The organism is Adhaeribacter pallidiroseus (assembly GCF_003340495.1).
In the GTDB taxonomy this organism is placed as follows: Bacteria; Bacteroidota; Bacteroidia; order Cytophagales; family Hymenobacteraceae; genus Adhaeribacter; species Adhaeribacter pallidiroseus.
Genome location: NZ_QASA01000001.1, coordinates 634385 through 692055 on the forward strand (window position 1 = coordinate 634385; position 57671 = coordinate 692055).

Consider the following 57671-nt stretch of genomic DNA (forward strand, 5'->3'; position numbering starts at 1 on the left):
TCAGTTTGGCGCTTTCCAGTGCTCAGGAACCTGGTTACGCTGCTGCCTGGCTCGAAGGTTTTTTAAAAAACAGCGGCATGATCTTGCTCCTGGATGAAGGATTATGGACTATTCTGAACAATTGGGTAAGCACGCTGGATGAAGAAACATTTGTACAAGTATTGCCTCTCTTGCGGCGCAATTTTGCATCTTTTACTCCTGCCGAAAGAAGAAAAATCGGGGAAAAGGCTAAAAACGGCGGAGCTAACCGAAGAACCACTAGCCGCGCCACAACTTTAGACTTTAATTACGAACGCGCCGAACAAGCTTTACCGGTGGTAGCACAATTATTCGGCTTAAGGAATTGATTTTAAAATTTAAACAATCCTGTATTTAACAATTAAAGAAAAAAGCATTTTAAGCGGGCTAGTTAAAAGTTTTTGAGAGTCAAAAAGCTCGTGGCAGATAATAGGTTACTTAACCAGTGAAATTTTAAAAATAATGAACAAAAATTACTTAAAACGGTGGCGTTTAATATTAGGTGGCGAAGCGGCCGACGGTACGGGCGTAAGCTTAACTGGTCAGGATATAAATCTGGATAAAACCTTAACCGCCCTCTATGACTCGGAACGGACCGCCGGTTTAGGTTCTTCTTCCCCCAACGTATCGCGTTGGCTCGGCGATATCCGGACTTATTTTCCCTCGTCGGTGGTTAAAGTAATGCAGCAGGATGCCCTAAAACGGCTGAACCTGACTTCCATGCTGTTGGAACCCGAAATACTCGCTACGGTAGAACCAGATGTAAATTTAGTAGCTACCCTCATGACTTTAAGCCGGGTAATACCCGACAAAACTAAAGATACTGCCCGGGAAGTAGTGCGGAAGGTAGTGGAGGAGCTTATGAAAAAATTAGCGCAACCCATGCAACAGGCCATTACCGGCAGTCTGAATAAATCAGTAAAAATAAACCGGCCCCGGCACAACGAGATTGACTGGCCTACTACCATTCGTAAAAATCTTAAACATTACCAGCCCGAATATAAAACCATTATTCCGGAAACTCGCGTTGGTTTTGGTCGCAAAAGAGCTGCTTTAAAAGATATTGTCCTGTGCCTCGACCAAAGTGGTTCGATGGGTTCGTCGGTGGTTTATTCTGGTATTTTCGGAGCAGTAATGGCTTCGTTGCCTTCCGTAAAAACCAAGATGGTGGTGTTTGATACCGCCGTAGCTGACCTGACCGAAGAATTACACGACCCGGTAGATTTACTTTTTGGCGTGCAACTAGGTGGCGGTACCGACATCCAATTGGCATTAGGTTACTGCGAGCAAATCATTACCCGGCCAACAGATACCGTTATGGTGGTAATAACTGATTTATACGAGGGTGGCAATGTAAATGAAATGAGAAAACGCTTTGCTGCCCTGGTAGCGAGCGGCGTACAAGTAATTGTATTATTAGCACTTAACGACGATGGTTCTCCGGCCTACGACCATAGTAATGCGTCTTACCTGGCCTCTATTGGGGTGCCGGTATTTGCCTGCACCCCAGATTTATTTCCCGATCTTATGGCAAGTGCTATCCAGAAACAAGATATTGGTCAATGGGCGGCTATTCATAATATTCCCATCGCCCGCGGAAGCCGAGAGTTGGTACCGTAACATGAGTAATACAGCGTAAAAAATTACTAATTTAAAGTTCTGTCTTTTGACACTTTCCAGATAAAGCCATCCAGTACATAATGGGTTATTTGGGGCAAAGTTAATAAGGGCACAAATATGGCTAATAGCAAACTATCCTGAATTTGCGGCAGATTCGCAAAAAAGGTAAAAACTTCGCCGTGTTCGCGCCAAACCAGACTGTCCCAAAAACCTTCTTCCAGGTAAGCCAAAAAAGCTACTATCGCGATAAATAAAACAATGCCCGTATTCCGGTAAAGTAAGTTTTCTAGTCTTGGTATTACCGTACCTTTACTAGCGGCCCTAACCTGCTTTTTGCGACCATAAATCCAAACCAAGGCCAAGTACGGAATACCGTGGGATACCACGTTAAATGTGGTATAAATTAAATCGCCGTTGTAATGCACAATGCCTAAGTACCAGGAAAGCAAAGTACCCACAATAACCAGATTTCGGGGAATATTGACTGTTTTTTGCTGATACACCATCCTGATCTCCTTAAGAACATAAATCAGGATGATTATGTAATAACCAGCGGTTAGTACGGGTAAAAAGCTGGGATAAGGTATTTTTATAAAGTCGCCCGGAACAAACCAGTTAAAAAGACGCTTGCCTTCCAGATGCCAATACAGAATAGGGAAAACGGTAGCTGTATAAATAGTAATTATATTAATCTGCCGCTCTGATTGGCTTACCTTTTCTTTTCGGGAGTAAAGTTGCATAAAACCATACTGCTGGCGGATAAAATGATAAACCGCCAGATAAGCTAAAATTCGCCAGAAAAGAACCGAACTCACCGAGTACAGGAGCATACCCAGTATCCAGGAAAGTAAGGGTACCAGCAACATGAGTTGCTTTTGCCGCCGGAAAGTTTCTTTGTCGAAGTAAGTTCTAAATAGCGTGCTGTATACATGGCTTACATCAATTAATAAAACTAAAATTACCCAGGCGGCAACCGGCATTTCCTGGTTGTTCCGGAAAAATTCCGGGAAAGCTATAATGGCCAGCAAACACCCAAAAGGAGGTGACAGCACAAAGAGCAAGTCTACTGCGGCCGAATACAGCCACGGTTGTTTTTTAATGTTTGGTTCTTTCTGCCCCCGCATCCCACATAATCGGAGAATGAAATTATCTTACAAAGTCCCTCTCTCTGGAGGGGGCTTTGGGTAAGATATTTAAGGAAAGTAACTTCCTATCCCTGGATAAGAACTTTCCTACTCTCTTAAGCTATCGGAACAGCTGGAAAACAACTTAAATTTTAAAAATTTTCTCTATTCCGCGCCTACTTTATCCAGGAAAGACCCGGAATAGAGCTTTACAGCACAAGAGTTATGAATATTTCACAAAAATACGGCAGTACCTACCATTATCCGTTTTCGCCGGGCACTACCAGCGACGACCGGATAAAAATGCCCAACGCGAGAACCCCGTACCCGAAAAAGTTCTGGACCGATCACTGCAAAAGCTGGAAGTACCGCAAGTATATGAAGCCCATGAGGTGATTTATGCGGTGGAGTAGTAGTTTAATTAAAAATCAATCTTCAAGATCAGCAATTTTAAAACAGGCGTTTTACATCAAGAAAAATTTATAAATATTTTAAAAAAAATTCGCTACGCAGAAAGACTGCGCACTGGGCTTTCAATTTTGAATCGTCAACTAAAATAAGAGGTTATGCGATTCAACTTTTTCCGGGCGAAAGAAACGGCTACTACCAACCACGAAGAGGCTTTGGCTTTTCCGCTGGATGTCCGAACTGAACTGTACACTGCCGTGGTAACGACTTCGTTACAGGACAACTTCTACGAAAAAACAAATGAGCGACTTAACCGGATCGTAGAACTAATCGCGCAGAACGATGCTGTTTTTGTGGCTAAACTGGCGGTATATGCCCGTACCCGACTGCACCTGCGCAGTATACCCCTGGTGTTGGTAATCGAACTGGCCCGTTTGCACACCGGCGATAGTCTGGTAAGCCGTACCATTTACCGGGTAATCAGTCGCGCCGACGAAATAACCGAATTGCTGGCCTATTACCAGTTAAGCAACCAGCGCCAAAATTTAAAAAAACTGAACCGCCTCTCGAAACAAGTCCAGAAAGGCATTGCCCTGGCATTTAATAAGTTCGATGCTTACCAGTTTGCCAAGTACAACCGGGCCGCCGAAGTAAGACTACGCGATGCGCTGTTTCTGGTACACCCGAAAGCCAAAGATGCAGCGCAGCAGGAGCTGTTCGATAATATTATCAATAACACCTTGGCTACGCCCTTTACCTGGGAAACCGAATTATCGGCTTTGGGCCAGGTTGCTTTTGAAACCGCCGAACAAAAAAGCCGGGCTTTTACCGCCAAGTGGGAAGAATTGCTGGATAGCGGCAAGCTGGGCTACATGGCTTTGCTCCGCAACCTGCGCAATATTCTGGAAGCGAATGTTTCCGGCGAACACGTGGCCCGCTTAGGTGCGTACCTGGCTAACGAAAAAGCGGTAAAAAATGCCAAACAATTGCCGTTTCGCTACCTGGCTGCTTACCGCGAAGTATTGACTGTAAAATCCGGCTTTACGGCGTACGTACTAACCGCTTTAGAAGAAGCCGTAAAAGTAAGCATCCGGAACGTGAAAGGCTTTGCCCAGCCGGTAAAAGTGGTAATCGCCTGCGATGTGTCGGGCTCCATGCAGCAACCAGTTTCGGCGCGCAGTAAAATTTTGTTGTACGACATTGGCTTACTTTTAGGCATGTTGTTGCAACACCAATGCCGCCACGTTATGACCGGTATGTTCGGCGACCGTTGGAAATTGATAAACTTGCCTCAAACTAACGTATTGCAGAACGTGCAGGAATTTTACCGGCGCGCCGGCGAAGTAGGCTATTCTACCAACGGCTACCTGGTAATCCGGGACTTAATACAACGAAAAGTAAAAGCTGATAAAGTTCTGCTATTTACCGATTGCCAGCTCTGGAACAGTACCGGCGACGGCGGGCACCTGGCTCAGGAGTGGCAGCAGTACAAAGTTCTATTTCCCGGTGCCAGGCTTTACCTCTTCGACCTGGCGGGTTATGGCCAGGCGCCCGTTCATCTCGTCCAGAACAGTGTGTTCCTGATTGCCGGCTGGTCGGATAAAGTATTTGAGGTATTGGAAGCCATCGAAAACGGGCAGGAAGCTTTAGCGGTAATAGATGCAATAGAAATTTAAAAATATAAATCAGCGGGTGTCGTGGAGAAGTGTTACTTCGGTAAAACCTCATTAAGGTGAGCGGGTTCAAATCCTGCGTGCTTGCAAAAGCAAAACACTTCTCGTTTATCACTCCGCTGGTTTTAAAACTTCATCCCCGGCCTTTCTTAACCGGAAGAAGAGGAGAGAATAGTTTGTAAGGAGGAAAATAGCCACCTAACTTATTATCCAAATAGCGCCTCTCCTGAAGGTGAAGGATTTAGAGTAAAGTTTATAAGCAGTGCCGTAGATAAGAGTTACTTCGTCGGTCGCCGGTTCGAATCCGGTCAGCTCCACAAATGAATAAAATGGGGCTGTAGCTCAGCTGGTAGAGCAACGCACCTCCGGGTGTTTCGGTCTTTTGTCGCTAATTGCCTGCTTGTATTTTTCAAATGCATGGCCGGGCTAATCGGTTGGCTAGTTGTTAGCTTGCCTGGTTCGATCCGGTATGGTTTACTTATGTATGCCTTAATTAAAAGCGGTGCCGTAGCCGGGAGTTACTTCGCCTGTCACGCGGTTGGTCGTGGGTTCGAGCCCCACTATTCTAAAAAGAATATAGCTCCGTTGGTTAGAGTAACCTATAGTCTCCTGGTGCTAGTTGCCCGCTTTTGAATGGTATCTTCCTAAAACTAAACGGTGCCGTAAGGTAGAGTTACTTCGATTCAGGTTCGGGAGTTGCCGGTTCGATTCCGGCTTTTCACCTCGGGGTGAAAATGGTGAAATGGTAACACGCTTTATAGTCTCTAGCTGCTTTTTGCGCGTTTTTTTAATTTTTAACTGGTTGTGATCTAATAAAATAATTCAAATACCCGAAACTTTATTTTTTACCGATGGTTTTCAGGCCTTGGCGAGCAACCCGAAGCATTTAACTCTAAGTCTTTATGACCTTAAACGCTCTTAAACATGTAAAACAGGCAAGGGGAGACCGTTCGTAAAAGGGTGCGGTTAGATCGACTTACCAACTTGTAATAATATTTAATACTAAGAATGGTTTATAAAAGAAGAAAACATTCCTCCTTTATAAACCATTTTTACTGGATAGTGTTGGGAAAATGCCAAATTTTAATAATTGTTGCCTTCGCCAAAGATTATACAAACTCCCTAACCGGTAAAAAGTTAACCATACCAAAAACTGGTTCTCTGATTTTTAAGTTTTAATACCCGCGGGAAGTACCCTACCAACCCTTTATAGCACCACCATCGAATGCTTTTAAAGCTGCCTGTTCTACCTCGGGCGATTGATACGCTTTAACAAACAATTTCACTTTTTCTTCATTTTTATTGTCGTCGCGGGCAACAATGTTGTTGACGTAGGGGGAGCTTTTGTCTTCCACAAAAATGCCGTCGCGCAAGGCATTCAGGCCGATGGGGGTTGCAAAAGTGGCGTTGATAACAGCCACCGTAACTTCCTGGTCGTCGAGGGCGCGGGGTAGTTGGGGAGCTTCCATTTCCAGGATGCGGATGTTTTTGGGATTAGCCGAAACATCGGCCAGCGTTGGAAACAAGCCCACGTTGTTTTTTAACTGTATAATGCCCGCTTGTTGCAGCAATAATAAAGCGCGGGCACTGTTGGTCGGGTCGTTCGGGATAACAATGGTGTTGCCTTCCATTAACTCATCCACTTTTTTAATTTTTTGGAATAACCCGCCAAGGGATAAACAAAAGTATTGCCCACAATGGCCATCTGGTAGCCCCGTTGTTTGGCCTGGATATCGAGATAAGGTTTGTTTTGAAAAGCGTTTACGTCCAGATCACCTTGCTGCAGGGCCTCGTTGGGCATTACGTAATCGTTGAAGCTCACCAGTTCCACCTCCAATTTATATTTTTCTTTGGCTACTTTCTTGGCCGCTTCGGCTATCTGGTATTCCGGGCCCGCCATAATGCCGACTACAATATGGTTGGGGTCATTCTTTTTTTCGGCACCGCCGCAACCGGTTATAAAAATGCCGGATAATAATATTATAAAAAGTTTGATTTGTTTTTGCATTTCACAAAATTAAAGTGATTTCCGGTGATCGACCTTCCGGGATAGGTAATTTCCGGTAAATTGAATAATAAAAACCAGCCCGACCAGGAGTATGAGTACCGAGTTCATTACCAGCGTATCGTAACCTACGTAGCCATATTGATACCCAATTTGTCCTAAACCGCCGGCCCCTACGGCGCCCCCCATGGCCGAGTAGCCAACCAGGGTAATTAAGGTAATAGTGGCCGCGTTTACGATGGAAGGCAATGCCTCGGGCAGTAATATTTTGCGGATTACCTGCCAGGGCGTAGCGCCCATAGCCCGGGCTGCTTCTATTAAACCGGGCGGTATTTCGAGCAGGCTGTTTTCTATTAAACGGGCAATGAAGGGGGCCGCGCCGATGCTCAACGGTACAATCGCGGCTTTCACCCCGATGGAAGTACCCACTAAGCCGCGGGTGAAAGGGATCATCCAGACAATAAGAATGATAAAAGGGATAGAACGGAAAATGTTAACAATAACCGAAATAACCCGGTTCAGCGAACGGTTTTGCAGTATTTCGCCGGGCCGCGTCATGAACAATAATACCCCGGCCGGCAGGCCGATCACAAAGCCGAAAAAACCCGAAGCAAGCGTCATTAATATGGTTTCCAGCAAGCCCTGAATTAAAAGCGATACCATGGAATCAGACATAGCCGATAATTTGGGTTTTAATAAATTTATCTTCAAAAAAGGCCAGAACCTTTTTTGTTTGTTCGCCGGTGCTGTAAGCTTCAATCAGTATGATGCCAAATTTAACCCCACCGGCATATTCCATGCGGGCGCTGACAATATTATAGTCGACCCCAAAAACCCGGGCTATTTCGGAAAGTACGGGAACATCCACCGACCGCCCCGAAATTTCCAGCTTTATTAACGGATGTTTGCCGTTATCGGGAGTTTCGCTTAAACGTTGTTTAAAATCATCGGGCAGTTCTATCTCTAAGGATGAGGCAATAAATTTCTGGGTCAGCTCGGTTTTAGGGTACGAAAAAATGTCGGCTACGGTACCTTGCTCAATTAGTTGGCCGTTACTGATAACGCCTACTTCGTCGCAAATGGATTTTACCACGTTCATTTCGTGGGTAATCAGCAAGATGGTAATGTTTAGCCGCTGGTTAATGTCTTTCAACAATTTCAGTATCGAACCGGTGGTTTCCGGGTCCAGGGCACTGGTCGCTTCGTCGCAAAGTAAAACCTTGGGGTTACTGGCCAGGGTACGGGCAATGGCTACGCGCTGCTTTTGCCCGCCCGAAAGGCTGCTGGGGTAATCGTGCTGTTTTTCCGGTAAACCCACCAGGGTTAGCAGATCGAGTACCCGGGTATTAATTTCTTGTTTGGGCGTGTTGCTTAACTCTAAGGGCAAGGCAATATTATCAAACACGGTGCGGGACGATAACAGGTTGAAGTGCTGAAATATCATCCCGATCTGCCGGCGGGCCTGCGCCAGTTGAGCAGCGGATAATTGCCGTAAATCCTGCCCATCCACCATGACGCTGCCCGAAGTAGGTTTTTCCAACAAATTTACACAACGGATCAGGGTGCTTTTGCCCGCTCCCGATGCACCAATCACCCCAAATATCTTACCTTTACCCACTTGCAGCGAGACCCCATTAAGGGCGGTAACTAGCCGGTCTTTCTGGCGGTACGTTTTAGTTATATCTTTTAATTCAATCATTTATCTTATTAAAGTACTTGGACAAAATTAAATAAAAGAGGGATAATCAGGTAATTGATTCTCCTAACGCTAGGAGCCGAACAACGAACAACGAACAACTAATAACGATCAACTACTTAGTAAATCGGTTAATACGGAACATCGAGATATCCAGTTCCGGTTTTTCATCCAAGGCTAACTGACTTAACAGCTTGCCCGTGATGCTCGCAAATTTAAAACCGTGCCCCGAACAAGGGCTGGCGATAATCATGTTTTTATGCTGTGGATGATAGTCGATAATAAAGCACTCGTCGGGCGTGTTGGTGTACATACAAACCGTACCGTAATTAAAATCAACGTTTAGGTGAAAATAATCGCTTACTACTTCTTTCATCGATTGTATTTCTTCTGAACTTATGTGGCGGTTTAAGGTTTCCGGGCTGGTTATTTCGCCGGCATGGTGGTGCGCTACTTTCAGGCCATCGCCCAAATCCGGAAAACCATAAAACATTTTACCCGGCGCATATTCCCAAATGTAAACCGGCAAATTATCCACCCGAATCTTATGATTAGTGGTTTTAAACCAGTACAAAACTTGTCTCTCTACGGTTAATGGTAGGTTTAAGTCCGGTATAAACGCGCTTATCCAGGCACCGGTTGCTACAATTACTTCATTTACCAGGTATTTGCCTTGATTAGTCACCACTTCTACAAAACCAGAATTTGCATTAATGGTTAAAACCTTTTCATTTTTTAAAATTTTGGCCCCGTTTGCCGCGGCTACTGTCAGGTGCGCTTCTACGCAATCTTCCGGAAATAAAATGCCGGCGTTTTTTTCCAGCACGCCCACAATATCGTTACCCGGCTTAAAGGCTGGGAAGCGGGTTTTTATTTCCTGGTTGCTCAAATACTCGTAGGGAATATCATGCATTTGGGCGCTTTGTTCAGCACCCTGGATAACACGAGAATTGGGACTGCCCAACATTAATCCGCCGGTTTTCCGGAATAACGGCTTGCCCGAATTTTTTTCAATTTCCTCCCAGAGCGTGTACGCGCGCTTAATAAAAGGAACATACAATGGATCTTCGTGGTAAGCCTGCCGGATAATCCGGCTTTGTCCGTGCGACGAACCTTGCGCGTGCGGCGGCCTAAACTGGTCTATACCACCCACTTTTTTACCTGTTTTGGATAAGTGATATAAGGCAGCGCTACCCGTTGCGCCCAGGCCTATTACCATTATATCAAAAGTACTACTCATCAATCGCCTTGTTAACTAAACGAAGGTAGGAGAAATATCATTAGGAAAGTGGAAATCACATTAGGTTTAAGAAATTGTGATTATGAAAAGATGAGTAAGGCTATTTGATTAGGATATTCAGAGTCAATATTTTTAAGTAAAATTTTATTTTAAAAATCTAATTCAAAAATTATAATAAACCAGTAAACTTGGCGTGGGATAAATGTTGATTAAAGTTTTATTTGATTGGCCAGTTACCTTAACTTGCTGATGCTATAAGTACTGATTCAAAATTAAGCATAAGAAAATAGTAAATAGTAACTTTGCGCTATGCGCTATATCAAAGGACTTACTCCAGAACAAAAACACGCTTTAGAGCAAGGTCATAAAATGGGGAAAAGCTACCGGTTCCGCAACCGCTGTCAGGCCATTCTGTTGTCTGCTGCCGGCTACTCGGTTCAAGAGTTAGCGGCCATGTTCCAAGTAGCTGATCTCAGTATTTATCAGTGGTTCAATCGCTTTGAAGCGAGGGGAGTAACCGGCTTGCAAAACCAATCCGGCCAAGGCAGAAAGCCCTTGTTGAAGCTACAGAACCAGGCCCATGTGCAAGTAGTCGAAGAGCAGCTTGAAAAGGAAAACAAGCGCTTGAAACTAGCAAAAGCCCAAATCGAGCAGCAACTGGGTCAGTCCCTGAGTGAAAGTACGCTCAAGCGGTTTTTAAAAAAATTGGTTACCGCTGGAAACGCTTCCGCCAGTGGGTAAAGCCCTTGCAGGACGAAAAAGAATATGAACAAAAACGCACTACCTTATTTACTTTACTGTTCTTGGCCCAAGCTGGATACATCGACCTGTGCTTTGGGGATGAGAGTGGTTTTTCGCTGATGCCGACTGTTCCTTATGGTTGGATTAAAAAAGGCAAGCAAGCTTGCCTCTTAGCGCAACGCAGTGCCCGGGTGAATGTGTTTGGCTTATTGTCGACTACTAATCAGCTCACGGCTTACCAGAAACAAGAAAGCCTTACTGCTGATTTTATTATAGAATGCCTGGAAGATTTTTGCCCAACTATATCCCAAATGACGGTGATTGTTTTAGATAATGCCCCTTTACATACCAGTACTACCTTTCGCGCTAAACAAGCCGAGTGGGAAAGCAAAGGCCTTTACCTCTTTTTTTTACCTAAGTATAGCCCCCACTTAAACCGGATCGAACAACTTTGGAAGCAAATCAAACATCATTGGCTCAAAGCGGCGGACTATCTTTCTTTAACCCATTTGAAACAAGCTCTAGAGCGCATCATTACTGGTTTTGGTACCTCTTTTACCCTGGATTTCAAACAACTTGACTTATCCCTTTTTCCTATACTTAATTTTGATTGAGTACTTACCTAATATAATTACCATGCTTTACCGGTACATCTTTCTTATAGTATTAGGGCTATTTACAGGCAATACCGTATTAGCGCAAAAACAAAATGGGGAGGACACCGCCAATGCAAGCACTTTACGTAAACAAATCGCGCAATTTGTAAAGCAGCAAGGCAAGGTAAAATATATTTCACAAGGGGTTATTAGCCACGATGGTAAATTGGTTGCCTGGGCGGCCGATGGTCCGGAGGGAAACAGCACTCATGGTATTTATTTCGCGCCGGTAAAAGAAAATTTAAAAATTACCCGGGTTTCCGCTTCAGCCGGAGAAGAATACTACTACGACACCGAACCGGAGTTTTCGCCGGATGGCAAACAGCTGGCTTTTTTATCGGATAAAGAGGATGGTCAGAACCAGATTTATTTAGCAAACACCACCGGCTCGCCAGCACCGGCAAAAAAGCTGAGTAATTTCAAAGGCTATGTGTCGCATTTAAAATGGTCGCCGGATGGTAAATACATCAGCGTTTTGTACGTGGAAGAGGCTAGCCGGGAACCCTCGCCCATGGCGGCCATTGGCCGGAAAGTAGGTTTGATTGATTCGATATTAAACAAGGACGTGCAGCGGATAGCCATGGTGGAGGTAGCCACCGGTGCATCCAGGCAAGTAAGTCCGGCGGGTTTGTACGTGTTTGAGTACGATTGGTCGGCCAGTAGCCAAAATCTGGCCTATACGGCGGCAGCGCCGCCAGGGGATGATAATTGGTACATCGCGCAACTTTACCAGCAAAACCTAGCTTCGCCGGAAGCCAAATGGGTTTATAAGCCCGAATGGCAGATTGCCTTACCGAAATGGTCGCCGGATGGCAAACACATCGCTTTTATCGAAGGTTTAATGAGCGACCAAGGCGGTACCGGCGGGGAAATCTTTACGGTAAATTCAGAAGGCAAAGGCACCCCTAAAAATCTTACCCCCGGACGTAAATGTACTCCCGGCTGGTTTAAATGGATGCCTGACGGGAATATGCTGATCAGCGAATTTGTCAGCGGCTCGGTGGCCATTTCTTCTTTAAACACCGTTACCAAAGCCACCAAGCAGCTTTGGCAGGCCGATGCCTCGATAGGAGCTACTTCCACTTCGTTAAGCCTTTCGGTAAGTGATACCAAAGGCGGCCCGGTAGTGGCGTTCGTTGCTCATGGCTGGTCGGCCTTGCCGGAAGTCTGGGTAGGTACTTTTAAAAAATTAAAACCTTTTACCAAACTTAATACCGAAGCCAAGTTACCCCTGCCACCGGCAAAAAATATAGTTTGGCATAACGAAGGATACAATGTACAAGGCTGGCTGTTGTTTCCGGTTAATTATGATCCTGTTAAAAAATATCCTTTGCTGGTTACCGTGCACGGTGGACCCGCCTGGATTGCCACGCCCACCTGGATGGCACCTGATTTTAATACCACCGTTTACCCGCAGATGGGTTATTTTGTGTTTTTTCCCAACGCGCGGGGTGGCTATGGCCAAGGCGAAACTTTTACCCGGGCCAACCGGCGGGACTGGGGTTTTGGCGATTTGCGCGATATTATAGCCGGAATGGATGCAGTGGCAGCTAAATACCCAATTGATACCAGCCGGGTAGGTTTGCTGGGCTGGAGTTACGGTGGTTCGCAAGCCATGTTTGCCGGTACCCAAACCAACAAGTTTAAGGCCGTGGTGGCCGGCGCCGGTTCCGCGGATTGGCTCAGTTATTACGGGCAAAACTCAATTGATAAATGGATGCGGTCTTATTTCGGAGCATCGCCCTACGATGACCCGGCGGCTTACGCGAAGGTCTCGGCGATGACGTATATTAAAAAAACAAAAACTCCCGCCTTGCTATTGGTGGGCGAACACGACGGCGAATCGCCGCCTCCGCAATCCCTGCAATACTGGCACGCCCTTAAAGAATTGGGGGTACCTACCCAATTAATGATCTATGCCGACGAAGGCCACAGCTTTTACAAACCAGAAGACATGATCGATGTAACGGAGCGTACCCTGGAGTGGTTTAATACTCATATGCCGGCCAGATAATTAATCTGATCTTATATCGAATCGTAAATAATAGTTACATGGATAGGAAAGGAAGATTTACTTAGAAACGCAACGGTTTATCCTTGGCGCCTTTCCAAGTCTCTATTCTCTGATGCTGTCGAGTTTGATTTTTTTAGTTTTGCCTTGTGGCCGGCGGGTTTTAACCCCTCCGCCCTAAAGGGCACCTCCCCTAAAAACAGGGGAGGAGATGCGGCTATTACTATTTTCCCCTTTCCTCAACTCCTTCTGCGGAATGCCTCGTGCCTTGGCACCGGAACCTTAAAAGGCCTCTTCACAGCCAAGCTGATGCTGTTTGTTTTTAGATACGGCTTTCCTAAAGTACCGTTTAAACGTGAATCAATCTATAGCGTGGAAGGTACTTCCGTGACTTGCCTCCATAACCCGTCAGTCGGGAGACTGACTAATGTCCAAAAGGCACAAGTGACGCTACGCTCAACACTTGCGCCAGGTTCGTCCTCCTTTCTACAGATTGCACCAGCAAAGCTGAAGTTAAATGTATTAGACACCAGTATAGCTGCGGAACACCTGTTGGAATTCCGAGTGGCACCGCCCCATTCCGTAGCGGAGCAAGTAAGGGAATTAAAAAGTAATAGCCGCATCTCCTCCCCTGTTTTTAGGGGAGGTGCCCTTTAGGGCGGAGGGGTTAAAACTCGCTGGCCACAAAGCAAAACTTAAAATATTTAACTACACAACACCAGAAAATGGGAACTTGGAAAGGCTCCAAAGAAAAGCCGAGTGTTCAGTAAGGAACGAGAACCAGCTCCACAGAATTACTCTGACCAATATGCTGCTATGGTAAATCCTATCTACTATTTGGTATTACGGACATTTTAGAGACACAATTTGGCGAAAATTTAAAAAATCGCCTATATACAGCAATAGACTTTTAATGGGAATATTTTTAGGCTTTATAACAGGTTGGAGCATCTGAATTATTGCCGGTAGTTAATTTGCAAAGCTGACCAATTTATCTATTTTTACTTATTGCCAACATCCTCTCAAACAGGCATCTTGAAACCAGCAAAAAGCATATTAATCCTAGTTTGGACGGTAGCATTTACCCAGTGCCTGGCCGCGGAAATTATTCTGCATAAAAAGGATGCTACCATTTGGCTGCCTCAGCAACGTATCACCGGTGAAATAGCCGGGTTTAAGGCAAAAACCCTTACTATTCATCATAATAAAAAAAAATTTAAGGTAAAAGTTAGCCGTAACAAGTTCAGCTTCAATATTTACGCCGAAGCCAAGAACATTATTTGGGCCAGTTACCGGAAGAATAAAGTACAATCCGCTAAAATACTGCTGGTGCTGGGCTACCATCCGGTACCAATAGTGAAGCCGGTAGTAGCGGTAAATAGCGGAAGTCTTACGCTAAGCGCCGTTGTTTTAAAAAATCCCGGTAATAAGCCCTTAGGTTACCGGTGGTACGCCGATATAAGCAACCCGCAGGTTACTCCCATAAATAACGCAAATAAGTCCGCTGCTACCGTCCCGATCCCGGAAAAGCCGGGTATGTATTACTTCAACTTGTTAATTACCGCGGGTACGGATTCGGTTACGTACCGGACCTACGTAAACCGCACCGCGCAGGAAGTAAAGCCTTTTACTATCGATACCGATTACGCTCCTTGGATTAATGAGGCAATTATTTACCAGATAACGCCCAATACGTTTGTTAAAAAAGGCGGGTTCGAGGCCATTACCGCCAAACTTGCCGAGATTCAGCAACTCGGCATTAATACCATTTACCTGCAGCCGGTTACCAAAACCGAAAAAGGGGGGCAAGGGTACGATGTTATGGATTACCTGGCGGTAGATAGCCGCTTGGGCAACGCCGCGCAATTGAAAGTATTAATTGATTCGGCCAAAGTGCTCGGGTTGAAAGTGATATTGGATTTAGTGCCGAATCATACTTCCGTTAATCATCCGTATGCCCTCGATTGCGTAGCGAATGGTACTGACTCGCATTATTTTAAATTTTACCAGCATGCCAACGATAAGGCGCCGTATTCGTCGTTTTACCACACCGATGCGAACCAATTTATTTACTATTTCTGGCACGGACTGATAAATCTGGATTATACCAATCCGGAAGTACAGCAGTGGATGACGGAGATATGCAAATACTGGGTGCGCGAATTTGATATTGATGGTTACCGGTTTGATGCGGTTTGGGGCATGAACGCGCGCGCGCCACAATATGCCCGCCGTTTACGTACCGAACTTAAAATAATTAAACCGGAGATCCTCTTACTGGCCGAAGATAAGGCAACCGACCCCGGCGTGTATAACAAAGGCTTTGATGCCGCGTACGACTGGACCGCCGATACCACCTGGGTCTCGCAATGGACCTGGCAAACCCACTACGACGATAAAAAAAGTTTCACCGTTTTTAATTTAACCGACAGCACTCAACGTGCGGCGCAATTACGCGAGGCCTTGTTCCGAAACACGGTTATGGATAAGCCGGTGCTACGATTTATGGAAAACAATGATTTGCCCCGGTTTATTAATACGCATAACCAGGCGCAAACCAAAATGGCGGTCGGGCTGCTTTTCGCTTTACCCGGAATGCCCCTATTATTCAACGGGCAAGAGGTGGCGCGCACCTTTCATCCGTACAGCAGCCGCAGCATTTTTCAAGCCAATAAACCTATTCAGGCGCTGGATAGCCTGGGTATGCGCTACTATTACCAGCAGTTAATCAGCCTCCGGAAACAATATCCCGCGTTGGGGCAATCGCCGATCCAACCGGTAAAAGTAGTTGGTGCCAATAGCGTGGTGGCCTTACACCGATCCGCGGGTAGTCAGCATTTTATCGTGTTGGTGAATGTGAATGGGGCACCCGTTACCGCGAGCATCGACTTGAAACAGTTAATATTGCCCGTTATACCGCAGGGTGCCAAGGATGTATTGCATGACAAAAGTTATTCTTTAATCAAAAAAGAAACAATGGATGAATTAAGCGTGCCCCTGGAGGGATACGCGGTAAAATGGTTATTGCTCACTAATTAGTTAACTTAAATCTGTTTATATGAGAATTTTTACAAACTGGAGTCACCCGGGGCTGCAATGGCTGCTGGCGATATTTTTAATTTTTAATGTCGGCACCCAGGTGCTGGCCCAAAACGAGGCGTTAATTACCGGTATTGTGGTCGACGAGAAAGGGGATGCCCTACCCGGGGTAACCATCTTAGTAAAAGGCTCCACCCAGGGGGTAGTGAGCGATGGAGATGGCAAATACAGCGTGAATGTACCGGGGAGCAAGGGCGTACTGGTTGTATCCTACGTGGGGTTCCTGACCCAGGAAGTGGCGGTTAATGGCAGCGCCACTATCCGGATTACCCTTGCCGGCGATGCCAAAGCCCTGAACGAAGTAGTTGTAATTGGTTACGGTTTGCAAAAGCGCGAAACGGTTACCGGTTCCATTGCTACCGTGAAAGCCGAAGATTTTAACGCCGGTTTAATTGCCGACCCACTCACTCTTATTTCCGGGAAGGTGGCCGGTTTAACCGTAACCCGACCGAATGGGTCGGACCCAAACGCCGGGGCCCAATTTTCCTTGCGGGGCGCTACTACGGTGTATGGCTACAACGGTCCGCTTATTGTGATTGATGGGGTGCCGGGCGGCGACCTGCAAACCATTGCGCCCTCCGATATTGCGTCGGTGGATGTTTTAAAAGATGGTTCGGCGGCCGCGATTTATGGCTCCCGGGCCACCGGCGGCGTTATTATTATTACCACTAAAAAAGGAAAAGCCGGGGCTCCCACGGTTACGTACAGCGGCAACGTTTCTTTCGACCAGGTGGCTAAAAAATACGATATGCTCACCGGCGACCAGTATCGCCAGTTAGGGGCCGATAATAACTTAACCGTGGATGACCGCGGCGCTAATACCGATTGGTTTAAGGAAGTTACCCGAACCCCGGTCAGCCAGGTACACAACGTATCGGTAAGCGGCGGCAACGATAAAACCAACTATTACGCCTCCGTAAACTACCGGGATTTTAAAGGCATGGATAAAGTTACCGATCGCGAATCGGTAAATGGGACGGTGCGCTTAAATACCAAAGCTCTAAACGATAAGCTTGATTTTGCCTTAAACCTAACGAATACGTTTGACAACCGGACTTTTGCCAATTACGGCGCTATTGCCCAATCGTTGAATATGCTGCCGGTTTATCCGGTAAGAAATGCCGACGGAACGTTTTTGAAAATCCCGATACTCCTTACCAACTGCAATGGAACCCGGTTGCCAACCTGGCCAATAACACCAATGGGGCGAAAGAAAGCCAACTTTTGGGCACCGTATCCGCGGCCTACCGCATTTTGCCGGCGCTGAAAGCTTCGGTTAACTATTCCATTATTAAAAATTCCTACCTGAACAGCTCCTTCAGCAGTAACCTGGATTTCTTTCAGCAGCAAAATAGTTTAAACGGGCAGGCTTCGCGTTCGCAAACCACCAATACCAATAACATTTTCGAGGGATTATTAACTTATAACAAACAATTTGGTAAACATAACTTGGACGTACTGGGCGGTTATTCTTATCAGAATATCTTTGAAGAAGGTTTAGGAGCCGGTAACAACAACTTTATCACCAATTCATTTCTTTATTACAATCTGGGTGCTGGCCGGGCCTTGAATGAGTTAACGCCGGGCTTCAACCGGTCGGGAGTGTTTGTGAACAGCTACGCTTGGGAGCGTACCTTGTTAGCCGGCTTCGCCCGGGTATTGTATAATTACGAGGAAAAATACCTGTTAAATTTAAGCATCCGGCGGGAAGGCGCATCAGTGTTGGGCGTGGAAAATAAATGGGGTAATTTCCCCTCCGTATCCGCGGGTTGGGTACTGAGCAAAGAAAACTTTCTGGCTGATAATGGCATTATAACCAACCTGAAACTACGGGGTGGTTATGGCGTAACTGGTAACCAGGAAAGCCTTGGGCCCTACCAATCGCTCAGCACCTTAGGCGCATTTTCGGGGCAAAGTGGTTATTTCGATGGGCAGTGGTTAATTCCGTATGGCTCTACCTATAACGCCAACCCCTTATTACGGTGGGAAACCAAAAACGAGGTCAACGTTGGTTTAGACTTTGCTTTTTTTAAAAATGGCTGGCTAAACGGTTCCCTAGATTTCTATAATCGTCGCATCAACAACCTGATTGGCAACTATACCGCCCAGCTGCCCTCGCAGGTTAACCCGAACATTTTTGCCAACGCCGGAACCATGGAGAACCAGGGCTTCGAGTTAGCGCTGAACGCGCAAATAGCCAATCGCGAAAAATTTAGCTGGAATGTGAGTTTTACCGGCGCCTATAACAAGAACAAGATTAAATCGGTTACCAGCGATCAGTTTAAAGGCACGGCGTTTAATATAACCGATGTGGGCGTGGGCTTCACGCAGCGCATTGCAGCCGGTCAGCCGATAGGCGTTTTCTACGGTCGTAAATTTGCCGGCTTCAACGACGATGGTAAATGGCTGTTTTACAACCAGGCCGGCGACGCGGTTACCGCCGAAGATGCGGGCGATAGTTATTTTTACCTGGGGAGCGGCATCCCGAAATACAACCTGGGTTTAACCAATAACTTTAAGTTCGGCAGTTTTGACGCCACTATATTATTCCGGGGAGCCTTAGGTTTCAAAGCCTTAAATGCGAAACGCATTTTCCACGAAAATTACAGCAATTTCACTACCCATAACTTGTTTCAATCGGCCATTAACAAGGGCGTTAAAAACGACCAGATGTATTTTTCGGACTACTACCTGGAAAAAGGCGATTACCTGAAACTGGATAACCTGACAATTGGATATTCCTTGCCAGTAAAAGCAAATGGCTTTATCAAGTCGCTCCGGTTCTATGCTACCGGCACCAACCTGTTAACCCTAACCAAATATTCGGGCACCGACCCGGAATTACCTTTGAACGTCGATTTAAGCGGAGAACAGGAATTTACAACCGGTCCGGGTGTGGAAGCTAACTATAGTTATTATCCGTTTACCCGCACGTATACCTTTGGCATAACCGGCAGTTTTTAAATATTTATAGAGAAGATGATGAAAAATTTTAAAAATAAAAAAGTTGAGCTGATCGTGGTGTTGGCCACTTTATTAAGTTTTGGGGCTTGTAAAGACCTCGACGAAGAAGTTTATAGTGCGGCCATCCCCGAGAATTTTTTTCAAACCAAAGACCAGGTAATGGCTGGTTTTGTAATGCCCTACGCTTTTATGCAAACGCATATTTACCAGGTGCATTTTGCCTTGCAGGAGTTTGTTACCGATGAGGCCGTGGCGCCGGTCCGGGGGGGCTACGTTGATCAGAACGGGGCCTGGAACCGCTTTCACCGCCATACCTGGACTGCCGCCGAACCCTGGATTGAGCTGGAATGGAACAACATGTGGCAGGCGATCGGCTACAGCAATTATTTTATTGACGCAGTTCAGGACAAAGACCTAAGTAAGATGGATCTCCCGATCAGCAAAGAAAAAATGATTGCCGAAGTGAAGCTGGTGCGGGCCTTACACTATTATTGGGCCTTCAGTAATTTCGGCAATATTCCGATTGTGGAGCATGTGGGGGAGCCCAACCCACCTACTCGGCCAGCAGCCGAAGTTTTTACCTGGCTGGAAAAAGAAATAAAAGACAATATGCCGTTATTAAGCGATAAAGGCGAAACCGGCTGGTATGGCCACTTTACCAAAAACGCCGCTCGGGCTTTGCTGGCCAAATTATACCTCAATGCCGAAGCCATAACGGGTACCGTGCGCTGGCAAGATGCCCTGGACCAATGTAACGCGATCATCAATTCCGGTGAATATACGCTGGATGCGGCCTGGAACACCCCCTTCTTAGCCCATAACGAAGGCAGCCAGGAAAACATTTTTGTTATTCCGTTTGATGCGAACCGCGCCCCGCAATTTAATGCCGCCCAACAGCAGTTGCACTGGAGCCTGGCCCCGGTAAAATACGGTCTGGAAGATGCCTGGTACAAAACCGTTACCCAGGAATCGTTTTTTGAATTATTTGCCGATAACGATCTCCGGAAGCAACAATGGCTTTACGGTCCGCAAACGTATATAGATGAGGAGGGAGAGGAACAACCGGTAATGGATGGCGAAGAACAACTCGTGTTAAACCCAGCGATTGAAGCGTTGGAAAACTTTGAAGGCGGCTGGACCGACGGGGTGGTAAACGTAAAATACGAAGTGGAGAATAGCTCCCTGGCTAATATGAATAATGATTTGGTAGTATTCCGCTTATCCGACATCCTATTTATGAAAGCCGAATGCCTGATGCGCTTAAACGGTGGAGCCGCCACTTCCGAAGCGGTTAACCTGGTGAACCAGGTAAGAGCGCGCAGCTTTAAGAAGAACGACCGGGCTGCCCGGTATACCACCAGTCAATTAACCTTCGACGAACTGCTGAACGAGCGCGGCCGGGAGTTTGCTTACGAGATGCTCCGCCGGGAAGACCTGATCCGTTTTGGTCATTTTAACGACGAGTGGTGGGAAAAGCCAGTTTCAGAGCCTTTTCGCAAGTTTTTCCCGATTCCGTTTAACGCTTTAACTGCTAATCCGGCGTTAACACAAAACCCCGGCTACTAATAAAAAAGGGCGATGCTATACCAATTAAATTTGGTATAGCATTACTTTTTGAAAAGTGCATATTTGTAGGCTAAAATGCAACCGATTTATAAGAAAGTACAACTAAATACAAAGAGTACGCAAACTTTTGTATATTTAAGAGTTAACAGCTATTCGATGAAGCCAACCATTTCAATTCAAGGAGAGCAAAAAGAAAGTCTCATTAAAACCACTGAAGCTTTAATTGACAAAATAAATAGAGAAATTCCAATGTTGAAAAAGTCAATTACAGAAGTGCCCAATGTGCATCTTGCTAATGAAGTTTCATATCACTTTGCAAGTGTTCCCTTGCTGTTGCGCCTTTCACTACTTGACCTATGTATTTTATTTAAGTTGTATTTAGAAAGCAATTCTGATACAGAACAGAATATGTTGATACGGTTAATTTGTGGACAGCTCTATGAATTTACAGAAGATGTTCCCACTCTTTTTGGGAAAAAGTATCGTGAATTGTTAAGTAATTTTCCAAATTCTGGAGACTTGATAAAAGATTTGAATGGCAACGTTACCAAGGAGTTTAATCTTGCTAAATTAAGGCATGTTGACTTCTTGAAAATAATAAGGCATAACGTTTCGCACCATAAAGACATTGACGCACTATGGCAATATTATCTGATAAACAATATAGATTTCAACTGGGGTATAAAGGCGTACATTGACTTCACACAGTGGTATGTAAGTCATTACTCAACTTTTGAATTAAAGCTGATTGATATTGCAATGAAAGCACAAGCAGCGACCAAGAACGACTGCTAACAGCGGTTTTGCGTCAGCGGGGGCGCCGAATGAACAATCGGCTTTTTGTTCTTTGTTCAGCAGTAGTTCCAGCATGACCGAACACACATGGGCTTTTGAAAAAGTTCTAAAGATTAGTTTTTCAAGCAGCTTCAATTCCAGGTTGACGAATATAAAATACCCCACCGAACGCAAAGCAATTAGCCTTTAGGTGCTATACAGACCGACACTTGCGCAGATAGATAGTTGACATAACCAACACCTTTTATCAGCAGGTAGACCTTTGAATTATATTAAAAAGAAAGTTTAAAAAAATGCAATTTATCTTAACTTTAAATCGAAATGTAGATTTATGTAGTGAGTGGTTGCATGTTTTTTAAATTGTAGAGTAATTTTAGTAAATGATGTTGTTAAACCAAGTAGAACTTATTTCATGTCAAAAGAAGAAATTAAACACCAGATAATCCAGACACTAAATTTCTTTTCTGAAGATGCACTCTACGATTTGTTTTCTTATTTAAACACATTTATATCCAAAAGTGGTGCAAACACCTTAAGAATTTCAATTTTTAATATAGAAAAGTTGGTAATGCCCTTGCCTGAACTTATTGATAGGATGGCTATTTCTGAACTAAAAATAGAAAGGATTAGTGACAATGAATGTTTTCAAGAGTACAATAGTTACACTTATATTTATGAATTTTATAAGGAGTTAGGATTCGTTGTAACTGAAGAAAAATACAAAGAATTAAAGGATATTCATTCAAGAATTTGGGATTTAGAAAGCGATTTAAGAAGGGGAAAAGAAGGAATATTGACTAAAGATGAAATAGCAGACAGAACTTTGCTTATAAGAGATTTAAATAGAAAGAGAGTTCATCTTAAAAATGTTATTGCTGCAAATTATAGTTTTCCATTAGAGATAAAAAGAAATCATGCTAGTGAGTAGAGTTGTTGGTAATTCTTCTAAGAAATAATTTATACTTGAATTAATTATGCAGCTATTAAGACTAACTTTCAAAACTTTATTTGGCGGAAGGATTAAATACATTACATATATTTCTATTGTTTTTTTTATATCCTCTTTAATTGTTGCCTTAATAACTGTTTGTTTAGTTTCTTCAGAAATAAATAAGGCATTTTGGAATGTAATTTCCAACATTTTACTCGGTATTGGAACTTCCATATTGGCTGCTGCTCTTATATCAACTTTTGAACTTATAAATGTAAATAGGGTAATTAATTTAATAAAATTTTTTTCTATAGACGTAACCAAAAAGACAGTTATTGTTTTACCTCATTTTTATAACCAACTTTTACAAGAGAAAGAACGTGGAAATTATGGATTGAAAACTGATACTCTTAATGAAATCACTTTCGTATCTTATGCTGATTTTACGACTGTTAAGTATTTAATTGCGTTATTTCAAGAACACAATTTAGGATTGCCGGAAATTATGACAGATGATGAAGCATTAGAAATTCTATCGAATGAAGAAAAATTAAAAAAGTATAATACTTTTCTTAGTTTGGGCTTGTACTCGAATAAATTCTCTAATCAACTTAATTCTGAAAAAATCCAGAATCGTTATTTTAATTTTGAAGCAAAAAACGTTCAAAATTATGGAGATAGGAAGATAGAGTACTTAGAACCTGTTGGAGTTGAGAAAGAAAACTGGTTAACATTAACTCCTAATAATCAAGACTGTTCTGACTTGTCTCTTATTTCAAAAATTAACTATGAGGTGAATGCAAAACAGAAATTAAATATTTTAATTTTAGGAGGGTTAAATGCTACTGGAACAAAGTTATTAGGCGAATATATATATAATCAATGGGATAAAATCTTATGCAAAGGTATTGGGCGAAATAAATTTTACGAATTAAGGCCAATAATAAACGAGAAAAACTTTTGTATGATTTTCAAGATAAATGGGCAAAAAAATGTTAGTTATGATGAAAATGCAACAATAAAATTAGACAGTTCATTCTGTAGAATTTAGTTAAATTTTGATTCTTATTTTGGACTTAAATTCAAGAATCTAATAATGAACTTATCTTATTAACAAAATAACATTACCAGTATTCCGACCACACTTTACTGCATGGTTTGTAGACGTTTAAAGATGGACAGTTACAGCATTTCAGACAGACAAATTTAAATTTTACTTTTATTTTGTTAGTTGTTGCGGCGGAAAGTTGATAAGTACTTTGTTCAGCCCGTTTTGCAAACAGACAACGAAGTTATCGTACATTTTGTAGGCTTGTTGTGGGAGATCGTTTACGTTACTAGTGGACATAACATGAGTGTGACAGATTGCACGGCACATAACAAGACTATTGCCAATAGTGGGCTGGACATTGGAGCAATCGGCAGCATATCGCTATTGGCTTTGGTTCGAGCGGAAGGAACTCTCTTGAACATCAGAATAAATTTTTAATCTATGAACAAGTAAAGAACATCGGTCTTCAGGCGGAGTTTTCAATTCTCCCATCATCGGCAATACTTGTTCGGTGGTGGCAATGCCTTGCAATTTATTTAGTGTTAATTTGATGTCATTGCCTAAAAGATTTAACAACCAGAGCAGGTACCTACCCTGGTTAATTTTAAAATTTTCACCTAAAATCTAATCCAAGATAGCCGCTTACAAATGAAAAAAATACACATCCTTGGGATGATAGCGTTAAGCCTATTGGCTGTTGGCTGTAATAACGATAAACCTGCCTTTGGTTCCAAGCAATGGGCGGAGTATCTGGGAGGGCCCGAACGTAACCATTACTCCACGCTGGAGCAGATCAACCCGGCCAACGTAAAACAGTTGCAGGTGGCGTGGCAGTACCGCACGCTGGATTCGGGCCAAATCCAGTGTAACCCGATTGTGGTGGATAGCATCTTGTACGGTATGACCGCTACCACCGAACCTTTCGCCTTGAACGCCGCCACCGGTAAAGAAATTTGGCGCGTGCAAAGTGTAAACGCTAAACGGATAGCATGAAGTAGCTATTTTTCACTAACTTTAAAATATAAAAACTAACAGTACAATGCTAATCGAACGAACAAACAAAAACCAAATAACTATTACGGTTTCATCGTCAGTTGACAGTTTCGGCTTGCAACGCCTTATCGACTATGTTAAATATTTGGAGGCAACTGCTAAGAGCAAGGCAAAGCAATCGGACATTGATAAGCTGGCTGACGAAGTAAACGCTTCTTGGTGGACCGAAAATCGTAAACGCTTTATTAAGTGAAAGTAATTGTTGACGCAAACATTATTTTTAGCGGCATACTCAACTCTAATGGAAAAATTGGAGATCTTCTGATAAATTCAAAAAAACATCTTCACTTTATCGCCCCAGAATTTTACGAACAGAAATTTACAAGCATTTCTCAAAACTTAGTAAAGTCTCCCAATTACATTAGAACAAGTTAGAGAAGCTAAATATCAAATTTGCAAGGATATAATTTTTATTTCGACAGACTTGTCTGATTGACAACACGACAACTCTAAAACGAACAATAAGATTTTCATAATTTTAAAGTAATTAAGAATAGTTTAAAAATAAAGACCACCGACATGAATGCAAATCTGATTGATAGCTACTTTTTAATGCTAAAAAACCTTGGCCCCGACAATAAGTTGGAGCTGATTGCACGACTTTCTAAGTCAATGAAAACGACAAAAAAACAAAAGATAACTCTTGGAAGTCTTTATTCGGAGCGTTGGTGCTTGACCAATCGGCAGATGAATTTGTGGAAGATTTAAAAAAGGATAGAAAGTTCAGCCGCAAAACGATTAGCAGCAATGGCATTGCGGTACCGAGTAGGCTAATAACCAATGATATACACTAAGAAAAAACAGGGTAAATAACTTTTAAGTTTGCAACTTATAGCAATAAAATATGGACAGTCGGTTCACGGACATTATTCAACTTATAAAACAATCGCGGACTAATGCCATAAAAGCCGTTAATGCTGAATTGATTAATCTTTATTGGAATATAGGAGAATATATTACTAAGAAAATTGAACGATCTGAATGGGGCGAATCGGTTGTAGCTGAATTAGCAAAATACATTCAACGAAACGAACCGGAAGCAAAGGGATTCTCCGATAAAAATCTTTGGAGAATGAAGCAATTCTATGAGACTTACAAGGACTTTCCAATACTCTCAACACTGTTGAGAGAAATTAGTTGGTCTCATAATTTAGCTATTTTTTCAAGATGTAAAACAGCAGAAGAAAGAGAATTTTACATTAAGTTATCGAAAAAAGAAAAGTATAGTTTCAGAGAACTTGACCGACAAATTTCCGCCAGTCTTTTCGAGCGAGCTATGATAGGAAATTTAAAAATCTCAACAGCGTTGAGAGAAACTAATAACGACTTAACCAATACCTTCAAAGACAGTTATATTTTTGAATTCTTGAGTTTACCCGAACAACACCGCGAAAGTGAGCTACAATATGGACTTGTCAGACAAATGAAGAACTTCATACTCGAACTTGGCAAAGATTTCTTGTTCATTGGGGAAGAATACAAATTACAAGTTGGCAACAGCGACTTTTATATTGACCTTCTGTTTTACCACCGTGGCTTGCAATGTTTAGTTGCTTTTGAACTAAAGGCAGACAAGTTTAAGCCTGATCATTTAGGACAGTTGAACTTTTACTTGGAAGCCTTAGACCGTGATGTGAAAAAATCAAATGAAAATCCAAGTATTGGAGTTTTGTTGTGCAAAGACAAGGACAACGAAGTAGTTGAATATGCTTTGAGTAGAAGTCTTTCTCCGACAATGATTTCAGAATACAAGACCCAACTTCCTGACAAGAAGCTATTGCAACAGAAGATACACGAACTATTTGCCAATGATAGCGGCGGAAAATAGAACCACTGCTGCCAACAAGGGTTTGGCAAAAGGGTGAGTAACGTGTTTTTATGACACATTTCTAGTTGAAGAGACGATAGTGAATTTAATGAGCTTTTATGCTGAAATGCTGCTACTTCACCAAATCCTAAACCGTTGGTAGCAATGCCTTGCAGATTTATTTCATGTCAAGTTGTATATCATTGCCTAAGAGATTTAGTAAACCTAGCTAATACTGGCTGGGACAATTTTTTTAAATTTTCACCTAAAATCTATTTCAATATACCCGCTTATAAATGAGAAAACTATACATCATCGGGATTACGGCATTAAGCCTGCTGGCTGTTGCTTGTAATAACGATAAACCTGCCTTTGGTTCCAAGCAATGGGCCGAGTACCTGGGAGGCCCCGAGCGTAACCATTATTCCACGCTGGAGCAGATTACCCCGGCCAACATCAAACAGTTGCAGGTGGCGTGGCAGTATCGCACGCTGGATTCGGGCCAAATCCAGTGTAACCCGATTATAGTGGATAGCATCTTGTATGGCATGACCGCTACCACCGAACCTTTTGCCTTGAATGCCGCCACCGGTAAAGAAATTTGGCGCGTGCAAAGCGAAGGCACCGACCAGTTTAGCACCAGTCGCGGACTCAGTTACTGGAAAAAAGGCGACGATCAGCGGATTTTATATACCAACGGGCCCTGGTTGTACGCCGTAAATGCCCTGGATGGTAAACCTATAACTTCCTTTGGCGAAAAAGGGCGGGTAAGTTTAAAAGCTGGTCTGGGTAAAACGGCCGTCGATAAAATGGTAATTTCCAACACCCCGGGCACCGTTTACGAAGACCTGATTGTGATGCCATTGCGGGTATCCGAAGGTACCGATGCTGCCTTAGGGTTTATCCATGCTTTCAATATTGTTACGGGTAAAATAGCTTGGGTTTTTCATACCATTCCTTTGCCCGGCGAATACGGTTACGATACCTGGCCGCCGGATACGTATAAAAATACGGAAGTAGGTGGGGGCAACAACTGGTCGGGTATGTCCGTGGACCGGGAGCGCGGCATACTGTATGTGCCAACCGGCTCGGCGGCGTATGATTTTTACGGGGCCAGTCGTAAGGGCACCAACCTGTTTGCCAATTGTTTGCTAGCCCTGGATGCTAAAACGGGCAAGCGCAAATGGCATTTTCAATTGGTGCACCACGATATCCTGGACCGCGACCCGCCCGCGCCCCCGAACCTGATTACAATTACCCGCGACGGTAAAAAAATCGACGCGGTAGCGCAGGTAACCAAGCAAGGACTTGTTTTTTTATTTGACCGGGAAACCGGCCAGCCCTTGTTCCCGATAGAAGAAAGAAAAGTACCGCCATCCGATATTCCAGGGGAAGCCAGCTGGCCTACGCAGCCGTTCCCGGTTAATCCAGCCCCGTATGCCCGACAAACCTTCACCGAGGCCGATATTAACCCGTTGGCCGAAAACCGCCAGGAACTACTGGACCTGTTCCGGAAAAGCCGCTCCGAAGGAATATTTACCCCGTTGAGTGAAAACGGAACCATTATTTATCCCGGATTAGACGGTGGTGCCGAATGGGGCGGGGCCGGGGTGGACCCGGAGGGTATTATGTACGTGAACAGCAGCGAAATGCCCTGGCGTATCTCCATAGGTCCATCTGCCACCGAAGAGCAACTGGTAAGCATGACGCCCGGCGAAAGCCTTTACCGGATGACCTGTACGTCTTGTCATGGTGCGGAGCGTAAAGGAAATCCCCAAAGTGGTTTCCCGTCTTTGGTGGATATTAAAGATCGGCGCGATAAAAACTACGTTAAAAATATTGTTTCGCATGGTAAAGGCATGATGCCGGCTTTTCCGAAACTGACGGAGAAACAGAAAGAAGCCTTAGTCGGTTTCTTATTCGACGATGAAAAAATTGAGGAGAAAGAGTCGGGTTTAGCCAAAGAGCCGGGAAAAGTAAAAAATACCTACTCCATATCGGGCTACAGTAAGTTTATCGATAAAAATGGGTATCCGGCCGTCCGGCCGCCCTGGGGTACGCTAAACGCCATTAACCTGAATACCGGCGAATATGTCTGGAAAGTAACTTACGGCGAGCATCCGGAATTAATCGCAAAAGGGATTCCGCAAACCGGTGCCGAAAGTTACGGTGGTCCGGTAGTAACCGCCAGCGGATTAATCTTTATTGCCGGTACCAAAGATGGTAAGTTTCGGGCCTACGATAAAATAACCGGGAAGCTGCTCTGGGAAACCAAACTGCCAGCGGCTGGTTTTGCTACGCCCAGTACCTATGAGGTTAACGGCAAGCAGTACGTGGTAATCGCCTGCGGCGGTACCAAACTGGATTCGCCTTCGGGCGATAGTTACGTGGCATTTGCGCTACCCGATAAGAAATAAAGCATGAAAAATCAATCACGGCGGGATTTTTTAAAAATTGCCGGCAGCCTGGCGGGAGCTGCGGTTCTAAATCAGGTATTGCCGGGTTGTGCTGGTTCCGGGGCGTCTGGTAACGAGGTAAAGCTAAGCGCGCATTTATGGGAGTACGCCCGCCAGTTTCCGCCTGATTGGGATTGTACCCCCATCCTGGATTCCATATTTGCCGATTTTAAATACGCCGGATTAAAAGGCATGGAAATGATGGAAATACACCTGCAGCAGAAAGATGCGGTCGAAAATATTGGGGCCATCAGCCAAAAGCACGGGGTAGCCGTAACCGGCATTTCTTATTACGCCGAAATGTTCGATAAAAACCAGCACACTGAAATATTGGAAGACGTGGAACTAGTTAGCGGCCACATGCAACAGCTGGGAGCCACCGAATTTGGGATCACCACCGGTTTTTTTAAAGGCAAAAAAACGGAAGAACACCTGGATAACGAAGCATTATTGATCAAGGAAATCATCAAAATTTGTGAAAATCATCAGGTAGTAGCCAATATTCACAGCCATAGTAATGAGTTGCAGAATGAGCAGTTTGAGTGGAAAGGCTTGATTAAACGGATACCGGAAATAAAACTAGGACCTGATCTGAACTGGGTAGTGCGGGCCGGGTTAGACCCGGTGGCGTTTATCCACGAATACGGCCGGCAAATGGTTTACCTGCACCTGCGCGACCAAACGGCGGCTGGGGTCTGGACGGAAGCAGTAGGCGAGGGCGTAATTAATTTTCCGGGTATTGCGAAAGCGTTACAAGAGGTAAATTATACTGGAACGGCGGCCATTGAGCTAGCTTTTGATAAACCACCGGTAAGGCCGATTAAAGAAAATTTAAAAATAAGCCGCGCGTACGTGCACCAGGTTTTTGGATGGTAATTTTATGACAAGGGAAAAATTAAACGATACGGTAAACATTAACAGCAAAGGGATTGCTGCGAATACTTATGATGCCATTGTGATTGGCTCGGGTATGTCGGGAGGCTGGGCGGCGAAAGAACTTTGCGAAAAAGGTTTGAAAACGCTGGTGCTGGAACGGGGCCGGAACGTGGAACACATCAAAGATTATCCCACTGCCACCAAAGCGCCCTGGGAAATGCCGCACCGGGGTACTTTGCCGCTAAAACAAACCGAAGAAAATCCCATAGCCAGCCGCTGTTATGCTTACGACGAATACACCCAGCATTTCTTTGTAAAGGACCAGGAACATCCTTACCAACAAGTAAAACCGTTCGATTGGATACGCGGTTACCAGGTAGGCGGCAAATCGCTGATGTGGGCCCGCTGGACCCAGCGCTGGAGCGACCTGGATTTTGAAGCGAACGCCAAACAAGGCATTGCGGTCGACTGGCCGATCCGTTATAAAGACATCGCGCCCTGGTACGCGTACGTCGAAAAATTCGTGGGCATCAGCGGCAACCGTGATGGCATTCCCCATCTGCCCGACGGGGAGTTTCTGCCACCCATGGATATGAATGCAGTTGAGGAGCATCTGAAAGAAAGCATTGCTACAAATTACACCGACCGGCAACTGATCATATCCCGTACGGCTAACTTGTCGAAAGGCTTAACCAACCGCGGACCCTGCCAGTACCGGAACATGTGCGCCCGGGGGTGCCCTTACGCGGGTTACTTTAGCAGCAATTCGGCTACTTTACCTGCTGCCGCCGCCACCGGGAACATGCTGCTCCGGCCGTTCTCGGTAGTGCATTCTCTTATTTATGACGAGCTTACCCAAAAGGCCAAAGGAGTACGGGTAATAGACACCAACACCCAGGAGGCCACCGAATATTTTGCCAAAGTGATTTTTGTAAATGCCGGTACGTTAAACACCACCTTGTTATTTTTAAATTCAACCTCCTCGCGCTTTCCCAATGGCTTCGGTAATGATAGCGGCGAACTGGGGCACAACCTGATGGACCACAATTACCGCGGCCACGTGAACGCCGAATTCCCTGGTCTGCAGGATACGTATTATTATGGCCGGCGGCCCACCGGGGTATATATTCCGCGCTTCCGGAATGTAGGAGCTAATGTGCAGAAAGATTTTTTACGGGGCTATGCTTTCGCGGCCGGTGGTTCCCGGCGTACGGGTAACCCGGGTAACGAAACCATTGGCGCGGCCTTTAAGGAGGCACTGACTAAACCGGGGGTTTGGGATATCTGGATGACCGGCATGGGCGAATGTTTGCCTTACCACGAAAACCAGGTAACCTTAAGTAAAACCAAAAAAGACCAGTGGGGCATGCCCGAACTGGAGATTGATTGCGAGTACAAAAACAACGAACTTACCATGCTTAAGGATATTTTAGTTAGCGGGGCCGAAATGTTGGAAAAAGCTGGTTTTGTCAACATCGAAGCGTACGATTCGGAACAGGCACCCGGCCAGGGCATTCACGAAATGGGAACCGCGCGCATGGGCCGCGACCCTAAAACATCTGTATTAAACGGCAATAACCAGGTTTGGGGAGTTAAAAATGTGTTTGTTACCGATGGCGCGTGTATGGTGTCATCCGCTTGCCAAAATCCTTCCTTAACCTATATGGCGCTAACCGCCCGGGCCGTTGATTTTGCCGTAAAGGAGCTTAAGCGCCGGAATATTTAAAAAATCAGTTTATGAAAAATCACTTTTTTAAATTTTTTGAATTGGGGAGTATCGACTTGTTGGCTGTATGCTAAATCTATAGCTAAAACAAGAACAGCCGCCGCAATATAATTTCCCGGATATTTGTTGTGCTCCGTAAATGCTTACTGAAAATTTTACAGAATAGCACAAATCCTTTTATTAGGTGTTGACCCGTTGGAGTAAACTTAGAATATGGAAATAGCTTCAATAATAGTGATAGTTATAATGGCAGTTAGTCTCATGTTAACTGTAGTATTCTTATTAGGCTATTTAATAAAAAGGAGAAAAGCAAGGTTAAAAAATGCGGCACTATCTTTTAGCACTGGGGCTTTCGCATTGTTTTTACTTATAGTTGCCGAAGAGCTGTTCTTCTCTTACAATTCTAAAAACAAGAAAGAAGTTTTAGTTGCTTCCAGAGAAGCACCAATTGGGGGTATACTACTAAAGCTTTATGAAGATAGCACCTATGAGATAGGTGTTTTAAGAGAAGTGAGATCGGCTGGTACGTTTGTACTGAAATCGGATACTCTCTTTATTACCGCTACTGATCATCCAAAGCAAAATAATTATATTACCCAAATATCTTTCATCATAAAAGATGGATACTTGGAGCAGATAGAAAATACCGGAATTGGATTTTTAGAAATTCACGTGAACAAGTTAAAATAAGAAAAGCTCTCCCCACACGATGTTAAGCCAAGTCTCGGCTTCGTGTTGCGCGCTTTACTTATTAAATGTTACGCTTAAACTAATGCTTCTCTGATTTAATTTTAAAATAATTCGGATTATCAATCCGAGTACTCCCGGGCAATTATATAAACTGGTATTTAAGTAAAATGTATGCAAATAAAAAAGCACTTACCAGATTTCTCCGAGTAAGTGCTTGATATTGAGGTGGGCCCACCTGGAATCGAACCAGGCACCTACTGATTATGAGTCAGTTGCTCTAACCGAATGAGCTATAGGCCCGTCAAAAAGAGTTTGGCTTCTTTTTGATTTTGGGAGTGCAATTTTACATATTTGCAGCGCATTTTCCAAATTGTATTTAAAAAAATCCCGTGGATTTAGCGCGTATCAAAAACATTATCTTCGACCTGGGTGGCGTAATCATTAACCTGGCTTTTCAAAATTCGGTAGAGGCACTGCGTTTGCTCAGTAAAGAACAACGCGCCATTGACTTTACGCCCAAGGTGCAATCCGAGTTTTTTGACTTATACGAAACTGGCCAGATTTCCTCGGAAGCTTTCCGGCAAGGTTTGCGGGACCAATATGGTATTATGGGCGACGATAACGCTCTGGATGAAGCCTGGAGCGCCATGCTGCTCGACATACCCGCTGAAAGAATAAAGCTGTTACAAGAGTTAGGCACGCAGTACCGTTTGTTCCTACTCAGTAACACCAATGCCATCCATGCTGAGCGTTTTAACAAAACCGTACAGGAAGTATCGGGTTTACCGAGCCTGGATAGCTTATTTGAAAAAACGTATTATTCGCACCTGGTAGGTTTGCGCAAACCGCATGCCCCCGTGTTCGAGCATATTTTAAAACAAAATAACCTGGTAGCCGCCGAAACTTTATTCATCGACGATAGTATGCAGCACATCGAAGGGGCCCGGCAGGTGGGCTTGCAAACGCTGCATTTGCAGCCACCGCTTACGATCAACGAATTTTTCCAGAATGCGCGCTAGTCATACTGCCCGAGAATACCTTTTTCATTTTTTTTTATTTTGCCTGGCTTTAGTTACTACTACCATTGCGGGAGCCGAGTGGATGTCGGCGAAGTTTTTGCTGGTAATTACTACCGATTGGCGGTTTGTTAGTTTACTGACGCAAGCACAAGTTTTAAACGGTTTGTATTATTCACTGCCGTTTTTAGGGGTTTTAACCGCTCACGAATTCGGCCATTATTTTACGGCCCGCTATTACCAGATCCGGGTAACGTTGCCGTATTACATTCCGTTTTGGCTTCCTTTGCTGCCTACTATTGGCACCATGGGCGCCGTTATTAAAATACGAGACCGTATTTTTTCCAAAAAAGAATATTTTGATGTGGGTATTGCCGGGCCGTTGGCGGGGTTTGTAGTGGCTATTCCTTTGCTGTGGTACGGCTTTACGCATTTACCCGCGCCCGAATATATTTTTACCATCCACCCGGAATATAAAAAATACGGACTCGATTACGCAAACCAAGTTTATCAGAATACGGGCGGCTCTATGGCCTTAGGAAAAAATTTGTTGTTTGTGTTTTTTGAAAAATTTGTTGCCACAGACCCGGCTCTGGTACCTAACCAGTACGAACTCATGCATTATCCCTTTATTTTCGCCGGGTTTTTGTCTTTGTTTTTTACCGCCATGAACTTGCTGCCCATCGGCCAGTTAGATGGGGGGCATATTCTGTACGGATTAATTGGATTTCGGAATTTTAACCGGCTCTCTCCGGTGTTTTTTGTGGCTTTTATTTTTTACGCGGGTTTAGGAATAGTGGGACCACATACCCCACCCGACGAAAGATACTGGCAATTTTTGCTGTACGCCGGTTATTTGTATATCGTATTCGAACGAGTAATGCCTACTCCCCGCATGGCGCTGGCTTTAGCGGCCATCGTGTTCTGCGTGCATGTGGGCTTGGCATTTCTGATACCAGGTATAAAAGGCTACCCCGGTTGGTTGGTATTTGGCTTACTATTATCCCGGTTATTAGGAATATTCCATCCGCCAGCCCCCGACGAAGCTCCGCTAAGTACCGGCCGGAAAGTACTAGGCTGGTTAACGGTGCTTATTTTTATACTTAGCTTTAGTCCTGCTCCTTTTTTGTATGAATAAATTACAGGCAGCCCTCTTTTTTAATTTTTAGCAGTCTTCCTGCCAATCAGCTGCTTTTATTACAATGTAATACTTAGCCACGCTTTGATTATAGCTAGAAAATAGCAGCAGGAGAGAAGGATTTAATAGAAATCCTGGGGAGTAACACTTTCGAATAGTATCACAACCACAAGCCTTCGGTTTTTGAAATGGCTTTAGGTGCGCCAGCGTTTAGATTCAAACAAGCCGTAATTCTATAAAATATTTAGGTTGTTTGCACGACAACTTTCAGGTTAAGCTTGGGGTATTATAATTGCCGGATTCGATTTTATTGCTTATAAAGCAGGTAAGTAATCATGAAAAGATTTGTACTGTCGGATAGTCATGGGGGGTATAGAGCCATAAGGCAGTGCTTAGAACGGTGCGGGTTTAACCAGGAGCAGGATCAGCTGTTTTTTATAGGCGATGTGGTAGATGGCTGGTCCGAAACCAAAGAAAGTATTGCGCTTTTACTTACTATCCCCAATCTAATTTACTTACTGGGCAATCACGACCAGTGGGCATTGCAGTATTACACGGGCAACTTTTTTAGTGTGGCAGACGAAAATGATGCGGAGCTGGATATGTGGCTGGTGCAAGGCGGCGCGGCTACTCTAAAATCATACGGTTTAAAAGAAGGAATACCAGCAGAGCACCTGCAATTCTTACTAAATGCCAAATCGTATCACGTAACCCCGGATAATATTTTACTGGTTCATGCCGGATTTGATCCGGAAATGGACCTTGCTAAAACTAACTCCGAATATTTGATTTGGAGCCGAAATTTTATAAAACAACATTATCAGGCTTACCACAAACTAAAACGTAATCCTTTCTCGAAGGAAGAACTTCGGGTTGCTCCTTACAAAGAAATATACCTGGGCCATACGCCCACTATTAGTTTCGAGAAAAAGCAGACCTTACCCTTAACCATGGGCAATGTAATTTTAATGGATACCGGCGCTGCTTTTACCGGAAGGCTTTCGGTGATGGATATGGATACGAAAGAAGTTTGGCAATCAGATCAATTAATACATTTGTACCCGGATGAACCTGGCCGGAATGGTATAAGTTGGCGTGAATTACGCAGCGCCTGAAACGAAGTACCTGCTTCCTAATTTAAAAAAAACGGCAGGAAGCAGGGGGCGTATCTCCGAAATTTAAAAAATTGTAGAAGCCTTGGAGTAGTAATTTAATTTATTAACTCAGCAACCAAGATTCTGCTTCTGTTTCAGTATCAAAAGTTTCGATTTGCAGGTAATTATGGGCCAGTTGATAAAATTTTTGAAAGGACCGTTGGCCGTAAATGCCCGGCGATAAAACATGAGCAAAATGAACCACCCCTAACATATTAGCTTCCAGCACCCATTTTCCGCCCAAAAATAAAGCGCCATCGTCCCAGGGGCCAATAAGTTCTTTGTTGCTGTTGAGGATAGCCGAACAAGGATCTTGTTTTAATATACTGAGTATCTGATTAGCCCCCATCATAATCGTTTCGATGGACTGAATGCCAATCCAATTCACGTAAATAAAGGAATTGGCACCCTTCCGGTCTGCTTCAAAAAACAGATCGCCGTTGGCTTTTTTTAACTCCTTTTTATGCATTATTATTTAAAATAGGCGCTGGGTAGATGGTACGAATAAGAACGGGCAAAATGTAAAATTAGTGATTCACGAGATAATGGTCGTGGGTTAGAAAGTCTTTGATAGCCTGGATGGTTTCTGCGGGGGCGCTTAAATTAGGACAATGACCCGTGGCCTGCATTACTACCAAAGTGCTTTCCGGAAGGTGGTGGTGCATGTAGTGGCCCACTTCCAAAGGCGCAATAACATCTTCCTGGCATTGTAAGATCAACGTTTTTTTAACTAACTTTTTTAAATCGGCGCGGTTATCCGACCGAAAAGTAAGATGCGCAAAGTTGCGGGCTACTTCTTCGTTGCTCCGGCAAAAACTGCTCACCAGTTCAGCGCCCAACTCTGGCCGGTCGGCGTTGCCCATAATTACCGGCGCCATGGCCCCGGACCACGTTAAATAGTTGCTATCCAGCGATTCCAACAAACTAAGGATATCCGATTCCGCAAATCCGCCGGTATAGCCGGGTTCATTGATATAGCGTGGCGAAGGCGCAATTAATACTATTTTCTGAAAAAGCTTTGGAGCCTTTATAGCGGCCAAAACGCCCAGCATGGCACTCACCGAGTGACCCACATAAATTACTTCTTCTAAACTCAGCGCTTCGCAAATTTCCAACACGTCGTCGGCGTAGGCTTGCAAAGAACAGTATTTGGCGGGTGAATAATCCGAAACATCCGACTGGCCAAAACCCACGTGATCAAAAAGAATTACCTGGTAATCGTTGGTAAAAGCAGGCGTGATAAAACGCCACATGTTCTGATCGCAACCGTAACCGTGCGCGAAAAGCAAGGGAGTTTTTCCCCGGCCAATTATTTTAACATTATTTCTTTTTAAAACATCCATATATATGCACTATAAACAACCCATTAAGGGTAAAAACTTGGATTGAAATTGCTGGATCAACTCTTTGCTATGCCTAAAAACTACCATCCGAACAGTATTTTTTAAATTTTAGACTAATGTGCCAACAAGGTTTTGGCTTTAAAAAGGCTAAACCAAATGGCCACTACAAGTAAAAGAACCAACGTTAAAAATCACGAGAGAAGAATCTTGAAGCTTATACGTAAGTTATACCAGAATCTTTATAAAATTTATCCACATTTTGCAAATTAAGCGAAATGCCTGCCACATACAAAAACCTACTGACCGGAAAATTAAAAAGCCCCGGATGTTTTAACCGGGGCTTTAAACCAAATGCTTGTTTTTGTAAAAGGATACAGTAAAAATTAGTTCAGTTTTTTGGCTGTGGTGCAAAATGTATGCTGGACTTAAATTGTGAAGCATTAGCAATTATAGGCTACAAAGTACTTCTTCAAATCTACAAAACATCACTGTTTAAGTTGTTCCAGAAGGTTTTAAAGGCTATTTAATTTTGAAAGCAATCTCATTTTTCACTAGAGCCATTTCAATAATTTTTTATAAAACAAATCCTTGTCCGGAAAAGAAACTGAAAAGGTGCAGATTGTAAAGCTGTTTATTCCTGATTTTAAAGAAAGTATTCTTACATTTAACAAATATACCCATCCTTTTTCCCAGGTTTTTTTATGAAAAGAGGCTACTTTGTATTCTGGTTGTTGCTGTTATTACTACTTAGCGGTAGTGGATTGGTTAAGGCTCAAAATACGCCGCCCAAAGCAGTAAACTTAACCATTAACCTGCAACAGCCCCTTGCGCCCATGGAACCCGTATGGGCCTGGTTTGGCTACGACGAACCTAATTATACGTACATGCGCGATGGCCAAAAGCTTTTGTCGGAGCTGGCCGCTTTAAGTCCGGTGCCGGTTTACGTGCGGGCGCACAATTTGCTTACCACCGGCGATGGCACCCCGGCTTTAAAATGGGGCTCCACCAATGCCTACACCGAAGATGCCAACGGCAACCCCGTGTACGATTGGACGATTGTGGACCGGATTATGGATACCTACGTAGAAAGAGGCATGCGGCCCATGGCGCAAATGGGTTTCATGCCCGAAGCATTATCAGTAAAACCGCAGCCTTACGGCCATCATTGGCAACCAGGCCAATCCTACGAACAAATTTTTGCCGGCTGGACGTACCCGCCCAAAGATTATAAAAAATGGGCCGACTTAATCTACGCCTGGGTAAAACACTCCATCGACCGGTACGGCAAAGCCAAAGTACAAACCTGGTACTGGGAACTCTGGAACGAACCCAACAGCAAATACTGGGGTGGCACCGTAGAAGAATACTGTAAATTGTACGATTACTCCGCCGATGCTGTAAAACGGGCCTTGCCCACCGCCAAAGTAGGCGGGCCGCACGTAACCGGGCCAGCGGGCAGCGGGGCGGCCAAATTTTTAAATTTTTTCTTAGATCATTGCTTGCGCGGCACCAACAATGTAACGGGTAAAGTAGGTACGCCCCTGGATTTTATTGCTTTTCACGCCAAAGGAGCGCCCAAAGTGGTAAACGGCGCCGTGCGCATGAACATGGGCCAACAGTTGCGCGATATCTCCAGTGGTTTTGAAATTGTTGCTTCTTACCCGGAATTAAAAAAATTGCCGATTATTATTGGCGAATCCGACCCGGAAGGCTGCGCGGCTTGTGGCATGCAAACCAATCCCGAAAATGCCTACCGCAACGGTACTATGTACTCCAGTTATACCGCGGCCTCGTTTGCCCGTAAATACGCTTTAGCCGATTATTTTAAAGTTAATTTTAAGGGGGCAGTGTCGTGGTCGTTTGAATTTGAAAACCAGCCATGGTTTTACGGCTTCCGCGACCTAGCTACCAACGGCGTCGATAAACCGGTGCTGAATGTTTTCCGGATGTTCGGTAAAATGCAAGGCCAGCGGGTACAAGTAAGCGGTAATCCGGCGTACTCGTTTTTGCAAGTGCGTGATAACAGTGTGCGCGGTCCGGAACCGGACATTAACGCTTTAGCCAGCTCCGGTGTAAAATCGGCGGCCATCATGGTTTGGAATTACCACGACGATGATGTACCCGCGCCCGCTTCGCCGGTAACCATTACCATAACTGGCCTACCCGCGAAACCAGTTACGTTTACGCATTACCGCATCGATCAGGAGCACAGCAATTCCTACGAAGTTTGGAAAAAGATGGGCTCGCCCCAGCAACCCTCGGCTGCCCAAATGAAAGAACTGGAAAAAGCTGGTCAACTACACCCCCTGAGCGCGCCAAAAAGAATAACCGCTAATCAGGGGCAAACGCAAATAACCATGCAGCTGCCGCGCCAGGGTGTATCGTTGCTGGATTACACCTGGCAGTAGTATTTAGACGATAGCTACCAGCAATACAAATGAAAACTATAATTGCTTATGTTCTCCCATTGCTTATTTCCTGCTCTAAACCTACTGTGAATCACTCTGAGATAAAATTAGATTTAAGAGGAAAACACTTGACGGCCATCCCTAATGAGGTATTAGAGAACACTAATATTGTTTATTTAGACTTAGGTAGTTGCGAAATATCCTTTTACCCCCCGTTATCGACTGCAGACCATAGTAAAGCTAACAGTTTAACTAAATTGCCTGAAAGGATTGGTAAGCTTACCAAATTAAAAACATTAATTCTGAATACAAATAAGTTAACAACATTACCTAATTCTATTACAAAGCTAAAACAGCTTGAAGTATTGGACTTATCAATTAATACTGAGTTGGATATTGTAAAAGAGTTAGATAAACTTAAAAGGTTGCCTAATCTTAAAGTTCTAAAAATTGTGGATGTTAAGCTTAGTAGGGACGATTTTGAAGTAGTAAAAAAGTCTTTATCTCCTGAAATAAAAATAATAGTGACTATTCAGGAATATGCAGATAGTATAAACTAAGCAGTAAAGCAGGTAACAACACCTATAGTGCATAAGCGCAGCATAGCTCAGTCCGTTTTAGACACTCGTAGCAAGAAACAAGCATTAGGATTAAAGTAATTCTACTAAGAACTGGGAACAAGTCCGTTGTGGCTTTTGATGGAATAATGTATTTTTTATTTAGCCTCCTAATCAAGCAATTATTTTTAAATTTTTACTTGTCCAAAGCCATCTGTTTGGCTAACTAATCCTCTATTTTGGGTTCAATGTATAGTTGTTTAATAGTAGGAATGCGGCTTTGAATATTTTGCCGGATATCTTTGATAGCCTGCGTAATTTCCCGGCTCAAAATATCTTCTTCAAACGTAAGCGGAATAACCACAATTATTTCTTCGGGACCCATGTGCATGGAGAGCGGTTTATCTACCTGCGCAACAGCCGGGTTGGCTTGGGCCAGTTGCATTACTTCCTGCAGCAAAGTTTCATCGGCAATTTCACCCATAAGCAAACTGCGGCTTTCGCGGAGCAATAAACCGGAAATAGCGGTCAGAATTACCCCAATCAAAATAGAAGCCACCGCGTCAAAATAAGGATTCTGAAAATAATGCCCCAGGAATACACCCAGAAAGGCTACCGTTAAACCTAGCAAATCGGCGGCATCTTCAAATAAAACCACAAACGTAGAAGGATCTTTGCTTTGCCGGACGGCGGTCCAGAAGGGCGTACCGGCGCGTTGCCGGGTAAATTCGCGTTGCGCGGTAATATACGAAACACCATCAAACAAAAAGGCAAAACCCAGCACAATGTAGTTCCATTTCGGGTCTTCGATGATCGTGGGGTGTTGCAGGTGCGTAATGCCCTCGTAAAACGAAATGCCGCCGCCAATGCCAAAAATTAAAATTGAAACAATAAATGCCCAAAAATATAACTCTTTGCCGTAGCCAAACGGCCGACGGGCATCGGCAGGTCTATTACTCCGGTGAATGCCGTACAGTAACAACACTTCGTTGGCCGTATCTACCACCGAATGAATGCCTTCCGAAATCATGGCGGAACTGCCCGTTATGCTGGCCGCAATAAATTTAGTAACCGCAATCGCTAAATTGGCCGCCAGGGCACTGTACAAAGGAACTTTAGAAGCCGCCATAATCCAGATTAAGTTTTTAATACGAATACCTACTGCATTTTACTTGAATGGTTGACTCAAGAAAGATTATTTTGTGATTGGTTTGGGAATTATAAATAAAGCAATACAAAAAAAATCTCCGAATGTTAGAACCAAGATTGATTGCAGCCCGGCTTGGGTCGTTTTTTGGTACTTGTTAGTTTTGCAGCAAGCCGGTAAGTTCCCCAATACTAAACGGTAAATTTTTAAAAATATAATGCAATCGTGTATTTAAAGAGATAATTTTAAATTATTTTAACAGGAACCGAACGTCCGGTTGTAAAATGTAAACAAGTACGCTTATCGGGAATGATTGAAGGTGTTTAACTTGTTTATCCCATATAAATTTATGATGGAAAAGCCTTTAGCGGATATTACCTCGGAAGCCGATATAAAACATTTGGTCGATAGCTTTTACAATAAAGTAAACCAAGACGTTTTACTGGCTCCTATTTTTAACGACCACGCCCGGGTAAACTGGGAAAAGCATTTGCCGATCATGTACCAATTCTGGAGTTCTATGTTATTAGGCACGTATACCTACGCTGGTCAGCCTTTTCCGAAGCACGCTTTTTTGCCGGTAAATGAACTGCATTTTGACCAATGGCTCCTTTTGTTTAACCAAACTGTAATTGAAAACTTCAGCGGGCCTATAGCCGATGAGGCTAAACTGCGCGCCGCCAACATTGCCCGTATTTTCTCTAATAAAATCGCCATTATTCAGGGGCATCAACCAGGTATTCCTACCATTACACATTAGAAATTCAAATCTAAAGAAACAGTAAAAGCAGGAGTTCGGCGGCACTTATCTGGGAAATAGTCCGTTGAAAAATAAAAAATTTAAAAAACTGCCTTTACCTTTTGTTTTTAAAAGTAAATTCCGACGTTTCACCTTTTCCATTCGACACTTCAATCTACTTCCGGTTTTCTGAAGGCGGCTTTTTCAAGAGTTTTGGTCTATGTTTTACTTAACGCCTAACCAAAATGAAAAAGCTTTTCTTATTTATACTTTTGTGCACTTTCGCGCAACAATTGCTGGCCCAGCCCATTACCCAGGTGGTGCGCGGTACCGTTACGGACGGGGCTTCTAAAACTCCCATTCCGGGAGCAAGTGTGTTGTTGTTAAATCCGGCGCCCGCCGTGGGTACCACTACCGATGGAAACGGCCGCTTCCGGTTAACCCAGGTGCCCGTCGGGCGGGTAAACCTGCGTCTTACTTTGGTGGGGTACGAAGACTTGTTTTTAAAAGATGTAGTGGTGAACGCGGGGAAAGAAGTAGTGCTGGATCTGCAATTAATTGAAAGTATTACGCAACTGCAGGAAGCCGTAGTCACGTACCGCCGGTCCGAAGATGTTACCGTAACCAATAACGAAATGGCTACCGTGAGCGCCCGGCCTTTTAACCCCGGCGAAACCTTAAAATACGCGGGCAGCCTGGGCGATCCTTCGCGCATGGCCGCTAATTTTGCCGGCGTAAGCGGCGCCAACGATGCCCGCAACGATATTGTGGTGCGCGGCAACTCGCCGGCTACCTTGCTGTGGCGCCTGGAAGGGGTGAATATTCCGAACCCGAATCATTTTGGGGCGCTGGGCAGCTCCGGTGGACCAGTGCCGATGCTCAACGCCAACTTATTAGCTAAATCGGATTTTTTAACCGGGGCTTTCCCGGCCGAGTACGGCAATGCCTTAAGTTCGGTGTTTGATTTACGCTTACGCCAAGGCAACGACGAGAAAAAAGAACACTTGGTGCAGGTTGGTTTTAACGGCATTGAATTGGGGGCCGAAGGTCCGTACAGCAAAAAATCAAAAGCCTCGTACCTGGTAAATTACCGCTATTCGTTGTTCGGGTTAATGGCCAACCTGGGTTACAAAATTGCCGGCACGCCTTACTATCAGGATTTTACTTTTAAAACCGATGTGCCGGTAGGTGCCAAGGGCCATGTATCTTTCTGGACGATTGGCGGCCGCAGCAACATTACTTTTCTGGGCAAAGACGTGAGTACCGATGGCGATGGCTACGGCGATGAAAACAACAACATAAAGGTGAATTTTTTTACCGGCATGGCGGCTCTGGCCTACGAGCACCGTTTTACCAACAATACTTACGGCCGGCTAACTTTCTCGGGTTCCCGTTCTTACCAGCAGTACAACGCCGATACCGTACTGTACAACGCCGGCGACGGCAAAGAAATAATTGCGGAAATCCCTAGTGAACAGTCGGAATTTGAGAACGAGAAGTTATCCGTAAATGCGTCGGTTAACCATAAATTTAGTGCCCGCGATAAAATAGCGGGGGGAGTTATCTTAGATTTAAGCCGCTTTAACTTAAGCAACAGCCAGCTTTACCCGGTTGCCCAGGCGTTCCGCAATTCCGAAGGGAAAACTACGCTGGCGCAAGCTTATGTGCAATGGAAACACCGGTTCACGGAACAACTTACGCTAAACACCGGCCTGAACGGGATGCATTACGAATTGAATAACCAAACGGTGCTGGAGCCGCGCTTGGGTTTAAATTACGAACTAAATAACCGCAGCTCGGTAAGTGTGGCGTACGGTTTACACAGCAATGTGCAACCCATTCTGCTTTCGTTTTACCAAACCCAAAACCCGGATGGTACTTACGACCTCAGCAACAAAAATTTAAAATTTACCCGCAGCCACCATTTTGTAGGAAGTTACCAAAGAAGTTTAGCACCTAATCTGCAACTAAAAACCGAAATCTATTACCAGGCCATTTTTGATGCGCCCGTCGAGAAACAACCTAGTTACTACTCAGTACTTACCGAAGGGGCCGACTTTGCCCCCATTGATAAAGGCAACCTGGTGAATAACGGCACCGGCCGCAACTACGGTCTGGAAGTTACCCTGGAGAAATTATTCGCCCACAACTATTATTTTTTAATTACCAACTCGCTGTTTAATTCTAAATACAAAGGCAGCGATGGCCAGGAGCGCAATACGCCATTTAACGGCAAATACGTGGTAAATGCCTTAGCCGGCAAAGAAATAGCCCTGGGCAACCGGAATAATACGCTCAGCTTAAACTGGAAAATTACCTCCGCCGGCGGCCGGTACGTGCGCCCCATTGACTTAGCCGCATCGGCGGAGCAACGCACCACGGTTTACCAAGATAACCGCGCCTACAGCGAAAACCTGAGCAGTTATTTCCGGATGGACTTTAAGTTTGGCTACAAAATTAACCGGAGCCGCCTGACCCACGAAATTGCCCTGGATTTGCAAAATATTACCAACAAAGAAAACGTGTACCAGCGTGCCTATAATCCCCGGACCCAACGAATTGGTACGGCTTACCAGCAAGGCTTTTTACCCATACCTTTTTACCGCCTTACTTTTTAAGTGCCAGGTTATTAATGGTTTTCTAATTGATTTTCAGGCTTAAAAGAAGTAATATTAAGGAGTAAAATTTAAAAAAACGGCAAAAGCCAGATCCGGATTTTGCCGGACATCCGAAAGAGAAAAAATATGATACGAATGGAAACGAATATACTCGCCCGGGATGGTACGGCCCGGCTGATCGGCATCCCGCTCATTAGCTTTACCATTGCGGCGATCATGCATATTAATGAACTACTAACCGGCGACCCGGGTTTTCTGCAACATTGGTTCATGGCTTTTTTTACTACTTTAACCATTTGGGAAGGCTGCCGGCAAGCATTCTTCTTTTTTCGCCGGCAATATCCGGGTTTTCATCAAACCCGGATACGGCTGATCACCCAGGGCATTTTCATATTAATTTACACCTTTCTGGTAGCCGCCCTCAGCAACCAGGTTTGCCACTTTTTGTGGTCCGGTAACGAACCCCGGCATACGCTCCTGAATGATTTTTTAATTTCGTTAATACCCACGGCCATTGTTACCATGGTGTACGAAAGCGTTTACTTTTTTGACGAATGGAAAAAGAACGTGCAGAAAACCGAATCGCTGGCGCGCGAAAACGTGCAATCGCAACTGGAAACTTTAAAAAACCAGCTCGATCCGCACTTTTTATTCAACAGTTTAAATACCTTGGCGGCCTTAATTGACGTGGAAAATGAAGCGGCGGGCGAGTACCTGGAAAAACTGTCGGATGTGTACCGTTATGTATTAACCAGCCGCGATAAAAATACGGTAACCCTGGCAGAAGAAATGAATTTCTTGGATGATTACGTGTATTTAAACAAGGTCCGTTTCCGGGATAACTTACAAATAACCAAGGCTATTTCGCCGGAAGCGTACCACCAGTTAGTAGCGCCCCTGAGTTTGCAGATGCTCGTGGAAAATGCCATTAAACACAACATAGTTTCGAAAGAAAAGCCGCTCCACATCCGGATTGTGCAGGAAGAGGGCCAGTATTTATCGGTAGTGAATAATCTGGAAGCGAAAGTAATTTTTGAAACCTCCACCAAAGTAGGACTGCAGAACATTGCCAACCGGTACAAATTACTATCGGAGGAACACATTGAAATTAAAAAGGAAGCCAGTTTTTTTAAAGTTCGGCTGCCTTTGTTGCAACCCAGCTTTGCCTGAAAATTTTAAAAAAATTATGACCACCACTATTATTATCGAGGATGAGTACCCGGCGGCCGAAAGATTGGAGAAATTACTGTTAAAATTAAACAGTCCGGTGCAGATTTTGGCCGTAATCCAAAGTGTGTCGGGCGCGTTAGCTTGGCTGGCCGAAAACCCGGCGCCCGATTTGATTTTTTCGGATATTCAGTTATCCGACGGTTTAAGTTTTCAGATCTTCGAAGAATTTCCGGTAAAAAGCCCCATTATTTTTACCACTTCCTACGACGAATACGCTATTAAAGCTTTTAAAGTAAAAAGCATCGACTACTTACTCAAGCCCATCAAGTTTCAGGAACTACAAACGGCGGTGCACAAATTTAAAGAAATGCAACTACTGTCGGTAAACGATTACTCGCTTAAAATTGACTCCTTACTGGATAGCTTACAAACTACCGGTAAACGCTACAAAAACCGTTTTTTAGTAAAGCACCACGAGCAATTAGTACCCATCCAGAAAGAAGAAATTGCGTATTTTTTTACTTCTAACGGCTTGGTGTGCCTGGTGCGGCGCGACGCCAAGCATTTTTTAATTGATTACCATCTGGAAGAACTCGAAAAGCTATTGGAGCCCAGTTACTTTTTCCGGTTAAACCGCCAGGTAATTGCTACTCTGCCCGCCATTCAGCACATTCATACGTACTTTAACGGCAAACTCAAACTAGACTTACAACCAAAACTGACCCAGGAAGTAGTGGTAAGCCGCGAAAAAGTGCAGGCGTTTAAAGAATGGATGGAAGGGTGATGAACTACGTGAAAAATTTAAAAAACGGCCTCTTTGGAGTGCGTTTTTTAAATTTTAAGTAAAAGATCAAAATAGTAAGCAGGAGTTTCCATCGCTAACTACATGGTCTTTCTTTGGCGCCTTTTCAAACTCGATAGCACCTGAGCATGGAGACTTGAAAAGGCTCCAAGTAAGTAGGCAATATCTACCAAGATAAATGCAGTTAACAGCAGAACCTTTGTAAATGAGAAATTACCTATAAAAAATTTACTTAAATTTGTAACATGTTGGAAATTAACTGCGTAAGAATAGTTATAAACGAACTAAGGTAGCAATGCTTTAGTATTTAAGAAAAGCCAGACTTAAAACGCCTGGCTTTTTGTTTTGTATTACGGCTTATCCCATTTTTTAAATTTTTTACCTTTTACCGGCCCCCGGGCGGACAATGCTGTTTTAAATAATTGGTATATAAAGTAGATAAATGCTCCTTTGTCCCCGCACCTTCCGAAATGCTGTGCGTGCGGTTGGGATAGGGCATTACCTGGAACTGCTTGTTATATTTAATCAGCTCGTTAATCAACTGCTCGGCGTTGTTGTAATGCACGTTATCGTCGCCGGTACCGTGGATGTAGAGCAAATTGCCCCGTAAGTTTTTGGCGTAAGTGATGGGCGAACCTTTAACAAAATCTTCTTTGTTTTCCTGGGGCAAGCCCATGTAGCGTTCCTGGTAAATGTTGTCGTACGTTAGTTGGTTGCCCACCGCCGCTACGGCAATGCCAGTTTTGTAAATCTGCGGGTACTGAAATAACAAGTTTAAAGTAGCCGAACCGCCCCCGCTCCAACCCCAAACCGCTACCCGCGCGGTATCAATAAAGGGCATTTTTAAAATTTCTTTGGCCGCGAGAGCCTGATCCTTAATATTTATTAAACCTATGTGGCGGTAAACGCTTTTGCGCCATTCCCGGCCTTTGGGCACAGGCGTGCCCCGGTTATCGATGGCAACGTATACGTAGCCGTCCTGGGCCATGTTGCCCCGGTACAAAGTGTTACTGCCAATGCCGTACTCGTCTTTTACAATCTGACCCCAAGGCTCGGTGTACACGAAAAATACGACCGGGTATTTTTTGGTTTTATCCAGGTTAGCGGGTTTTAGCATCCAGGCATCCATTTCTACGCTTTCGCTGGTTCTAATTTTAAAAAATTCCAGGTTGGATTTGGCTTTATCAGCTTTGCTCACGGCATCCGCTACGGCGCTGGTTTTATCTAAAGGCTGGTGGTTGGGTAGGCTTATCCATTCGGTACTACTGGGCGTGTAATAGTTCGAAAACTGGTGCCGGGCAAATTTGGTGTTGGACGCTAAAATATAGGAGTGCGTGCCGGGCTGGGTGGCGGGCGAAAGGCGTTGTGCCGGGCCTTTGCCGTTCAGGGGCGTACGGTACAAGTAAGCCTGCGTGGCGTTTTCCGGCGAGGCCATAAAATAAATCATTCCTTCGGGCTCGGCTACTTTTACAATTTCCATCACGTCGTAATTGCCGCGGGTTACCAGCGTTTCTTTTTTGCCGTCCCGACTGATCCGGTATAAGTGACGCCAACCGTCTTTCTCGCTAGCCCACAAAAACTCCTGGCCATTTTTCAACCAATCCCAACCGCCATTGGTGTATTTCTGATCCCAGGCGGGCAAAATATCAATCCAGGCAGCATCTTTTTCCTGGTAAATCGGGGTAACCTTACCGGTACCGGCCTGACCAATAAATAACCGGCTTTCGTTTTGTTTGCGGTTGAGCTGCTGCAAAATAACCTCGTTCGGGTTAGCCGTCCACTCGAGGCGCGGCACGTAGTGCTGGCGCGGGTCGCCGGGAATTTGCAGCCAGGTGGTTTTGGCCGTAGCTATTTCTACGATCCCGATTTTATAAGGCGAAGGCGCCTGGCCAGCCACCGGGTATTCCACGGGCTGTATCTGCGAGTAAACCGAATCCGTCAGGTTGATCATGTAGTAATCTTTTACCTGGTTGGCATCAATCTGCCAGTAAGCAATTTTTTTGCCATCGGGGCTCCACCGGAAACCGTTCCGGCAGAAAAACTCTTCTTCGTAAGCCCAATCAAAAGTGCCGTTAATTAACTTGCGGGTGCCATCGGTGGTGAGGGGCTTGGTAGTTTGGGTGCTTAAGTCTTCTACGTAAATATTATGCTGGCTCACGTAGGCCACCTGGTTGCCATCCGGCGAGAATTGCGCAAACATTAAACTGGCGGTTAGCTGGTTCTTTCCGATTTGGGCTAAAGTTTGGTTTTTTAAATTGTACACCCAGTAATCGCCCCGGGTATGCTCCCGCCACACTTTGCGGGTATTGGTAAACAGTAAAATTTTTTGCTCATCCGGAGAAAATGCAAAGCTGCGAAACGCCAAAGGAGTTGTTTGTCCAACCGGAATTAACTTTTCCTGCGCCAGCATTACTTGTTTTTCGCGCCCCGGCAAGGTGAATCGAACAATATTGCCCTCTTCCTGTTGCACAAAGGCATTACCAGCTTTCAGCCAGGTTACAGTTCCGCTGTTTTGGGCCCAAGCCGGATGCATTTGGAAAGCTATGGCAAGCAGAAGTAACCATTTTTTAAAAATTTACCTTTCATGCAGTAAGATTAAGGGGGTATTTAGGGGCAAGTAAATGTTTTACTGGATAAGTATAAGCCTTCTTCTTGATTTTTTTCTGAAGTATTTGGTTCTGAATTTATTGCAAGGTTAAAATGTAGCTTTCAGGTTATTCTGTCCATAAGTGTAGCCAAGCTGGCGTGCCTGCCATATAACTAAAACTTACCGGCTATGGCCTCTGGAGGGAGTAGGGTAGGGAGTAATACGGCTGCCGCCATAACCGGGAATATTTTAAATAATTTTTAAAAAAGATGCGCGTTTGTAACAAGCCCCGGCTAAATGTAACAAACCCATTGCCTATCACCAGCAATACCAACACAAGAAACCGGTAAATTATTTTAATTCTAACCCTATTTTAAGGCCTTTGTTTACCAGAACTAACCCCTCTGCATTGGTAACAGAAATGGCAAAAATCAGTTGGTAATACCGGCGAGTAAGTTAAGCCGGATAGGTAAACGGTTTCCGTTTGTAAAATGCAAGTGGTTAAAAATAAACTTTTCGGGTTAAATCTGGTTTGTTTTTGCAACAAGGTTTGTAACGGGTTTAGGTAAAATCTACCAGAGTCGCCGCGCGTATCAGGGCTAGAGCACTGAAGAATATTTTGCCTTTTTTTTAATTAAAACTTTAACTAGTGAGCCGCTAATAAACCAGTAATTAGTAGTTTATCTAAAAAACAAATAGCATGAAAATAGTTGTATTGGGTGCTACCGGTACCATCGGCAAAGCCGTAGCGCAGTTATTTCGGGAAAAAGGCCATGAAGTTATTGCCGCTTCGCGGTCTTCGACGCCAGCCGTGGATATTGCTAATCCAGCCAGCATTCCGGCTTTTTTTGAACAGGTAGGTGAAGTAGATGCCATTGTTAGTGCGGCGGGCAGTGCGGCCTTTGTGGCCCTACCGGACCTGACCGAAGAACAAATTCAGTTGAGTTTAACGAGCAAACTCATGGGGCAGATTAATATGGTACGGCATGGCTTACCCAAACTGCGCCCCAAGGGGGTAGCCGTAATTACCGGTGGTTTTCTGGCGTATGCGCCTGCGCCTAAAACCAGTATGATTGCCATGGTGAATGCCGGCCTGGAAGGTTTTACCAAAGCCGCCGCTTTGGATTTAACTGATGGTCGCCGGGTGGTTATTGTGCACCCGCCTTGGGTAGCCGAAACCGCCGAGCAATTAGGAATGGACCCCACGCCCTGGCCCAATGCGGCTAAAACCGCCGAAGCTTACCTGGCAGCCGTAGAAAGTTCGCAGAATGGGGTACCGGTTTTTGTAGAAGGCTATGCTCCCGGTGATATTTGAAAAACTGAAAGACTGCTCCGGAACAAGGAGCAGTTTTGTTTTATGAATTTTCCTTACGTTTCGGTGTGTTTTGTTTAGCAAGAGAGCGGCAGGTATTACCTTACCCGCCGAAGCACCCGCTATTCTATAAACCGACTACTAAGAGCAACTCGTAACGCCCGCAGCATCTAGGGAAAAATCTACTCAATTACTAGGTCGTATTTAACGAGTAAACCGCTTAAACCCGCCGCGGAGAATTTGGTTTTTTTTGCGGTATTTAGCTCTAAATCAATCGCGTAATTATAAGCCGTCCGGAAGTCGGTTTTGGTGAGATTGGTACGGTTAAACAAGGTTTGGTATAAGTCGCAATTTAAAAACGCCGCTTCGCTCAAATCGCATTCGGCAAAGTTAGCTTCTTTAATGCTGCACGTATCGAAAATAGTTTTTTTTAATTTTTTGCCCACGTAGGCCGTATAATCCAGGTTGCAGTGGTAAAAAGAAACGGCAAACAAAAAATCAGCGCAGCGGCTAAAGTTCAAACCCAGCAACTTGGAGTTCCGAAAGGCTACCGTTTGCAGTTTCGCCTGGTCTAGTTTAACTAAACCCAGGTTACAGGTCTCGAAAGTACAATCAACAAACAAAGCCCCGGCAAAAAGGCTTTCGGCAAAATTGCAGTTTTTAAACGTACAGGCATTAAACTCCGTACCCGCCAGCTTCTTTCCCGAAAAATCAATTTTATCAAAGAGTTCTTCTTCGTGCAGTAATTTCATAAGCGCGTTTTAGGTCCGCAAACTTATGGGTTTTATTTTTTTGGAGTAGCTTTTAAAAGGAGAAATTTAGGTACAGCGGCTATTTAGAAGGCAAAGCAAATATAGATAAAGCCAACTAGTCGAAGCTTGTAGCTGGTTTCAACTATGGCGCGGAAGTTACTTCCGTGCCTTTCTCTATTAACCAGACTATTCCATAAACTTTATTGGTAATAAACCTTTCCCACTAGCATAATCCAAAGCGCTGCTGTATACATAATGTTCGGCTTCGGCTACCATCCCAGCTTTTACGGGATTCTGATGTATATAATCCAGACAGCGTTGCTGTTTGCTGTTATCCAGAAGCGCAACCGGGTGATATTGGTTTTGCCAGAATTGGTATTTCTGGTGTTTGCTGCTACTTTCCGCCGCTTTTTGAAAAATAGCCAGCATCCATTCTTTTCGGCTTTCCTGCTCGTTCGCCTGAATGGCTCGAATTAAGGCAACGGAAGTATATTTTTTAAAATCCCGGATAATATTGTTTAACGGTTCTTGCCCGGTGGTTCCTAAAGCCAAATGCAAGTGGTTCGACATAATAACCCAAGCGTATACTTCCAGTCCTTTCTTTTGCTGGCAATATTGTAAACTTTCTATTAGTAAGTCATTGTATTCGCGACGGGTAAATACATCCACCCAATGCACCACGGCAAAAGTGATAAAGTAGATTTTATCGGCATCCCGTATTTTGTACTTTTCACTCATGCTTGCCAGACAAAGCCTGTTTGGGTCTTAGTTCTCCGTGATTCGGAAGATACGTTTAGGAAGGCACTACTGTAGCTCCATTATGGCGCGGAAGTTACTTCCGTGACTAACTATAAAATAACAGGATAAATAGCATAAAAATAAGGAGGAACGGTTGTTAATCCAAGTAGGAAAAAGAATAAAGAGGTACTTATTTCCCGCTGATTAGGAAGGCTCGTTTAATAAGGCACGGAAGTAACTTCCGCGCCATAGAAGGATTAATTAAACAATAAAATCAATCGACTATATTATGATGTTTTTTATATTCCAATTAAAATTACAAAGTTCTTCTATAGATTGTTTTTCTTTTCCTATTAAATCTTTAAGCTCATTAAATGTAATTAAGCTTCTTATATTTCCAACTTTGTCATATGAATGTGCTTCGGTTCTTTGGTTTCTTTTTTCATTTATTTCTATCCAATACCTATTGCAAATTGGTAATATGTACTCGATTCTATTAGAATTTAAATTAGAGCCATATTCTAAAGTTTTAAATCCTATTTTAAGGCACTTGCATATTTTATCAAATATCAAGTTGTTTACTAAATTTAAATTTAACAATGATTTAGAGGCATCTATATCTGCAGATTTAACAAATATTAGGAATGAATTTAGTAGTTCCTCATACATTTCCTGTTCATGCCATATTAATGGGTTGAAAAACGCTTCAGGGTTCATTATTCCCCATTTGTCTTTCAATGTATGATGAATAATATCTAACGGCTGTTTTGTTAAGATATACCTAATATAATCGTTTTGGTCTGAATTGTATTTTAAACCCACAATGTAAGCTACATCACTAAACAATAAATATAATCCTTGTAGTGAAATTAAGTTGTTTTTATTTTCAAGCAACTTAGTTGCAAAAAATTTTCTAAATGATGGATCTTTTGATATGATAAATTTATAATTATTTAATTCTCTTTCAATAAAATAGTTGTCTAGGCTATTAGAGATCAAAATTAATTCTATTTTGTTGTTTTGGAATAACCATCGTACCATGTAAAACCTCACTAACCAATGTCTATGATTGCCATTAATATACCGTGAGTAAATTGATTCATTAAAAGGAATATCAGGGAAATGCTTAAATATCAAAGCTATTAAGTGATGAAATAATATATGTTCATCATTAATTAAAGATTCCAAAAAGTATATTACATCCTTATCTAAGGCAAAATGCTTTTTAAAGTAGAATAGTACACCATCAAAATGAGTTAGAATGAAAACGTAATTTTTAATCAGAGTTATTTTTACTTCATTATCTTGATTTAATTTATATAACGAAAAACTAATAAGTGATTTATCTAAGTAGATTTCTGATGAATTTTCATTAAAGCAGTTTAGAAATCGATCTCTAAGTTTTTTATGTGTTTTAGATTTAAGTTTACCAGCTTCTTTACCGATTGTTAGTTCATAAAATTCTTTAGATATTGATGAAAATTTATTGTTTTGTAAATTTAACTCTTTATCTATATCGGTGATTTCCTTTATAAGGACTTTGCTTCCTTGAGGGATCAGACCCAAATCGCGTGAAAATAGATCCAGAGCTGCTATTATTTTTTGACTTGAAATCCTGTCTTTAGCAAAGATCCTTATATCATCTACATATCTAATATATTTAAATTGAACATTCTTAATTCTTAAAACTTCTAAATCTAAATGCATTAAATATAAATCAGCTAAAAAGGGGGAACTTAATGGTCCTTGGGGAATACCGTGTTTGCTATTGAAAGTCGAATGATTAGAATCAGCTGTCCAAGTTTCTAAACAATCAGCTAATAAATTTAATATTTGTTTTTCTATCTTATAATTGTTTTCGAGAATTTGACATAAGATATTGTGATCTATTGTGTCGAAAAATGAAGCTATATCAAATTCACTTAGATATTTATAACCTTCATTAAAGTATGTTTTAGAAACATCATTAAACCTTTTCCAACGAGTTTTCCAAGATTTATAAAAGAAGGCTCTATCACTAGGGCGAGCTGTTGAAGTATTTATTATATTACCAAAGATTACACTATTATAGAACGGGGCAATTTTATCATATGCATTGTCAGCAATTATATTAACTATTGCTTGATAAACTAATAAGTCAATAAAATTTAGCATTGACAATGGCCTAACCAAATTGTCTTTTTTAGGAATAAAAATTTTATGGCATTTTTCTGGTCTATAGATTCCTCGTTTTATATGATTTATTATATTCTCAATATTCTCATCTAAAAAGTATCCAAAGATTCTTAAATCATCATAATAGATGGTTTTATAAAAAGTTTTTGAGGCTGTTTTTAATCTGGAGTAAGCTAATTGAAAATTGTCTATACTTAAAAATGCCTGAAACTGAATCATTTATATTTTATATTGACTTAATTGTTTTTACCAATCTAATTAATATTCCTAAATTTGTATATGTATTTTTAAAATATATTTATCAATTTATATGAATGTCATATTAGTTGAGAATTTTTATTTTAACCTGCTTCTGACATCAATCAACCCCAAAACTGAAGTTTAGCATAAGCCTCTTGCGAATATTTGTGGTGTTCTAAAACGCACACGCATCTATTTCCGCAAACCATCGCGCTGCCCAATCAGCCGCTTTACACCCAGCAGGACCGTTTACCAGTTAAATTTTATAAATAAGTTAATCTAGCTCGTGCCAAGGCTTATTTTCCGGTATCGTTGCCGGTAGAATCGGTATCGTTACCGGTAAAAAATGCGGCTTTAAGCTCTTTTTGGTAGTTATTATCATCTATATTAGCAAATAAACAATACTATTTACCGGATTAAACTGCCCGGAAAAAAGCTAATTTCTTGGCTTAAGGCCGGGAGCTATTGATTGATTTTTGATTTTCCGGGAGTTACTGATTCAACCGTAAGATCAGACTTGGCAGTTTGTTTTCCGGCATTTATTTAAAAAACTAAAGACACCATGATTTTAAATCAGGAAAATTTAAAAAATATCGCCCCGACGAACGTGCAGGTTCCCACTGCAGACTCCCGGCAGCTGCCCGAAAAAGTATTGCAGTTTGGTACCGGCGTTTTGCTGCGCGGCTTACCCGATTATTTTATTCACCAGGCCAACCAGGCCGGTATGTTTAACGGCCGCATCGTGGTGGTAAAATCCACGGACCACGGCGACACCAGTGCTTTCGAGCAGCAGGATAATTTGTATACGCTTTGTGTGCGGGGTATTGAAAACGGACAAACCGTAGAAGAAAATATTATTTGTTCGGCCATTAGCCGGGTAGTTTCGGCAAGCACCCAATGGCCCGAAATTTTAAAATTTGCGGCCAGTCCTGATTTAACCGTAGTCATATCCAATACCACCGAAGTAGGCATTCAACTGGTAGAAGATTCTATTCAGGCCCAGCTGCCCGTTTCTTTTCCCGGCAAATTAGTAGCGGTTTTGCGGGCCCGGTACCAGGCTTTTGCCGGCGACCCGAGTAAAGGTTTAGTTATTGTGCCCACCGAACTGATTCCGGACAACGGTACCAAACTAAAAGATATCGTGTACCAACTCGCGCAGCAACTCGAAGCAGAACCCGGTTTCCGGAAATGGCTGGATACCAGCATTATATTCTGCAATACCCTCGTGGACCGCATTGTGCCGGGCAAACCCGATCCGGAAAAACTAGCGGCCCTGGAGCAAGAGCTGGGTTACCACGACGAACTGCTCACCATGTCGGAGGTATACCGGTTGTGGGCCATTGCGGGCGATGAAAAGGTGCAAGAAGTATTGTCGTTTGCGCCAGTAGATGCCGGAATTATTATTGCCCCGGATATTGATATCTATCGGGAGTTAAAGCTACGACTTTTAAACGGCACGCACACTTTAAGCTGCGGGGTAGCTTTTCTGGCCAACCAGGTAACCGTGAAGCAAGCCATGGGGCAGGAGTTGGTAGCGGGTTTTATCAGCAGCTTAATGCAAAACGAAATAGCGCCGGCCATTCCGTACCCGGTAGAACCCGCCGTTTCCCTCGATTTTTCCCGGAAAGTACTCGACCGGTTCCGGAATCCGCACTTGGAACACCAGTGGCTCAGTATTACTATGAATTATACTTCGAAATTAAAAATGCGGGTAATTCCGGTTTTATTAAAGTATTACGAATTGTTTAACCAGGTGCCGCAACAAATAGCGTTTGGCTTTGCGGCGTATCTGCAGTTTATGCGGGCAACCAGTATAGAAAACAATAAGTATTATGGTAAGCTGGCCGGAGAAAAATACCTGATTAACGATGATCAGGCCTTGCTTTTACATACGTATTGGCAGCAAGCTACACCAGCGGTGGTAACTCAACAAGCTTTGCAGAACCCGGATTTATGGGGAGCGGATCTAACAACTTTACCTGGTTTTGCCCCGACGGTTGCTGCTTACTTAACGCAAATTCAGGAAGCAGGTATAGCGCAAGCGTTGCAGCACGTAGTCGCTAAAAAAACAGTGGTCTCGTAAAAAAGTAAACCAAAGATAAACCGGAACACCGGTGGGCAAAAGTGGCGCTACTCTTCGCAACTGTTTGGTTGGTAGGGAGAAGCGAATACAGCATTAAATTTAAAAAAAAGTAAATTTTATCCCAAAAAGCATGAACCAGGCATCGTTCGCGGCTTTCCCGGAAGCAACCAAAAACCGGCAAAAGTTTTTAGACGAGAACTTTTTGTTACAAACCAAAACGGCCCAGCGGTTGTACCACGAATTTGCCGCGCATTTGCCCATTATTGATTACCACAACCACCTCCCGCCCGAGCAAATTGCCCGCGATCACCAGTTTCAAAACCTCACGCAAATTTGGCTTTACGGCGACCACTACAAGTGGCGGGCTATGCGCACCAACGGCATTCCCGAAGCGTATTGCACCGGGGATAAACCGGATTATGAAAAATTTGAAAAATGGGCCGCTACCGTACCCTATACGCTACGTAATCCCCTGTATCACTGGACGCACCTGGAGCTGCAGCGTTACTTTAACGTGTCCGACGTATTAACAGACCAGAATGCCCGCGACATTTACGAAACCTGTACCAGCTTGCTGCAAACCCCGGATTACTCTGTTCGTTCGCTATTGCGCCGCATGAACGTAGAAGTTGTTTGTACCACCGACGACCCATTGGATTTGCTGGAACATCACCAGCAAATAAAACAGTCCGGTTTCGCGATAAAAGTATTACCCGCTTTCCGGCCCGATAAAGCCATGCAGGCCGAAGATGTACTGGCACTGTCGGCTTATATTCAAAAACTGGAAGCGCTCACCAATACCAATATTGATTCTTATGATACGTATCTGGCGACTTTAAAACAACGTCACGATTATTTTGCGGAGCAAGGCTGTAAAGTATCGGATCATGGCCTGGAGCAACTGTACGCCGAGGAGTATACCATGGTCGAAATAGAACAAATTTTTAAAAAAATTAAGAATCAGCAAGCGCTTACACCTTCGGAAGTACGGCAGTTTAAGTCAGATATGTTGTTTCAGTTTGCGCTCTGGGACCACGAGAAAGGCTGGGTACAGCAATACCATTTGGGCGCTTTGCGCAATAACAATCCCCGCATGCTCCGCCAAATAGGACCCGATACCGGTTGGGACTCCGTCGGCGATTTCCGGCAAGCCCAAGCCTTATCTACATTTCTGGCCCGGCTGGACAGCGAAGATCGCCTGGCCAAAACCATTTTGTATAACCTTAATCCCGCCGATAACGAGCTCATGGCGACTATGGTAGGAAATTTTAACGATGGCTCAGTACCGGGGAAAATTCAGTTTGGCTCAGGCTGGTGGTTTTTAGACCAAAAAGACGGCATGATCAAACAAATAAACGCGCTCTCCAACATGGGTTTACTCAGCCGCTTTGTGGGCATGCTCACCGATTCGCGCAGCTTCTTATCGTTTCCACGCCACGAGTACTTCCGCCGCATCTTGTGCAACTTGTTCGGCGACGATGTGGAG

43 protein-coding genes, 1 tRNA gene and 1 pseudogene (2 of these 45 running past the window's edge) are annotated in these 57671 nt (G+C 43.8%); 32 read left to right on the forward strand and 13 right to left on the reverse strand.

Annotated features, from left to right (window positions below; translation table 11 throughout):
- Both AHMF7616_RS02315 and AHMF7616_RS02320 read left to right on the forward strand, forming a co-directional pair.
- On the forward strand, window positions 1–347 hold the final stretch of the coding sequence (locus AHMF7616_RS02315; RefSeq protein WP_115371416.1) for a DUF5682 family protein. The gene continues 1870 nt to the left of window position 1, outside the view; 347 of the gene's 2217 nt are visible here — the last part of the coding sequence; the start codon falls outside the window, past its left edge; it ends in the stop codon at window positions 345–347.
- A 133-nt stretch (window positions 348–480) separates the two neighbouring features.
- Window positions 481–1638 carry a VWA domain-containing protein gene (locus tag AHMF7616_RS02320; protein ID WP_115371417.1) on the forward strand — a complete coding sequence of 386 codons (1158 nt, stop codon included), beginning with the start codon at window positions 481–483 and terminating at the stop codon, window positions 1636–1638.
- 26 nt (window positions 1639–1664) lie between these two features.
- On the opposite strand, the gene AHMF7616_RS02325 is transcribed toward AHMF7616_RS02320, so the two are convergent.
- Window positions 1665–2762, reverse strand: a complete 1098-nt coding sequence (locus AHMF7616_RS02325; protein ID WP_115371418.1) for a hypothetical protein — start codon at window positions 2760–2762, stop codon at window positions 1665–1667.
- Between the two features lie 225 nt (window positions 2763–2987).
- On the opposite strand from AHMF7616_RS02325, the gene AHMF7616_RS26970 reads away from it, so the two are divergent.
- Together AHMF7616_RS26970 and AHMF7616_RS02335 are read left to right on the forward strand one after the other, a co-directional pair.
- A complete protein-coding gene (locus AHMF7616_RS26970; RefSeq protein WP_233507281.1) occupies window positions 2988–3158 on the forward strand; it encodes a hypothetical protein in 171 nt (56 codons plus the stop codon).
- A 170-nt stretch (window positions 3159–3328) separates the two neighbouring features.
- Window positions 3329–4846 carry a TROVE domain-containing protein gene (locus AHMF7616_RS02335; protein WP_115371419.1) on the forward strand — a complete coding sequence of 506 codons (1518 nt, stop codon included), beginning with the start codon at window positions 3329–3331 and terminating at the stop codon, window positions 4844–4846.
- A 1193-nt stretch (window positions 4847–6039) separates the two neighbouring features.
- On the opposite strand, the pseudogene metQ reads toward AHMF7616_RS02335, so the two are convergent.
- From metQ to solA, 4 genes and pseudogenes are all read right to left on the reverse strand, one after another.
- Window positions 6040–6851 (reverse strand): annotated as a pseudogene (gene metQ / locus AHMF7616_RS27895) (methionine ABC transporter substrate-binding lipoprotein MetQ).
- A 9-nt stretch (window positions 6852–6860) separates the two neighbouring features.
- Window positions 6861–7523, reverse strand: coding sequence for a methionine ABC transporter permease MetI (metI, locus tag AHMF7616_RS02350; RefSeq protein WP_115371421.1), 663 nt, complete (start codon window positions 7521–7523; stop codon window positions 6861–6863).
- A complete protein-coding gene (gene metN, locus AHMF7616_RS02355) occupies window positions 7516–8547 on the reverse strand; it encodes a methionine ABC transporter ATP-binding protein MetN (RefSeq protein ID WP_115371422.1) in 1032 nt (343 codons plus the stop codon). The genes metI and metN overlap by 8 nt, the downstream gene beginning before the upstream one ends.
- A gap of 112 nt (window positions 8548–8659) precedes the next feature.
- Window positions 8660–9784 carry an N-methyl-L-tryptophan oxidase gene (gene solA / locus AHMF7616_RS02360; RefSeq protein WP_115371423.1) on the reverse strand — a complete coding sequence of 375 codons (1125 nt, stop codon included), beginning with the start codon at window positions 9782–9784 and terminating at the stop codon, window positions 8660–8662.
- Between the two features lie 309 nt (window positions 9785–10093).
- Between solA and AHMF7616_RS02365 the strand changes: the two genes are divergently transcribed.
- The 16 genes from AHMF7616_RS02365 to AHMF7616_RS02460 all read left to right on the forward strand — a co-directional run bounded on the left by AHMF7616_RS02365 (window position 10094) and on the right by AHMF7616_RS02460 (window position 32206).
- Window positions 10094–10525 (forward strand): helix-turn-helix domain-containing protein, encoded by a 432-nt coding sequence (locus AHMF7616_RS02365; RefSeq protein ID WP_115371424.1) that lies wholly within the window; start codon window positions 10094–10096, stop codon window positions 10523–10525.
- A gap of 5 nt (window positions 10526–10530) precedes the next feature.
- A complete protein-coding gene (locus AHMF7616_RS02370; protein ID WP_233507284.1) occupies window positions 10531–11139 on the forward strand; it encodes an IS630 family transposase in 609 nt (202 codons plus the stop codon).
- 22 nt (window positions 11140–11161) lie between these two features.
- The gene (locus tag AHMF7616_RS02375; protein WP_147275592.1) at window positions 11162–13195 is read left to right on the forward strand and encodes an alpha/beta hydrolase family protein; all 2034 of its coding nucleotides are present in this window, start codon (window positions 11162–11164) and stop codon (window positions 13193–13195) included.
- Window positions 13196–14227: 1032 nt separating this feature from the next.
- On the forward strand, window positions 14228–16231 hold the full coding sequence (locus AHMF7616_RS02385; protein WP_115371428.1) for an alpha-amylase family glycosyl hydrolase: 2004 nt from the start codon (window positions 14228–14230) through the stop codon (window positions 16229–16231).
- Window positions 16232–16250: 19 nt separating this feature from the next.
- Window positions 16251–17558, forward strand: coding sequence for a TonB-dependent receptor plug domain-containing protein (locus AHMF7616_RS02390; protein ID WP_115371429.1), 1308 nt, complete (start codon window positions 16251–16253; stop codon window positions 17556–17558).
- The gene (locus AHMF7616_RS02395) at window positions 17516–19255 is read left to right on the forward strand and encodes a TonB-dependent receptor domain-containing protein (protein WP_199474057.1); all 1740 of its coding nucleotides are present in this window, start codon (window positions 17516–17518) and stop codon (window positions 19253–19255) included. Before AHMF7616_RS02390 ends, AHMF7616_RS02395 begins: the two co-directional genes overlap by 43 nt.
- 15 nt (window positions 19256–19270) lie before the next feature.
- Window positions 19271–20821, forward strand: a complete 1551-nt coding sequence (locus tag AHMF7616_RS02400; protein ID WP_115371431.1) for a RagB/SusD family nutrient uptake outer membrane protein — start codon at window positions 19271–19273, stop codon at window positions 20819–20821.
- A 156-nt stretch (window positions 20822–20977) separates the two neighbouring features.
- Complete coding sequence (locus AHMF7616_RS02405; RefSeq protein WP_147275593.1) at window positions 20978–21616, forward strand: hypothetical protein; 639 nt, start codon at window positions 20978–20980, stop codon at window positions 21614–21616.
- Window positions 21617–22028: 412 nt separating this feature from the next.
- A complete protein-coding gene (locus AHMF7616_RS02410) occupies window positions 22029–22544 on the forward strand; it encodes a hypothetical protein (protein ID WP_115371433.1) in 516 nt (171 codons plus the stop codon).
- Window positions 22545–22590: 46 nt separating this feature from the next.
- Window positions 22591–23598, forward strand: coding sequence for a hypothetical protein (locus AHMF7616_RS02415; RefSeq protein WP_115371434.1), 1008 nt, complete (start codon window positions 22591–22593; stop codon window positions 23596–23598).
- Between the two features lie 648 nt (window positions 23599–24246).
- Window positions 24247–24591, forward strand: coding sequence for a hypothetical protein (locus tag AHMF7616_RS26625; RefSeq protein WP_199474060.1), 345 nt, complete (start codon window positions 24247–24249; stop codon window positions 24589–24591).
- 904 nt (window positions 24592–25495) lie between these two features.
- Window positions 25496–26479 (forward strand): PDDEXK nuclease domain-containing protein, encoded by a 984-nt coding sequence (locus AHMF7616_RS02440; protein ID WP_115371438.1) that lies wholly within the window; start codon window positions 25496–25498, stop codon window positions 26477–26479.
- 275 nt (window positions 26480–26754) lie between these two features.
- The gene (locus tag AHMF7616_RS02445; protein WP_115371439.1) at window positions 26755–28875 is read left to right on the forward strand and encodes an outer membrane protein assembly factor BamB family protein; all 2121 of its coding nucleotides are present in this window, start codon (window positions 26755–26757) and stop codon (window positions 28873–28875) included.
- A gap of 3 nt (window positions 28876–28878) precedes the next feature.
- A complete protein-coding gene (locus tag AHMF7616_RS02450; RefSeq protein WP_115371440.1) occupies window positions 28879–29790 on the forward strand; it encodes a TIM barrel protein in 912 nt (303 codons plus the stop codon).
- Between the two features lie 4 nt (window positions 29791–29794).
- On the forward strand, window positions 29795–31516 hold the full coding sequence (locus tag AHMF7616_RS02455) for a GMC oxidoreductase (RefSeq protein WP_115375423.1): 1722 nt from the start codon (window positions 29795–29797) through the stop codon (window positions 31514–31516).
- 213 nt (window positions 31517–31729) lie between these two features.
- Complete coding sequence (locus AHMF7616_RS02460) at window positions 31730–32206, forward strand: hypothetical protein (RefSeq protein WP_115371441.1); 477 nt, start codon at window positions 31730–31732, stop codon at window positions 32204–32206.
- A 226-nt stretch (window positions 32207–32432) separates the two neighbouring features.
- Here the strand turns inward: AHMF7616_RS02460 and AHMF7616_RS02465 are convergent.
- Window positions 32433–32506: transfer RNA gene (locus AHMF7616_RS02465), tRNA-Ile, on the reverse strand.
- An 89-nt stretch (window positions 32507–32595) separates the two neighbouring features.
- Between AHMF7616_RS02465 and AHMF7616_RS02470 the strand changes: the two genes are divergently transcribed.
- From AHMF7616_RS02470 to AHMF7616_RS02480, 3 genes are all read left to right on the forward strand, one after another.
- A complete protein-coding gene (locus tag AHMF7616_RS02470) occupies window positions 32596–33225 on the forward strand; it encodes an HAD family hydrolase (RefSeq protein WP_115371442.1) in 630 nt (209 codons plus the stop codon).
- The gene (locus AHMF7616_RS02475; protein ID WP_115371443.1) at window positions 33215–34360 is read left to right on the forward strand and encodes a site-2 protease family protein; all 1146 of its coding nucleotides are present in this window, start codon (window positions 33215–33217) and stop codon (window positions 34358–34360) included. Before AHMF7616_RS02470 ends, AHMF7616_RS02475 begins: the two co-directional genes overlap by 11 nt.
- 335 nt (window positions 34361–34695) lie before the next feature.
- A complete protein-coding gene (locus AHMF7616_RS02480; RefSeq protein WP_115371444.1) occupies window positions 34696–35475 on the forward strand; it encodes a metallophosphoesterase in 780 nt (259 codons plus the stop codon).
- A 103-nt stretch (window positions 35476–35578) separates the two neighbouring features.
- Here AHMF7616_RS02480 and AHMF7616_RS02485 read toward each other — a convergent pair whose 3' ends face one another.
- On the reverse strand, window positions 35579–35983 hold the full coding sequence (locus tag AHMF7616_RS02485) for a hypothetical protein (protein WP_115371445.1): 405 nt from the start codon (window positions 35981–35983) through the stop codon (window positions 35579–35581).
- A 58-nt stretch (window positions 35984–36041) separates the two neighbouring features.
- Complete coding sequence (locus AHMF7616_RS02490; protein ID WP_115371446.1) at window positions 36042–36857, reverse strand: alpha/beta fold hydrolase; 816 nt, start codon at window positions 36855–36857, stop codon at window positions 36042–36044.
- Window positions 36858–37558: 701 nt separating this feature from the next.
- On the opposite strand from AHMF7616_RS02490, the gene AHMF7616_RS02495 reads away from it, so the two are divergent.
- Together AHMF7616_RS02495 and AHMF7616_RS02500 are read left to right on the forward strand one after the other, a co-directional pair.
- Window positions 37559–39265 carry a GH39 family glycosyl hydrolase gene (locus AHMF7616_RS02495; RefSeq protein WP_115371447.1) on the forward strand — a complete coding sequence of 569 codons (1707 nt, stop codon included), beginning with the start codon at window positions 37559–37561 and terminating at the stop codon, window positions 39263–39265.
- Between the two features lie 29 nt (window positions 39266–39294).
- Window positions 39295–39825 carry a leucine-rich repeat domain-containing protein gene (locus AHMF7616_RS02500; RefSeq protein ID WP_115371448.1) on the forward strand — a complete coding sequence of 177 codons (531 nt, stop codon included), beginning with the start codon at window positions 39295–39297 and terminating at the stop codon, window positions 39823–39825.
- A gap of 223 nt (window positions 39826–40048) precedes the next feature.
- Here AHMF7616_RS02500 and AHMF7616_RS02505 read toward each other — a convergent pair whose 3' ends face one another.
- On the reverse strand, window positions 40049–40951 hold the full coding sequence (locus AHMF7616_RS02505; RefSeq protein ID WP_115371449.1) for a cation diffusion facilitator family transporter: 903 nt from the start codon (window positions 40949–40951) through the stop codon (window positions 40049–40051).
- 367 nt (window positions 40952–41318) lie between these two features.
- On the opposite strand from AHMF7616_RS02505, the gene AHMF7616_RS02510 reads away from it, so the two are divergent.
- The 4 genes from AHMF7616_RS02510 to AHMF7616_RS02525 all read left to right on the forward strand — a co-directional run bounded on the left by AHMF7616_RS02510 (window position 41319) and on the right by AHMF7616_RS02525 (window position 46280).
- Entirely contained in the window at window positions 41319–41729 is a 411-nt protein-coding gene (locus tag AHMF7616_RS02510) for a group III truncated hemoglobin (protein WP_317047577.1), read from the forward strand.
- Between the two features lie 224 nt (window positions 41730–41953).
- Window positions 41954–44326 (forward strand): TonB-dependent receptor, encoded by a 2373-nt coding sequence (locus tag AHMF7616_RS02515; protein ID WP_115371450.1) that lies wholly within the window; start codon window positions 41954–41956, stop codon window positions 44324–44326.
- A gap of 135 nt (window positions 44327–44461) precedes the next feature.
- A complete protein-coding gene (locus tag AHMF7616_RS02520; RefSeq protein WP_115371451.1) occupies window positions 44462–45496 on the forward strand; it encodes a sensor histidine kinase in 1035 nt (344 codons plus the stop codon).
- Window positions 45497–45512: 16 nt separating this feature from the next.
- Complete coding sequence (locus AHMF7616_RS02525) at window positions 45513–46280, forward strand: LytR/AlgR family response regulator transcription factor (RefSeq protein WP_115375425.1); 768 nt, start codon at window positions 45513–45515, stop codon at window positions 46278–46280.
- A 403-nt stretch (window positions 46281–46683) separates the two neighbouring features.
- On the opposite strand, the gene AHMF7616_RS02530 is transcribed toward AHMF7616_RS02525, so the two are convergent.
- The gene (locus tag AHMF7616_RS02530) at window positions 46684–48831 is read right to left on the reverse strand and encodes a S9 family peptidase (RefSeq protein WP_115371452.1); all 2148 of its coding nucleotides are present in this window, start codon (window positions 48829–48831) and stop codon (window positions 46684–46686) included.
- 754 nt (window positions 48832–49585) lie between these two features.
- On the opposite strand from AHMF7616_RS02530, the gene AHMF7616_RS02535 reads away from it, so the two are divergent.
- A complete protein-coding gene (locus AHMF7616_RS02535; RefSeq protein ID WP_115371453.1) occupies window positions 49586–50200 on the forward strand; it encodes a short chain dehydrogenase in 615 nt (204 codons plus the stop codon).
- A gap of 179 nt (window positions 50201–50379) precedes the next feature.
- On the opposite strand, the gene AHMF7616_RS02540 is transcribed toward AHMF7616_RS02535, so the two are convergent.
- The 3 genes from AHMF7616_RS02540 to AHMF7616_RS02550 all read right to left on the reverse strand — a co-directional run bounded on the left by AHMF7616_RS02540 (window position 50380) and on the right by AHMF7616_RS02550 (window position 54081).
- A complete protein-coding gene (locus AHMF7616_RS02540; RefSeq protein WP_115371454.1) occupies window positions 50380–50949 on the reverse strand; it encodes a pentapeptide repeat-containing protein in 570 nt (189 codons plus the stop codon).
- Window positions 50950–51135: 186 nt separating this feature from the next.
- The gene (locus tag AHMF7616_RS02545) at window positions 51136–51687 is read right to left on the reverse strand and encodes an REP-associated tyrosine transposase (protein WP_115371455.1); all 552 of its coding nucleotides are present in this window, start codon (window positions 51685–51687) and stop codon (window positions 51136–51138) included.
- Window positions 51688–51969: 282 nt separating this feature from the next.
- Window positions 51970–54081, reverse strand: coding sequence for a reverse transcriptase domain-containing protein (locus AHMF7616_RS02550; RefSeq protein ID WP_115371456.1), 2112 nt, complete (start codon window positions 54079–54081; stop codon window positions 51970–51972).
- A 583-nt stretch (window positions 54082–54664) separates the two neighbouring features.
- On the opposite strand from AHMF7616_RS02550, the gene AHMF7616_RS02555 reads away from it, so the two are divergent.
- Window positions 54665–56185, forward strand: a complete 1521-nt coding sequence (locus AHMF7616_RS02555) for a tagaturonate reductase (RefSeq protein ID WP_115371457.1) — start codon at window positions 54665–54667, stop codon at window positions 56183–56185.
- 130 nt (window positions 56186–56315) lie between these two features.
- On the forward strand, window positions 56316–57671 hold the 5' portion of the coding sequence (gene uxaC, locus AHMF7616_RS02560; protein ID WP_115371458.1) for a glucuronate isomerase. The gene runs 90 nt beyond the window's last position; the window shows 1356 of its 1446 coding nt (coding positions 1–1356); the start codon lies at window positions 56316–56318; the stop codon falls past the right edge of the window.

Bases quoted from the DNA above. Each gene is read 5' to 3' on its own strand.
- AHMF7616_RS02320 (WP_115371417.1), top strand. From the start codon at position 481: ATGAACAAAAATTACTTAAAACGGTGGCGTTTAATATTAGGTGGCGAA.
- AHMF7616_RS02325 (WP_115371418.1), bottom strand. From the start codon at position 2,762: ATGCGGGGGCAGAAAGAACCAAACATTAAAAAACAACCGTGGCTGTAT.
- AHMF7616_RS26970 (WP_233507281.1), top strand. From the start codon at position 2,988: ATGAATATTTCACAAAAATACGGCAGTACCTACCATTATCCGTTTTCG.
- AHMF7616_RS02335 (WP_115371419.1), top strand. From the start codon at position 3,329: ATGCGATTCAACTTTTTCCGGGCGAAAGAAACGGCTACTACCAACCAC.
- metI (WP_115371421.1), bottom strand. From the start codon at position 7,523: ATGTCTGATTCCATGGTATCGCTTTTAATTCAGGGCTTGCTGGAAACC.
- metN (WP_115371422.1), bottom strand. From the start codon at position 8,547: ATGATTGAATTAAAAGATATAACTAAAACGTACCGCCAGAAAGACCGG.
- solA (WP_115371423.1), bottom strand. From the start codon at position 9,784: ATGAGTAGTACTTTTGATATAATGGTAATAGGCCTGGGCGCAACGGGT.
- AHMF7616_RS02365 (WP_115371424.1), top strand. From the start codon at position 10,094: ATGCGCTATATCAAAGGACTTACTCCAGAACAAAAACACGCTTTAGAG.
- AHMF7616_RS02375 (WP_147275592.1), top strand. From the start codon at position 11,162: ATGCTTTACCGGTACATCTTTCTTATAGTATTAGGGCTATTTACAGGC.
- AHMF7616_RS02390 (WP_115371429.1), top strand. From the start codon at position 16,251: ATGAGAATTTTTACAAACTGGAGTCACCCGGGGCTGCAATGGCTGCTG.
- AHMF7616_RS02400 (WP_115371431.1), top strand. From the start codon at position 19,271: ATGATGAAAAATTTTAAAAATAAAAAAGTTGAGCTGATCGTGGTGTTG.
- AHMF7616_RS02405 (WP_147275593.1), top strand. From the start codon at position 20,978: ATGAAGCCAACCATTTCAATTCAAGGAGAGCAAAAAGAAAGTCTCATT.
- AHMF7616_RS02410 (WP_115371433.1), top strand. From the start codon at position 22,029: ATGTCAAAAGAAGAAATTAAACACCAGATAATCCAGACACTAAATTTC.
- AHMF7616_RS02415 (WP_115371434.1), top strand. From the start codon at position 22,591: ATGCAGCTATTAAGACTAACTTTCAAAACTTTATTTGGCGGAAGGATT.
- AHMF7616_RS26625 (WP_199474060.1), top strand. From the start codon at position 24,247: ATGAAAAAAATACACATCCTTGGGATGATAGCGTTAAGCCTATTGGCT.
- AHMF7616_RS02440 (WP_115371438.1), top strand. From the start codon at position 25,496: ATGGACAGTCGGTTCACGGACATTATTCAACTTATAAAACAATCGCGG.
- AHMF7616_RS02445 (WP_115371439.1), top strand. From the start codon at position 26,755: ATGAGAAAACTATACATCATCGGGATTACGGCATTAAGCCTGCTGGCT.
- AHMF7616_RS02450 (WP_115371440.1), top strand. From the start codon at position 28,879: ATGAAAAATCAATCACGGCGGGATTTTTTAAAAATTGCCGGCAGCCTG.
- AHMF7616_RS02455 (WP_115375423.1), top strand. From the start codon at position 29,795: ATGACAAGGGAAAAATTAAACGATACGGTAAACATTAACAGCAAAGGG.
- AHMF7616_RS02460 (WP_115371441.1), top strand. From the start codon at position 31,730: ATGGAAATAGCTTCAATAATAGTGATAGTTATAATGGCAGTTAGTCTC.
- AHMF7616_RS02475 (WP_115371443.1), top strand. From the start codon at position 33,215: ATGCGCGCTAGTCATACTGCCCGAGAATACCTTTTTCATTTTTTTTTA.
- AHMF7616_RS02480 (WP_115371444.1), top strand. From the start codon at position 34,696: ATGAAAAGATTTGTACTGTCGGATAGTCATGGGGGGTATAGAGCCATA.
- AHMF7616_RS02485 (WP_115371445.1), bottom strand. From the start codon at position 35,983: ATGCATAAAAAGGAGTTAAAAAAAGCCAACGGCGATCTGTTTTTTGAA.
- AHMF7616_RS02490 (WP_115371446.1), bottom strand. From the start codon at position 36,857: ATGGATGTTTTAAAAAGAAATAATGTTAAAATAATTGGCCGGGGAAAA.
- AHMF7616_RS02495 (WP_115371447.1), top strand. From the start codon at position 37,559: ATGAAAAGAGGCTACTTTGTATTCTGGTTGTTGCTGTTATTACTACTT.
- AHMF7616_RS02500 (WP_115371448.1), top strand. From the start codon at position 39,295: ATGAAAACTATAATTGCTTATGTTCTCCCATTGCTTATTTCCTGCTCT.
- AHMF7616_RS02505 (WP_115371449.1), bottom strand. From the start codon at position 40,951: ATGGCGGCTTCTAAAGTTCCTTTGTACAGTGCCCTGGCGGCCAATTTA.
- AHMF7616_RS02510 (WP_317047577.1), top strand. From the start codon at position 41,319: ATGATGGAAAAGCCTTTAGCGGATATTACCTCGGAAGCCGATATAAAA.
- AHMF7616_RS02515 (WP_115371450.1), top strand. From the start codon at position 41,954: ATGAAAAAGCTTTTCTTATTTATACTTTTGTGCACTTTCGCGCAACAA.
- AHMF7616_RS02520 (WP_115371451.1), top strand. From the start codon at position 44,462: ATGGAAACGAATATACTCGCCCGGGATGGTACGGCCCGGCTGATCGGC.
- AHMF7616_RS02525 (WP_115375425.1), top strand. From the start codon at position 45,513: ATGACCACCACTATTATTATCGAGGATGAGTACCCGGCGGCCGAAAGA.
- AHMF7616_RS02530 (WP_115371452.1), bottom strand. From the start codon at position 48,831: ATGCATCCGGCTTGGGCCCAAAACAGCGGAACTGTAACCTGGCTGAAA.
- AHMF7616_RS02535 (WP_115371453.1), top strand. From the start codon at position 49,586: ATGAAAATAGTTGTATTGGGTGCTACCGGTACCATCGGCAAAGCCGTA.
- AHMF7616_RS02540 (WP_115371454.1), bottom strand. From the start codon at position 50,949: ATGAAATTACTGCACGAAGAAGAACTCTTTGATAAAATTGATTTTTCG.
- AHMF7616_RS02545 (WP_115371455.1), bottom strand. From the start codon at position 51,687: ATGAGTGAAAAGTACAAAATACGGGATGCCGATAAAATCTACTTTATC.
- AHMF7616_RS02550 (WP_115371456.1), bottom strand. From the start codon at position 54,081: ATGATTCAGTTTCAGGCATTTTTAAGTATAGACAATTTTCAATTAGCT.
- AHMF7616_RS02555 (WP_115371457.1), top strand. From the start codon at position 54,665: ATGATTTTAAATCAGGAAAATTTAAAAAATATCGCCCCGACGAACGTG.